This window comes from Metabacillus litoralis (assembly GCF_007994985.1).
Lineage (GTDB): Bacteria > Bacillota > Bacilli > Bacillales > Bacillaceae > Metabacillus > Metabacillus litoralis.
In genome coordinates, this window is record NZ_VOQF01000001.1 from 403,701 (window position 1) to 461,371 (window position 57,671).

The window sequence follows — 57,671 nt, forward strand, 5'->3', positions numbered from 1 at the left end:
GATGACGAGCTTCCTCAAGAGAAAAGAAAGAGCTACATTAAACTAGCTATTGATGAATTAGACACTGCATCAAATATCATTAACGACTATTTAACGTTTGCAAAGCCTGCTCCAACAAATTGGGAACTACTTGACATTGAGGTCCAATTAAATCAGATTGAGGATATTATTTTAACATATGCTAACATGAATTCTGTCAGCCTCGATACAGAATTTGCATCTTGTATTATCCAAGGAAATAAGCAACAATTTCATCAATGTCTCTTAAATATCACCAAAAATTGTATTGAAGCTATGCCAAATGGTGGAGTTTTATCAATCTATACATCAATATTTCAGCATCATGTGTTAATCCAAATTTCTGATACAGGAGTTGGAATGACTGAAGAACAAATTAATCGAATTGGAGAGCCCTATTTTTCAACAAAAGAAAAAGGCACCGGTTTAGGAATGATGGTTGTATTTAGTATTGTTAAAGCTATGAAAGGTACAATCTCAATTCAAAGTAAAGTAGGTTATGGTACTAAAATATCACTTAGATTTCCAATTGCCATACCTAAATAAGAAGTCAAAGCACCACAATTAAAGATAAATCATCCAATTCTCTTTATGATTAGTTGGAAAAATAAATGAGTTAAAGATTTATCTGTAGCTCAATCTCTATGAATTAACATGTTTAAAATGTAATGAAATATATACACACACTACTTATATAAAGGCTCTTTTCTGAAAGATTGTTGCTATGTAACCAAAATACCAAAATATGCAGTATAAATAGTGTATTTTCGCACATAAGGCTACTATTTTATGAAGAAAAGATGCCACTAGACTTAATACAATGATGATTTCTTCAGGTATTTATAAGCAACAAAGTTTGCGAAAATAGCTTAAAAAAAACCGATTCCCTTGATAAAGAGTCTCGGCTCCATAAAAAATTGATTAAATTTGTAGAGCTTGATAGGTGTTTTTTGAAACATCACCTGTTTTTTTATTAACACCACAATCTAGATCTGATTTTTTAACAGAAATAGTTAGATTTACTATTGTGTTATTAACTTTTCTATTTTTTCTAGCATTAATTAAAACTGGTGTTACAATGATTGCACTTTTAAAATTTGTTGCCAGTAAGATGATAAACCTAGACCGTTATTTAGAACACCAATCATTAATGCACCAATCATTGTTCCAGCTATCGTACCCACTCCACTTAACCCGTTATTGCTGCCTATATACAGAAACAGAGCCTCCATTTACTGAAAAATTTCCCCAACCATCATTATTTATCCTTACATTACTAGATAGATTACCTGTTATATCAGACCAAGTTTCTCCCGCATTTTGTTTGCCAACATACATCCATTTACTACCACCAGGTCCATCACTTATTAAAGTCGCTAAACCTGAATTTGTATGTGAAGCATCTCCTTCTCTTGTCCAGCCAACGATATCATGATGATTTATATAATCATGTTGTGTTCCATAAGCATATGTCTTTCTTGCCTTTAAAAGTGGATCTAACTTATTACCAAGGGCAGGTATTTCATAAGATGTTGATCCTCTAGTTCCATAGTAGTCACCATAAAAAAGTGTTGGATAGCCTTGGGATCTAGTCAAAATAAACGCATATGCTAGTGGTTTAAACCAGCTTTGAACAGTTGATTCTAAAGCCTGACCCGGTTGCGAATCATGATTTTCAACAATTGTTACCGCTTTTGAAGGTTGTGAAGCAACTAATGTCCCATTAAGTATATTTCGCATATCGTAATTTCCACTACTATTAGAAGCTTTTTGAAAATTATAGTGTAATGGCACATCAAATGCAGAATGATTATTACCAGATTTGGACAAATAATTTTCAATAGCACCTAAATCATTTTGCCAATATTCAGCAACTGTGAACATTTCTTTACCTGTGCTTTGTCTCACACTTGAAATCCACTCTCCTAAATAAGAGTGTTTTATATGCTTAACAGCATCCAATCGAAAACCATCTAATTTAAGCTCATTTGCATACCATTCTCCCCAATTTTTCATTTCCATCTGTACATCTGGATGATCAAAATCTACATCAGCATACATGAGATAATCATAATTTCCATTTTCTGAAGAAACTTCCCAATCCCAATTCTTTCCTGTCCCACGGAATTTATATATGCTGCTTTTGCTTCGTGATTGATCCCAATCAACTCCATCAAAATGATACCATTGCCATTTAAAACTTGAGTGTGCATTATTCCTACCTGCAAAATTAAATCCAGTCCATGCTTGTATTTGATATTGTCCTGTTGTTTCATAGTTTCTATTATTTGAAGCGACCTCAACAGCATTAACAAACTGTGAGTAGTCTGCTCCACCTTTATGATTCATCACAACATCTCCGTAAACCTGGATTCCTTTTGAATGTAAACTAGAAATGGCATTTTTCAACTGTTGCTTTGTTCCATATTTTGTTCTTATTGTTCCCTTTTGGTTAAACTCACCTAAATCATATAAATCATAAGCACCATATCCTACATCATTTTGTGATGTGCCTTTATATGCTGGAGGAATCCAAACAGCTGTAATACCAATATCCTTTAAATGTGTTGTATCATTATTAAGTTTATTCCAATGACCACCATCATTTGGTAAATACCACTCAAAGTATTGCATCATTGTTCCGTTTGTGTATGCATTTGCGCTTGAGGTACCAATGGAAGTTGCAAACAAACCCACACCAATAATTACGATAAGCAATCGTTTTAATACATTCAAAAGAATTCCCCCTACTTAAATATGATACTCGCAAGAGCAAACGCTTTCATAAATAGATGACATAAAGAATGGTTTCCGACGTTCTCCCTCCCTACTGAATTAAGTTTTAAATGCAAGCGTTTTCACAAATGAGTATATCATGAACAATGTCAAAATATTCCGAATTTAACATAAACAGATACATTATCCTATACATCTATTTATTTATTAGTTCTAATGAAATAGGATTTTAATATAAAGCGAATTCAAACCTTAGGATAAAATACGGTTGTTTTTACTAAGTTATTATTTAATAATTATTGGGATAAAAAAACTCTTCAGCTAAATTTTATAAAAAAATTTCAAAAGAAAAACAGTCAAGGTAAAACATTACAAAGACTGTGTTTTTTGTAGTATTCACTTTTCACTTGCTCAATTTTATTAGGAAAGGAACTCTATTCGGAGAATTTATAAACCATCCTCTATGTATAAGAAAAAAGGATGGTATTATGGGATATTAGATTCTAAATTCACTGTTCTTCACAGGAGTAACAACAGCATATAAATTTTCTGTACAATCAGAAACATTGTACTCTATAACTTTTGAGCCCATAATAATCTGACTGATTTTCTTATCTGTTGCAGATTTAACGCTAATTTCTCTCATTTTTCTCACTTCCTTTCTAAAACAATCTCACACAAGGTTTAATTTATGTATAATAAGAAAATGTGTGATAACTATTTTCAAAAATATTTTAGTTACGTCTACAAAAAGAAGAAGACTGTCTAAGTATTAAACTAGTCTTCAACATTTATTTAATATCATATTGTAAATAGCATTGGTAAAAACAGTGTCATCTTATTTTCATGATCCAAGATTCATCTTATTTAAAAACTTCGAAAGCTCCTTGGGAACTTTGTTATTTAATACCGTGTGAACAATACTTTCTTTCATTTCTTCATTAACAGGGCCTTTAGAAAATACAGATAATTTACTAACAATATTTCGTACAGCTTCTTCATCTTTAATTTTAGATTTTTCAATTGAGTTTATAACATGCATAACATCACTCATTGTTAAACCTGTTTTCTTTTCAAGCTTACTTAATAGTTTTGGGTCCATTCCATTTCCTCCTTCCATATAAGCTTCGATCAATAAACATCATATGGTGTTTTGAATAGCAATGTATCCTCAACTATCACTACCTATTTAAAAAATCCACTATACACACATAAATTAAACTATCAAAACCCAATCAAAAATGTTCTATAAGAATAGATTATGTTATGAAGATTTGTTAGTAAAAAATTCATACTATTTCTTTTTATAGAATTTTTTCTTCTACTAAAGAAAATTAATTTTTAGATTATTATCCATTGAGAGGAGTGAAAAGCTTGCCATTCTTTGGACCAGCTTTTGGTCGCAGACGATTCGGCTTAAGACGTGGATTCGGCCCAGGTTATAGATTTCGTAGAGGTTATAGATTACGTCGGGGCATATTTCGACGTTTTTAATTAGAAAAATACTATTAAGGTGGGATCCTGAAATAGGGTTCCACTTACATAATTCTTTATTCGATTTCTTTCTCACGAATTAAAACTATATACTTACTTAAAATTGTACTGAAAAGAGTACTTTACTTGTAGAGATACCAAAATCATCTGTATTTAACGCAATATAATAACAAATTATGAATTAAAAGGTATTCTATGCCAAATAGGTTTACAGCCAATAGAACCAATAATTACCGATTGAATATTTTCACATAACAAACTGAATAAAAACAAATAATAATATAAAGAAAGGAGCTTTTAAATGAACATTTTCAAAGCTTTCATTATTAAGATAATTGCTATTTTTGCTGTATCATTGCTAATACTTGGTGTTATATTTAATTACTCATTTGAGCATGTATTAGCTATTTCGATTATCTTATCTTTTACTTCATTTGTTCTAGGTGATTTACTACTGTTACCAAGAACTAGCAACATAACAGCAACAATATCAGATTTTTCCCTGGCTATGTTAGTAACTTGGTTTTACCTAGCAAACTTAACATTATACGTTACTAATGTCTTTTTTGCCTCTGTCTTAACATCAATAAGTGTTGCAGTTTTCGAAAGTTTTTTCCATAGATATTTAAAGGTGAGAAACGTTCAAAATGCGGAAAAACGACAAAGAGATATTCCATTAAGATACCAAACTGAAGCATCTGAAGAAATTACACCAACTAAAAGTAGAATTGTTAGAAAAAGGAAACAAAAATAAGCAGGACAGATGTAGCTTCTCTGCCCTGCGTTTATTTTTAATTAATTTTAGTAGCCGTATCCAACTCCGCCACCAACATATGCTGCACCAACAATGATTAAAAGAATGAAAAGTACAACGATTAAGGCGAAACCACTTCCTCCACCTGCGTAACCTGCGCTCATATACTACACCACCTTTTCACCGGAATACTTTATCATATGTTATAACAAATAATTCGGAATGGACATTGAGTAATTAATTTAGAAATTTTTAAAATTAGTGCAAATATCTTCATTACTCAAGGCTATGTTAAAGGTTAATGTTGATTTTTAGCATATTGTTGATTGGAGTTGAATATATGAGACTCCTGCGGGAGAAGCGTGTCAAAGGGAGACCCCACAGGCGCGCAGCTTACGAGGAGGCTCCCGGACCTAGGAAAAAACGAACTGCATTTTTTCCCGGGAAAGCGAATGCCTGTAACGGAAATCAACAACAAAGTTTAACAGAGCCTTACTCAAAAAAAGCAGAAGCGATTTAATCAACACCATTCCAACTCAGACGAGTAAAACTGGGATAAAGGGGTAAGTGTAGCAAACTGATGTTATATCGTAATAAAGATTTAGAGCTGTAGGCAACTTCTTCAAACTTACATACCAAAAAAAGCGCAATTTGCGCTTTTTAAAATTCAGGTAATGAATCAAGATTATTTTCTTTTATCCCATCTGGTTCACTTCGTAATATATCGCGACCATATTTATGAAATACATCAACATGAGCTAAATGCCCTGCTTTTGCCTCAGTTAGAGCTTCAATATAATCAAGCTCTCTTCCTGAATCCGTTTTAAAGGCAATTAAATCACCTTCATCATTTTTCCTTACAGCTATGATTTGTTCTCCTGCCTGATTAGTATCTTGTAAATTTGATTTTTCTTGATTTTGGTATTGCTGAAATGCTTCTTCAAATCGATCCATTTTAATCACCTCATTCTTCTTATGTCCTTTGTTTACTATTTTATACTTGATACTTAAGTATCCATGATTTCCTACAAGATTTTCTTGAAAAAACTATATTAATAAATACAAAAAAATCTCAGCATCCACATAACTGAGATTTCATATATAAAGTGTCATAGCAGGTGCATCTTGTTCTCTTTCCTCAAAGCCTAATTTTTTATAAAATAGTTGTTTACCTTTTGCAGAAAACAGTTGTATGGATTGAATACCACTTTCTTTACACTTATCTACTAATTCTTCAATAATTTGTTTACCTAGCCCTTGCTTTTGGTAATTTGGGTTTACCATAACATCACAAATTAAAGATTGATAAACACCATCAGATATCATTCGACCAAATGCAATAAGCTTTGCTCCATCATAAATCGATACATGATACCAGCTATTCTCTGCTGCTTGATATAATTGTTTTCTCGTATATTTACCTTTTTTACTTTTTATTAATCCGCTAGCTTCATGCAGTTCAACAAATTGTTCAAAGGAAGGAAGTTTTTCTGAAAAAGTATAGTTCATTTTACTCACCTACTAAAAAAGATTCATTATGTATCTATATCCTATATATATTTATACATTATAATGAATAAAAATTCAACTCTAATTTTACTGATTGTTTATTAAAATGTTATGTCTAACAATATCACTATTGTTTTTGTTGGGTAAAAAGTTTTGACAACATAAAAAAAGACGAGAGACCCCGTCTTCTTACAGAATTAATCTTTATATTCCTCAACATCTGCTTCAACAATCACTTTCTCGTCATCAATTTCTTCTACAGGACGTCTACCCCAAAATAATCCCCAAGGATCTCTTCTTTCATAACTTTCTTCTTTTACTTCTTCTCGTTCGTTTACTATTTTTACTTCTTTTGCATGAATAACTAACGTATCTACTTTAATTACCTTTTCTTTCTCATTCTTAGACATTTTACCTCTCCTTTTCCCTTAAAATCGTTACATATTATTCAAAAAGGAGTAAATGGGTATGGGCTTTTTGTTTATTTTATGAACCCTAGCGTAATGATTTCCTCCATAATGCTTGTTATATCAATAAATAGTGTGAAAATAAACTCAGGAAAATTTTTTATTAATGCTACCATGAAAAGAGGCTGGGACATAATTAAAGAAATCATTCAAAAAGATGAATAAACCTAAATTCAGTTAAGGTGAAAGAAACAAGTTCGTTCCATTGCGCTGCAGACATTTGCTTTCCGCGGGGAGGAAGCTAAGCCTCCTCGGCGCAAGCGCCTGTGGGGTCTCAGCCTTTCCTCTGCACCCGCAGGAGTCAAATGTCTTCCACTCCATTACACTAGTTCTTAAAAATAGTATGCAAAATCAAAAAACATTGAAGACTGCAAATAAAAACCCGAACTATTAGGCGAATGTTTAATTGACATATCACGTAATAATACGGGTTTTTCATTAGCTTAAAAATTTATATCCCATTCTCTTTTCATTTATCTATTTTTTTGATATTGACTAATTGCCTCATATTCTTTTTCTAATAATCTTGGTACTCGAATAAAAATTGGCATAAGCTCACGATAAGCAGCTGTTGCTTCTTTATTTGGTTGATGTGAATGAATAGATCCTACCATTTTATTCACTTCATTCAAGGAATCAATTTCACCTAGACCATACATTCCAAGAACAATCGCCCCTAAACAAGAGCTTTCAAAGCTCTCAGGAATGGTAACTTCTTGATCAAAAACATCTGCGAGCATTTGTCTCCAAAACACTGATCTTGCAAAACCTCCTGTTGCCTGAACAGAGGTTGGTGTACCTATTAACTCCTCTAAAGCAAGAAGTACACTATATAAATTCATCATGATTCCTTCAAGCACTGCACGAATCATATGCTCTTTTTTATGATGCATACCTAAACCAAAGAAAGATCCTCGTGCGTTGGCATCCCACAAAGGTGCTCTTTCTCCTGCCATGTAAGGATGAAAAAGTAGTCCATTAGAACCTGGAGGAACTGTAGCTGCAATTTCAGTTAAAACCTCATAAGCATCTTTTCCTAATCTCTTTGCTGTTTCAACCTCAGCACTTGCAAGTTCATCACGCACCCAACGGAAGATCATACCCCCATTATTTACTGGACCACCAATAACCCAAAGCTTGTCTGTTAAAGCATAACAAAAAATCCGCCCTTTAGGATCAGTAACTGGTTTATCTGTAACAGCTCTAATAGCCCCACTTGTGCCGATTGTTACTGCTACAACACCTGGCTCAATTGCATTAACACCAAGGTTTGATAATACCCCATCACTTGCACCCACCACAAACGGAGTGTCACTTGAAAGACCTAATAGCTTTGTATATTCAGGAGCTAAACCCTTTATACTTTCAGTTGTACTAACAGGCTTTGATAATTGCTCCTTTTTCACTCCAGCAACTTGAAGTGCTTTTGCATCCCAGTCCAAATTTTCTAAATTAAATAATCCAGTAGCCGAAGCAATAGAATAGTCTATCACATATTGACCAAACAGACGGAAAAAAACATACTCTTTAATTGAAATAAATTTATTTTCTGGTTGGAAAAATTCGTGATGTTCTTTGTTTAACCACACAAGCTTTACTAAAGGTGACATCGGATGAATCGGTGTACCAGTTCGCAGATAAATTTCATGTCCATTATGTATTTCTTTTACAATATCTGCATATTTGGCACTTCGATTATCCGCCCATGTGATCGAAGGAGTTAATGGATTTCCGTCTCCATCAACAACAATTAAACTGTGCATAGCAGAACTAAAAGACACAAAACGAACTTCTTTGCCTGTTACCTTTGCTTCTTCTAAACATTTTTTCATGCTAGTTAACACAGCTTGAAAAATTTCCTCTGGATCTTGTTCAGCTGTTGAAGGTGTAGGTGTGTGCAACGGATACTCAACACCAAAGCGACTAATTGCTGTTCCTTCCTTATCAAAAAGTACTGCCTTTGTACTTGTTGTTCCAATATCTACACCCATCATAAAACTACCCATAACAATCCTCCTGTAATGTAAGAAAAGGGAAAACCACTTTGGTTATCCCTATCTCTGCTTATTTATTACTACTTAAGCGTTTCTTTTATCACAAATATATACTTTCTTTAACCAATAAACACTCCTAAAATAAGTGCCACACTAACTCCAACTAAACCAATTATTGTTTCCATCACAGTCCATGTTTTTAGTGTATCTTTTACACTTAAGCCAAAATAACGTCCTACTAACCAGAAACCAGAGTCATTTACATGTGATAAAACAGTTGCACCTGATGCAATGGCAATAACGATCAATCCTAGAACTGGTCCTTCAAGACCTAATATCGAAATAAGTGGTGCCATTAACCCAGCTGCTGTTACCATTGAAACTGTTGCTGAACCTTGTGCTACACGTACTATTGCTGCTATTAAAAAGGCTAATAAAATTGGTGGTAAATTAGATCCTGCCATCATATCTCCAAGTACTTGACCAACACCTGAATCAATTAGTACTTGTTTAAATACACCACCAGCACCCGTTACTAAGATAATAATCCCTGCTGGTTCAAGTGCTTTTGTTGCAATATCTTGAACTTCTTGACGAGAATAACCTCTTCGTGTACCAAGTAATACAAAAGTTAAGATTGTTGCGATAGTTAACGCCACAAAAGGATGACCAAGGAATGTTAAAATTTGACGTACTGTATTTCCCTCTTCTAATAATACACCTGAAACCGTATTCAGTAAAATCAAAACTAAAGGTATCATTATTAAAGAAGCAATCAATTTGAAGCTAGGTAAATCTTTATCATATTCAATTTCTTCTAAATTCATATAATCAGGTACAACCACATGAATTTTTTTTGAAATATATTTAGCAAAAATCGGTCCTGCAACAATCATAGCTGGAATACCAGCTAATGTACCGAATAAAATAACCCATCCTAATTCTGCACCAATTAAATCTGCTACAGCAATTGGACCTGGTGTAGGAGGAATAAAGCTATGTGTTACAGCTAAACCTGCTAGCAATGGAATACCATAATATAAAAGTGATTTTCCTGTTTTCTTTGCTAATCCGTAAACGATTGGAACTAAAATAATAAATCCTACATCAAAAAATACTGGAATTGCTACAAGAAATCCTGTAAGTCCTAATGCCCATTGTGATTTATCTTCACCAAATTTTTTAACAAGTGTTTGTGCTAAACGCTCAGCACCTCCGGATACTTCTAGCATTTGTCCAAACATTGCACCTAAACCAACAACAACTGCAACAAACCCGAGGGTACCTCCCATACCATTTTGCATCGATGTAACAACATCATTTAATGGCATTCCTGCTAAGATACCTACAATTAAACTTACTAGTAATAAAGCTACGAATGCATGTAATTTTGTTCGAATAACTAAAAATAATAAAAGAAAAATACCGGCTAAAGCAACAAGAATTAACATTTGATCTGACATAATGATCCACTCCCCTTTTTATTTGTTTATTCTTTCCTCAAATTCACTTTAAATAAATATTTGTTTATTTTTTCTCTACTGCATGTCCACCAAACTCATTTCTAAGAGCTGCTACGACCTTACCAGTGAACGTATCATCCTCTAAAGATCGATAACGCATCATTAATGCAAGTGTAATAACAGGAGCTGCAGCTTGAAGATCTAGCGCAGTTTCAACTGTCCACTTTCCTTCTCCTGAAGAATGCATAACACCTTTTATTCCTTCTAAATTTTTGTCCTTAGAAAAAGCATTTTCAGTTAGTTCCATTAACCATGAACGAACAACAGATCCATTGTTCCAAACTCTAGCAACCTTTTCATAATCAAAATCAAATGGGCTTTTGTCGAGCAAGTCAAACCCTTCAGCAATTGCTTGCATCATGCCATATTCGATTCCATTGTGAACCATTTTCAAAAAGTGTCCGCTTCCAGCTTTTCCTGAGTAAAGGTAACCGTTTTCAACTGTGATATCTTGAAATATTGGTTCAATTTGACGAAAAATCTCTTCATTACCACCTACCATTGTGCATGCGCCATTTCGTGCTCCTTCAACACCACCACTTGTTCCACAATCAAAAAAGTAGATTCCTTTTATTTCTGATTTTTCATTTCTTCTAATTGAATCTTTGTAATGTGCATTGCCACCGTCGATGATTCGATCTCCTTCTTCTAATAAATCTACTAACTTATCAAATACTGCTTCTGTAGCGTCACCTGCTGGTACCATCATCCAAACTGTACGAGGCTTTTCTAATTGATTAACTAGCTCTTCAAGTGAATCAGCTGTTTTAACATCCAATGAAGAAATTTTTTTCATTGAATCTTTGTTTACATCAAAAGCAACAACATCATAATTTTTATCTACAAGATTAAGTGAAAGCTGAAATCCCATCTTACCTAACCCGATCATGCCTATTTGCATCGTTTATCATCCTTACTTTTGTGAAATAAATTTTCTTGATAACTTTATTATAAGAAAAAAATTTCTTTTTGCAAGCGATTCCAGAAAAATATTTTTTCTTTCTGATTAATTTAGTATAATAGAAAAAAAAGCCCTGTTAGGAGGGAAGCAGGATGAAAAAGACACAAGACACTTGTTTAATCACTGTTCGAAAGCTTTATCCAAAGTTCAGTGTTACCGAAAGGAAAATCGCTGATTATATATTAAAAAACCCAAATAAAATTATTCATTCCTCAATAAATCAATTAGCAGAAGATCTAGAAGTAGCTGACTCAACTGTGTTTAGATTTTGTAAAAGAATTGGTTACAAAGGATATCAAGCAATGAAAATTGCCCTTGCATCAGAAATTGTTTCTCCTTTGCAAGATATACACGAGAAGGTTAATGAAGGAGATTCCGTTGATACAATCGCATCAAAAGTATTTCGATCTAATATAAAAACGATTGAAGATACGTTAACAATTGTCAATGAAGATCAGCTGCAACTTGCTGTTGATACGATAATAAATGCAGAGTCTGTAGAATTTTTCGGAAGTGGTGGTTCTAGTATCATCGCACTTGATGCCTATCATAAATTAGTTCGTACAGGACTAAAGGTGCATGCAGTGATCGATACACATTTCCAGCTTATGGCTGCATCACAAATGACGGAAAAAGATTGTGCCGTGTTTATTTCACATTCTGGATCATCAAAAGATATCCTGCATATTTTAAATGTTGTGAAAGCAACTGGTGCGAAGATGATTGCCATTACAAACCATGCTAAGTCCCCTCTGAGTGGTGGTGTTGATATACCTCTTTACACAGTATCAGAAGAAACAGAATATAGATCTGAAGCACTTTCATCACGAATTGCTCAGTTAACACTTATTGATGTTCTTTATGTCAATATATTAATAAAGCGAGGCAATGAAGGAAAAGACGCGTTAAAGAAAATGCGAGAAGCCATTCTTGTAAAACGGATTTAAGAAATGCGTAAATCGTTTAGTGGTTAGACACTGAAACTAAGTAAAAAACCAAGAAAAACAGAGATGTATATTCACAACACATCTCTGCATTTCTTGGTTTTATTTTAGTTATTATAACTGAGAAAACTCTTCTACCAGCTCTTTAAATTTTTCCAATGAATTTCCAATTGGATCTGGTGTTGTTAAATCGACACCAGTTTTCTTTAATAATTCAAGAGGATAATCAGAGCTACCACTACTTAAAAACGATAAATAATCAGATAATAGTTCTTGATCTCCCTCAAGAATCTTTGTGGCAATATGAATAGCTGAAGCAAAACCAGTGGCATATTTGTACACATAAAATGGTCGATAAAAATGTGGAATTCGTGTCCAACCAAATTTCACTTCATCATCAAATACTACATCAGGTCCATTATATTCCCTAAATAAAGATTCATAGGTTTCATTGAAAACATCTACATTTAGTGGTAATCCTTTCTCTGCCATTTCATGTGTTTTCATTTCAAATTCTGCAAACATTACTTGTGTAAAAAATGTGCCTTTGAATTGATCAATAAAATGATTCACTAAATGTTTCTTAACTTCACTATCTTCTTCATTTGCTAGTAGATAATTTATTAATAGTACCTCATTTACTGTTGAGGCAACTTCTGCAACAAAGATACTATATCTAGCTGTAATTTGCGGCTGATGAAGTGAGCTTAATTTACTATGAACACCATGACCACATTCATGAACAAGCGTAAATAAGCTATCCAAATCATCTTGATGATTGAGTAAGATAAACGGGTGGACACCATAAACACCAAGATTATATGCACCAGAACGTTTTCCTGGTGTTTCCCTTACATCAATATATCGTGATTCTTTGAATTCTTTTAATGTTTTTACATACTCTTCTCCTAAAGGCGCTAGAGCTTTACACATAATGTCATAAGCAGCTTCATATGAAATTACCTGTTTCACACCACTAACTAATGGAACACTCAAATCATACTGCCTAAGCTCATCAACAGCTAATTTCTCCTTACGAATTTTTGTATATTGATGGAGAGAATCAATGTTATCCTTTGTTGTAGATATTAAATTTTGATAAACTTCTTTTGGCACTAAATCTCCAAATAAGGACTTCTCCAATGCAGATGGATATTTTCGAAGTTTGGCAAGTGTTACATTATTTTTAATAGCAGCTGATAATGTTGAAGCAATTGAATTTTTCAATTGTACATAAGGCTTGTAATACGCTTTATATGCTTCTCTCCGCTTATCACGGTTTTCATCTTCAATTAATTTTGCATACATACCTCTAGTTAGTTCTATTTGTTCCCCTTCTTCATTTGTCACATCTCCAAATTTTATATCTGCGTTATTGATCATACCAAAAGTATGACTAGGAACAGAAAGAGCTTCTCCTAATTGAGATAGGATTTGTTCCTGATCTTTGTTTAATATATGTTTCTTATAACGGAAAGAATCAAATAAATCTTGTTCAAAATATGAAAGCTTTGGCTCTTCTGCTATGTACGTTTTTAATTTACTTTCATCTAAACTTAATAAAAAAGGCATAAAAAAGGATGTGGCAGCGCTAGCCTTTACACTCAATTGTTTTGCTGTATCTAGAAGTGATTGTGACTTTGTTTCTCGTGTGTCTTCGTCCACCTTAAGCATCGCAAATGCATAAACCTTATTAAATAAAAAGGAAAGCTCCTCTTTTTTCTTTAAAAAACTATACAGGGAAAAACCATTGATTATCTGTTCTTCATATTCCGCTAATTCATCTACAGTTTTCTCAATAACCGAACAATCTTCTTTCCATAGCGTAAGATCAGAATATAAGTCTGATAAATTCCATTTTTCTTGTAAAGGCACTTCATTTCTAGAACCATATGAACTCATACCATCGCTCCTTTTAGTAATTAAGAATTTGCACTGATATATTAAGATGTTTAGATTTATCACTTATATGTATTCCAACAACTATTCGTCGATTCGTTGTTTACCTTGCTCTGTAACAGCAAATTTACGTATCATTTTTTTAATGTTTTCAACTTTACGAAACCGAAGAGCTGACCAATCTTCATCAATCGCAACTTGTCGGACTGGTTCATAACCTATTTCAGCAAGCGCTGCCCCAACTGTTTCACGACTACAATTTGATCCTTTGTAAGTTTTGGATGTTTTCTTAGGATAACACAGCCAGAAAAGTCCATCCTCCTTTAACACATGCTCTGCTTTTAATGCCAAGGATTTTAGTTCTTCGTTAGTTGTTGCAAAAACCTGTATAAACTCATATTCATGATCATTTTTGACTTCTTTATGTACTTCCCCTGAGAAACTTTTGATAATACCCTCGAATTCCAGAGGAGAATTTAAAATTAAAACTTGTTGACCCCTATCCTTAAATTGTAATTTTTTTATTATTGCATTTTGTTCTAATTCCATAATGTTTCATCTCCACGTTTACGATTTTCGATGTATCAGTTTTGCTAAGATCATTTTATCATCGTCTCAACATGAACCCCCTTATTCAAATCTAACAAAATTAAATAAATAAATCACCAAAGAATACCATTATTAGTTTCAGATAAACATGATATAGCTTCTATGTATGCGTATACGTTTATTTCACAGCTGAAAATGTTCGACCTAACCAATTTTTAATAAGTCCTTGCACGATTTCACGTTGATCAATATGAAGCATATGTCCAGCTTGATCAAGAACAGCATATGTTGCATAGGGGAATTTTTCAAGTAGTATAAGATGATCTTTGTATCCACAAATAGCATCTTGCTTTCCTACTATAATGGAAGCAGGCTGTGAGAGTTCTTCCATCCCTGCAAATGGTTCTTCAGAAAAGAAATACCCATTTTCCCGCCATTTAGATAATAAAAAATCTCTGTTTGCTAATAATCGACCAGGTTGAATTTCATCTAAAAAGGTATGATATTTTTCTCTATCTTGATAAATCATCAAAGTTTCGAATGCTCTTTTACTATCATCATCTAATTCATCTAATAACTTAGTATCTTTCGTTATAATGATTTTATTTGGTAGATTTCTTGTCTCAAAATGAAGTGCAGTAGCCAACAAACATATACTTTTCACTTCATGACGTTTATGATGCAAAACACCTTGAGCCATATATCCTCCATATGAAAAACCGATAAGAGAAAATATTTTATTAGGTAGTATTTTATCAATAAATTCTATGATATTACTTAACATATCATCTGAGGATTTGAAGTCTTCATTAACTAAACTATGACCATGAGCTGGTAAGTCAATATAAATCCGTTGAAAACCCTCGTTCTTCTCAAAAATTGGTTCTAGCCATGATTTCATTGATCGATGATCTGTTCCCATTGAATGCATAATGACTATAGGAAAACCGGTACCTTCTATGGCATAGTGGATCCTACCTTTTGTAACTAAACAATTCATACATAGTACTCCTATTCACCATATCATATTGTTTCTACTTCTCTTTATGTTCAGGCTGTATCCACATAAGTAAGAAAAAACTAAGCCAAGATACACTCACCAATATAAGAGAAAGAGTATTCCACGTATTCTGTAAGCTTATGAACGAATAAACACTTTCTATTAATAAAAATGTGATGATGATAAATGACAGTCTGTGTGCGTTTAATGCAATCTTTTTCATAAATGCACCACTTTCTGTTAAGATTACAACTCAAGATAGATTTTCAGTACTCTGTCCTTAAGGTAAATTATACCATAATGCATTTCATAGTGATGGATCTCGTCTCTGATTATGATAAAAACCAGGCTGGGACATAAGTATTTATCTAATTATAAACCCGAATTATTAGGTGATATTCAATTAATCATTCGCCTAATAGTTCGGGTTTTTATTTGTTGTCTTTCAATAGATTTTTTTGATTTTACATACTATTTTTAAGAACTAGTGGAATGGAGCGGAAGACACTAGGGCACCTACGGGAATAGAGGAAAGGCTAAGACCCCGCAGGCGCTTGCGCTGAGGAGGCTTAGCTTCCTCCCCGGGGAAAGCGAGTGTCTGCAGCGCAATGGAACGAACTGGTTTTTTCATCTTAACTGAATTTAGACTTATTCGTCTTTTTGTGGGACTTCTTTTATTATGTCCCAGCCTCTTTCTCGCTTTATACTAATAAATAATTATAAAATAAGTACTTTATTGTCCAATAAATCTAGGTAAACGTTTTTCTTTGAAAGCCTGTAATCCTTCAAGTCGATCTTTTGTAGGAATGATCGTTTCATATGCTAACCTCTCAAATTTAAGTCCTGTTTTTAGATCAACATCTATTCCCTTATTCATGCATTTTTTCGCTTGCTGTATCGCTAAAGGGGCATTTAGGGCAATTTTTTCCGCTATTTCTATTGCTTTTCCCTTTAATAAATCAGCTTTTGTTACATACTGGATTAAACCAATTTGAAATGCTTCCATCGCATCTAGTTTTCTAGCAGTATAAATCAGCTCCTTAGCCTTCGCCAGCCCGATTAAGCGAGGTAAGCGTTGTGTTCCTCCAGCACCTGGAATAATTCCTAGTGAAGTTTCGGTTAAGCCGATCTTTGCTGTATCAGATGCTATTATAAGATCACAAGCTAACGCTATCTCCAAGCCACCACCTAAAGCTACTCCATTGATTGCCGCTATAACTGGCTGTGGTAGCTCTTCTAATGAATGAATACATTCTCCAATTAAAGCTACCGCTTCCCCAACTTGATTGTCTGTCATTAAGGACCGTTCTTTTAAATCGGCTCCAGCACAAAAGGCTCTTTCTCCAGAACCTGATAAAATAATACAGCGAATAGAACGATCAGCTTTACATTGATTAATAGTATCCTTTAATTCATTTAGTAATTGAATAGATAATGCGTTTGCAGCTTCGGGACGATTTAAGGTGATGAAAAAAATACCATTTTCTATGTTTGAAACTAGTATATTTTCTTTCAATAAATAACCCCCTACCAAATATTAAATTAAGAATTTCACTCACCAAATCTCAACTTTTGTTAATGAAAGTTATAAATAGTTCTTCACAAATTCTGTTGTTGTATCGCCATTTAAAAATGCTTGATGTGTAACAATTTTTTGCAACATCGGAATATTGGTTTTTATCCCTTCTATTTCATAAGAATCTAGTGTTTTTACTAGTCTTTCTATCGCTTGCTGCCGATTTTTCCCTTTAACAATAAGCTTTGCTATCATTGGATCGTAAAAGTGAGTAACTGTAGACTTACTATGAACACCTATTTCATGTCTTACACCATCATCGTGAGGCAATGAAAGCTTTGTAATCGTGCCTGGAGATGGAAAATGCGTTTTTGGATCTTCCGCGTAAATTCTCACTTCAATAGCATGACCACTTCGATTAATTTGCTTCTGTGTAAAAGGTAATGTATGACCTTGAGCAATCTTTATTTGTTGCTCTACTATATCAATACCGGTTATTTCTTCTGTAACAGGATGCTCCACTTGTATTCTTGTGTTCATTTCAAGAAAGTAAAAATTCTTATCTTGATCTACTAAAAACTCAATTGTTCCAGCATTTGTGTAGCCGATCTCTTTTGCAGCAAGAACAGCTATTTCTCCCATACGTAATCTTGTTTGTTCATCTATAAACGAAGAGGGTGCTTCTTCAACTATCTTTTGGTGACGTCGTTGAATAGAGCATTCCCGTTCCCATAAAAACACGGTATTGCCTTCTTGATCAGCTAATAGTTGAATTTCAATATGTCGAGGATTTTCAAGGTATTTTTCAAGATACATTTCACTATGGCCAAAAAAACTTTTTGCACGTTTTTGATTACTTTCATACGCCTTATGCATCTCGTTTCTTGATCTTACAACCTGCATCCCAATCCCGCCACCACCTGAGGAAGCTTTTAACATAATTGGATAACCAATTTTCTCCGCTTCGATAATCGCTTCCTCAACTGATAATAATGGATGAGAAATTCCAGGTACAACAGGAACTCCAGCTTTTTTCATCATTGATCTTGCCTTAATTTTATCCCCCATTGCAGATATAATATTTGGTGATGGACCGATAAAAACAAATCCTTTTTCTTCACATTTTCTTGCAAACTCAGCATTTTCTGAAAGTAATCCATATCCTGGATGTATTGCATCTACATCACAAATTTGGGCAATCTCAAAAATTTTCTCCATATTTAGATAACTATCTGCAACACGTGGGCCCCCTATAAAATAAGCTTTATCAGCTAATTTAACATGAAGAGAGTCTTTATCAGCTTCTGAATAGATGACAATAGTTGAGATTCCTAAATTCTCACACGTTCTCATGATTCTAATCGCAATCTCACCACGATTTGCAATAAGGATTTTTTCAAACAATTGACTTCACCCCCATCTGCAACTTATTAACAACCTATTTGTCTTGCAATAACCATTCTTTGCACCTCTGACGTTCCCTCTCCAATTTCTAAAAGCTTTGCATCTCGAAAAAATCGTTCAACTTGGTATTCTTTCATATATCCATATCCACCATGTATTTGAATCGCTTGATCACAAACCTTCATACACATCTCAGAAGCAAATAATTTTGCTATCGCTGCTTCTTTTTTAAAACTTTTCTTTTGATCTTTTAACCATGCAGCTTTAAAAACCATCAATCTTGCTAATTCAATATTCATGTTCATATCAGCAAGTTTAAATTGTATAGCTTGAAACTTAGATATACTTTGACCAAATTGTTTTCTTTCCTTTGCATATTGAAGAGCTTTTTCATATGCGCCTTGAGCAATGCCAACAGCCATAGCTGCTATACCTATTCTTCCACCATCTAAAGTGGCTAAAAATTGTTTATAACCATGCCCGTCTATTCCAAGTAAGTTTTCTCTTGGTATCCTCACATTCTCTAACACTAGTTCTGTTGTATTTGAAGCATTAAGACCCATTTTCTGATAATGATCATGGATGGTAAAGCCTTCAGAATTTGTAGGTACAATAAACGCACTAATTCCATTAGTACCTTTTGAACGATCAGTAACGGCAGTAATCGCGAGATTTTTTGCATAACTAGCATTTGTGATGTAGCATTTCGAACCAGAAATCACCCATTGATCACCATCTAATATTGCTGTTGTTTCTGTACCACCAGCATCAGAACCAGCATTTGGTTCTGTTAAACCAAATGCCCCTAAGTACTCACCTTTGCATAGAGGTGTTAAGTAAGATTCTTTTTGCTCATCTGTTCCAAATAAATCTATTGGTGCAGCTCCTAAAGAGATATGAGCTGAATACGTTATTCCTGTTGATGCACAAACTCTACTTAATTCTTCAACAACAATTGCAAAACTAATCGTGTCTGCTTCACCACCACCATATTGCTCTGAAAAAGGTAAACCCATCATTCCTAAATCTGCTAACTGATCAAAAATCTCCTTAGGAAAAACAGCAGAAGAATCTCTTTCATCAGCTCCTGGTGCAACCTTTGCTTCTGCAAACTCATGTATTACCTTACGAATCATCTTTTGTTCTTTTGTTAATTCAAAGTCCATTTCACTTTCCCCTTTCTCTTATAAGATCAAAAGACTTATCGTTTAAACAGGATAAACTGGATGCTTTCTTTCTGAGAAAACAACATATTTTGACATATAGGCCTGATACCTTGATACTAATTCTGACCTCAATGAATTAGCTGGAATGATGCCATCAATAATCATTTCTGAGGCCAATCTATATATGTCAATATCTTCTTTATATTGACTCCGTTTTTCTTGGATGAATTCTTGGCGCTCTTCTTCTGGTAATTCAGCAATTTTTTTTGCATACACAGCATTCACGGCAGCTTCAGGTCCCATTACAGCAATTGAAGCACTAGGTAATGCTAAACAGCAATCAGGCTCAAAAGCAGGTCCTGCCATTGCATATAATCCTGCTCCATAAGCTTTTCTAACAATAATTGATATTTTCGGGACAGTTGCTTGTGACATACTAGCAATCATTTTTGCTCCATGCCGAATAATTCCTGCTCTTTCTACCTTTGTGCCAATCATAAAGCCAGGTATATCTGCTAAAAACAAAAGTGGAATATGAAAGGCATCACAAAGATTGATAAATTTTGCAGCTTTATCTGCGGAATCGTGGAAAAGGACTCCGCCTTTAACTTTAGGCTGATTCGCAATAATTCCAACAGGCTGACCATCTAACCGGCAAAATCCAGTAATTAATTCAGGTGCAAATAATTTTTTCATTTCAAAGAACGAGTTTTCATCAATGACTCTATGAATTAACTCATACATATCAAATGGAATATTCTGATTTTCTGGGATTATTTCTTCAAGTGTTTTTTGATATTGTTTAGGAGTAATAGATTCAATTATCGGTGGTTTATCTAAGTAATTTACTGGAAAGTATGAGAGGTAATTTCGGGATATTTCAATGGCTTCTTCTTCAGTTTTTGCTAACACATCACCACAGCCTGATACGGAACAATGCATCTTAGCTCCTCCCATTTCTTCAAGGGAGACTTTTTCACCAATAACCATCTCTGCCATTCGTGGTGAGCCTAAATACATTGAAGCATTGCCATCAACCATTATAACAACATCACAGAATGCTGGAATATATGCTCCACCTGCTGCTGATGGACCAAATAATACACAAACCTGTGGTATTTTCCCTGAAAGCTTTACTTGATTGTGAAAAATCCTTCCAGCTCCTCGTCGCCCTGGAAACATATCAAGTTGATCTGTAATTCTAGCACCTGCAGAGTCAATTAAATAAATAAGTGGTACTTTTAACTTTTCAGCTGTTTCTTGAATACGAATCATCTTTTCAACGGTTTTAGCTCCCCACGAGCCAGCCTTAACTGTTGAATCATTTGCAATTACACAAACTGTTTTACCATTAACCTTACCCATCCCTGTTATCACACCGTCTGCAGGTAAGTTTTGATCAAGGCAATTTGCAAAAACTCCATCTTCAATATCGATGTTATCATCAAAAAGAAGTTTTAAACGATCACGAACATATAACTTTCCTCTTGAGCGATTTTGTTCATGATATTTGATATGGCCACCTTTTTTAATATCATTCAATGACTTCTCTACCTTTTTTCCTAATGACAACTAGCATGCCCCCTTTATTCATGATGAATTAGAATAATCGTTTTTTTCTTAATGAAGTCAATTTAACCCAAAGTTTTTCTACTAATTTTACTATCATAACTGAACAAAGGTTCACCAATTACATCTTGAATATATAATGCAGCATCATGAATTTTATTTTTACTTACATTAGTTTCTATGTTCATACCATCTAACATGTATAAAAGATCATCAGTTGCAAGATTTCCAGAAGCACCTGGTGCATAAGGACAACCTCCAAGACCACCTATTGAACTATCAAACTTTGTTATCCCGGTCATTAAGGAAGCGGTTACATTTGCAAGTGCAGTACCTCTTGTATTATGAAAATGCATAGCAATTTTATCTGTAGAGTAATATTTTAATAAAATCGATAAAACTTCTTCTACTTGCTTCGGGGTAGCTACACCTATGGTATCTCCAAGTGACACCTCATTAACACCCATTTCAAAAAGCTTTTCACATGTTTTCATAACCTTTGAAATCGAAATTTCTCCCTCATATGGACAAGCGAAAACAGTTGATACATAGCCTCGAACAGATTTATTAGAGGATAGAGCATCACTCACTACTTCTTTTAAAATCGGATAAGTATCATCAATGGACTTATTAATATTTTTTTGATTATGTGTTTCACTTGCAGATATAAACACAGAAACTTCATCTATATTTGCTTCAATTGCTTTTTCTAATCCCTGTTGATTAGGAACTAATGCTGCATATGTGACACCATCGACACGCTCTATTCTTTTTGCTACCTCCAATGAATCTGCTAATGCTGGAATCCATTTCGGATGAACAAACGATGTGATCTCTATATATGATAATCCTGTATGAGATAATTTGTTAATCCAATTTATTTTACCTTCTGTAGAAACGAGAGCCTGAATATTTTGCAAGCCATCACGAGGACCAACTTCCTTAATATTTACTGATTTAGGCCAGTGCACAATGTTGCTCCTTTCTACTCTATCTCAACTAACACATCATCCTCATTAACAAAATCACCTTCATTAATATGAACCGCTTTTACAGTTCCTGTTACTTCTGCAGCAATAGGAATTTCCATTTTCATTGATTCTAAAATCACCACATCTTGACCTTCTTCAACTTGATCATCTACACCAACCAATACTTTCCATACACTTCCAGCCATACTTGCTTGTACTTTATCCATTTCTTTCCCCCTTGTTTCATTATCGTATGATTTTGTTGCTAAACTTAATAATTGTCTTGATCAAAGTTTCAAAACCTAATATAGAAACCTACTACTATACTATTCAGGTTTTTTTTACTTATAATCAAACTGATTTAATTTAAATATTCAGAATAAATAAAGAAAAAGCATGCTACAAGTAAAAGAGCATGCTTTGATCATATAATTTACTTTGCTAAAACAACTTTTTGAAAAACTTAATTAAATGGTTTTCATCATGTTCATGATCTTGTTTTTCAATCGACTTTGTTATGTATATATTTTCTTTATCGATGGCATAATCATATGCCAGTACTAATCCTAAATCCGTTTCATTCTGTTTATCTGTAGAAATTAAAAATTTATTACCAGTTTTATTCGCTAATTTTATGTAATCTGACAAAAAGGTGTAATTCATCTTACCATTTAAAAACAAAGTAGCTTCCTGATTTTTGTTCATTAATTCTTCAACTTCTTGATATGTGCCTTTTTCTCTAACTTGTTTCTTCGTTAAAACTACAACAACTCTTTCTCTTAATGTTCCAAGAAATTGACGTCTTTCATCAGGATTAATTTCACGCGCACCATAAATTCCTTGTTGGATATATTCATCAATTTTCGCTTTATCCATCCTTCTTACCCCCCAGCTCTTTTACGAAAACTATACTTTTGAGATTGTTTCAGGATATTCTAATCAACTACCTATTAAAACCTTTTCTCTCAAATGAAAGACTAGGTAAAACAGGAAGTTTGTATACAAAATCAAGGATTCTTGTTCCAATGAACTGACAAATAACGGCATAAATGATTATGTTTACATCAACAATAAATCCTGTTGATAATAAAAGTGTCCCGTTCACAACAAATAAGATTCTCCCTGGAAGAAGGCCAGTTATTTTTGCTAAAATTAAAGCTAAAATATCCATACCACCAGAAGATGCGCCCATTTTAAATAATATTCCCAAACCTACCCCAAAAATAACTGAGCCAAGTACTAAATCTAGAAATACATTCGAGATTGGAGCCAGGATATAGGGTGTTAAGGTGTTAATAGTTGCTGAAGTTACTGTGACACAAAACATTGTCCATAGAGCACTTTCTTTGCCGAGCCATTTAACTGCGGCTAAAAGAAAGCTTGCGTTTAATATAAAAAGAGTTAATGCAAATTGGATTTCGAATAAATAGTTCAACAACACACTTATACTTGCAGCTCCACCTGATGGTATAAAATGCGGAAATAGAAATACTGTCATAGCCAACCCTTGAATGACCGCTGCCAATCCAAGAATTAATGCTTTTTTGATTATTATATTCATTTTTGACTCCTTAATTTCACTGCTAAAAAACTAGTTAATATTTCTAAAATGACATGTATAGCTTTAAGAAACAAGTGAAAAACTTTATACTAAAATCGCCACTTGTTTCTAAAGCGAGTAAAAATGGTCAAAATTTAGAGCAACGATAAAAACCAACTCATTGTATTTACGAGTTGGTCTAATTACGAAAAGCCAGTTTACTATTGATCAAAACTTCAAAAATTAAGTGGTTCTTTGTGTTAACCGTTCAATAATTGTAGCAAGTAACAAAGTTCGTTCAACTAAGCTAGGTATCTCTAAATACTCTTTGTCACTATGAGCATTTCCACCTACAGGTCCTAATCCATCAATTGTCGCTACACCAAGTGATGATGTAAACGATGCATCAGATCCACCACCTGTTGAGGTATCTTCTATTTCAATCCCAATCTCGTCTCCTACATCTTGAATGATGCGGAGTAATGCCCGTGTTTTTTTATTTTTCTCCATTGGTGGTCGATTCATTTCACCCTCAAGAGATATTTTCGTACCTGCAACATCAGAAGACGCACAAATTTTTTCTAATCTTTCCTCAAGAAGCTCTACCTGATCCATTTCTTTAATTCGAATATCGATTTGTGCTTCTGCATGGTCTGATACTGTGTTCGCACTTGATCCGCCTTCAATTAAACCTACATTCACACTTATTCCATTTTCATGGTCAGATAATTCATGTAATTGGATAATTTTATGAGCTAATTCTTCAATGGCACTTCTACCTTTTTCTGGTTCAATGCCAGAGTGTGCCGCTTTTCCTTCAATAATTAATGTGTAATTTCCTTTTCCTCTTCTTGAAGACACTAACGAACCGTCTTTCCTTGCTGGCTCCATGACAAGTGCATATTTCTTGCCCTTTGCTTCACGTTCAATTATAGCTCGTGAAGAAGGCGAGCCAATTTCCTCATCACTATTTAGCACGATACGAATGTTTTTATACCCTTCATTGCCTTCTGAAATTAAGGCTTTGATCGCATATAATACTGTTGCATGGCTTGCTTTCATATCAATCACACCTGGACCGTATGCGCGATTGCCAACAATTCGAAAAGGTCTTTCTGATACAGTTCCCTCAGGAAAAACCGTATCCATATGAGCCAGTATAATAATAGCTGGGTTTATCGCATCTTTATGTTGCATGATCAAATGATTACCATATTCCTCTTGTGGTTCAACAATTACATGAAAACCAAGATCTTTATAGTTTCTTTTTAAAATCTCCCCAATTGTATCTACACCTTGTTTATCATATGATCCACTATCAATATTTACTATCTTCTCTATAAAAGCGAGCATTTCAACTTCATGCTCTTCTAAGAATGTTTCCATCTAGCATTTTCCTACTTTCTTTCCTACAGTAAAAACATCTATTCTTAAGGCTGTTTAATATCTAAATAAATTATCTTTTCGAAAACAGTTATTAATTAAGATTTTACCAGATTAAAGGCAACAAGGTAAGTGGAGCTTATGAATAATTACATCATTACATTAGCAATTCCCCATAATAAAATAAAACTGATCACAATTGTTATATTAGACAATGTGCCTACAAATTTTTGATCATATTGAAATTCGACCGAATATGGAAGTACTGATACAGATGTTGGTAAAAGAAAACCGATAAGCAAAGTATATTTAAACATGTCGTCGTAAGGTAAAAAGAGAAAGCATAGACTTCCCACTAATAAGCCAATACCATATCTTATGCCTAAAAATTGGAGCATTAATTTTAGATAACTTTTATTAAAAGAAAAATTCAAATAGATTCCTAGCAATAAGAGAGACATTGGCATATTAGCTTCTGAAATGATGCTTGCTACATCTATAATAGCAGTAGGAAGGGTTATTCCAATTAAATTTAAAATAACAACACTTATATAAGTCATTAATGGAATTGATTTAGACAATTTACTGATTACTGTTTTATAATCCAGCTTTACTTCTTCTTTTGAATAAAAACTCCCAATCAAATAACTTAAACCAAATACGATAAAAGCATTCCCAACATCAAACATGCCAAAGTAGGTAATACCCTCTTTCCCAAAAATGACTTCAACAAGAGGGTAAGCAAATAACCCGATATTAAAACCAGGAATCATCATGCCTACCATTCCCTTATTTTTTCTACTTTTCTTTTTTAGGAAAAACAGTCCGATAAATCCAATTAGTATTCCATATATAAAGCCAACAAAAATGAGCATAAATAATGAGTTGTCGATTTTCAATCCGTTAAATGTGACGATAATTAAAGAAGGTAGAGTAAGATTGAAAATAATTCTTGCTAAGCCTTCCCCATCTTTTTCTTTAATAATATTTCTTCTTTTTAATAAATAACCTAACGCGATAATGATAATACAATATAAAAATTGCATGTTAAAACTATCCAAAATAGAGAACCCCTTACTTTATAATGTAAACTATTATACATTACTTAATGAATTATTTCTGTTTAAGATCCTTCCACTATCCTAGTAAACTATTTGATTATTTTTAATTTTATGTTAAATTTAAATGTATGACAAAGAAAGGGTGTTTACTATGGATCAATTTACTAATATTACAATCGACAAGAAAGCAAATGTTTACTTTGAAGGTAAAGTAACAAGTCGAACAGTACTATTTGAAGATGGTACAAGAAAAACTCTAGGAATCATGCAGCCCGGAGAATACGAATTCGCGGCGGAATTGAAGGAAGAAATGGAAATTGTAGCAGGTCATTTAGATTATAAATTAAGTGGACAAGACTGGCAGACAATTGAAGGAAACGGTGTTTTTTATGTGCCAGCCAATGAATCTTTCCAAGTAAAAGCATATTCTGTTGTTGATTATTGCTGTTCTTACATAAGTGAATAATAACAAAATGACGGGCAGTTTTGTCCGTCATTTTTGTATGTTTATTTCTCTTCCGCAAACTGAACTAATTTGAAAAGAAATTGATAAATTGTAGCTAAAGTGTCACCTATTGAAGAGTTCTCATTAAAATTTTCTACAAGTTCCAGCTTAAAATTCAAATCCCACAATCCATCTTGTTGATTAAAGATTAAATTATATTTAAACTCTGACTCTTTAAGCTGTTGATCTAAATACTCTTTAATAAAGTTTTCAGCTTTCTTTTTCAACTTTAAACCAAGCATTACATCATACGTACCAAACACATCATCAATTTCTACTGACATGGAATCAACACCAATCACATCGAACCACTTAGACTCAACATAAATAAATTCAGCTTTATGTTTTTTCAGGTGCGTTATTGATTCATTAAGGAAATCTGATTCCTCAACCGCAATACTTTCATCTGTTTCTTTATCACTTCGTTCAATATACGCATCATGAAATCGAGATACTGGATTCTCCACCTTCAGGTTTGTCATATCATCTGTTATTAGTTCATGTTTCTTAAGGTAATCTATCTCTACTTGAAATAGTAATTCTTTTTTATCTTCGACTAGCGGTAAAATTATCTGGTTTACTTGTTCTTTTAACAAAATATATCCTCCATTCAGCGCTATTACTGATGTTTCATTCTTCTACTATACTAACTATACAGAATATCTCACTAAAATGAAAACAGGATTCTTAAGACAAGTCAATCTCAAGTAAAATAGGGCAATGATCACTACCTAGGACTTCTGAATGAATTTGTGCGTCATTAATTTTATTAGCTATTTTATCTGATACAATAAAATAGTCAATTCTCCATCCAATATTTCTTTCTCTCACCTTACTCATATAAGACCACCAAGTAAAGCAATCGTCTTTTTCAGGGTAAACATATCTAAAACTATCAACAAACCCTGATTGTAATAGCAGTGTCATTTTCCCTCGTTCTTCATCTGTAAAACCTGAATTTCCTTTATTAGACTTAGGATTTTTCAGATCAATCTCATTGTGTGCGACATTCAGATCTCCGCACAAAATGACAGGTTTCGTTTTTTCCAATAACACCATATAATTACGAACTTCATCTTCCCATTGTAGACGATAGCCAAGTCTAGCAAGATCTCTTTTAGAGTTGGGTGTATATACTGTTACAAAATAAAATTCTTCAAATTCTAATGTAATAATTCGTCCTTCAGCTTCATCCTCTTTGTCACCTAAACCATAAGAAATAGAAAGTGGTTTTTGTTTCGTAAACACAGCTGTTCCAGAGTAACCTTTTCTTTCAGCATAATTCCAATATTGATGATATCCATCTAGCTCTAGCGTAATTTGACCTTCTTGTAACTTTGACTCCTGAATACAAAATATATCTGCATCAACTTCATGAAAATAATTTAAAAATCCTTTTTTAACACAAGCTCGTATTCCATTTACATTCCAAGATACTAATTTCATCTATACTCAACTTCCTTATTTCAAATATTGATTGAACAAAGTACTATCATAAACTATTTTTCTATTTTTCTAAACTATTATCTATTCCTTTGATAAATAGATATTTTAAGATACAGAAATAATTATATATAAAATATGAAAATACCATCCACATTTAATCACCCAAAGCTCTAAATCGAACTTATGAAGGACTTCATCATTGCTCCACCTCTTAGGGCTTCATCGACCTTATGACGGACTTTTCTTCACTCACACCCCATCAAGATCGCTATTATGAAAGTTACTTCTCTACATAAAAAAAACTGACCATAATTAGTCAGCTTTGCTCATCTTTATTTCTTTCACTTTTTGAACTTGCTCATCTGGCCACCATGCACCACAATCATCAGATACTACACAAGTTGCACATTTTTCCAGATCAAACACCTTCATCCCTGTTATTGGTGGAGAATATAGATGAAGTGTTACAAGTTTGGAATCTTGAGAAACTGCCATTTTGTGAACTCCTTTGTATGGCGCAAAAAACATATTTCCTTCCTCCTGAATCTCTGTTAGAAGCTCTAAAGGCAAGTAGCTCCCAGTTGCTTCATATACAGTATTTTTTGCTGCTCCTTTGACAACTTGAATCCAGCCGCAAGATTGACCATGATCATGAGGAGCACACTCTAACTCAGACCAGTTCATTACTAAAAGCTCTAGGTAATCATTTTTAAATAATAACTTCCGGTAATATGGCTTTCCTGCTGTATCACTATTTACTAAAAGATGTTGAAGATCCTCAAATTTAATATCCAACCTTTGTAATGACTCTTTTAAACCATCTTTTGAAAAGTCCTCAACATTTTGTAATACATGTTCAATCCGAGCTATTACATCCAAAAAAATCGACCTCCTCATTTTCACAAAAAACGCGAACAGACTAGTCAATTTAAAGGATATTAGTTCATTTATTACCGTTTTTTATATTGAAAAAATTGATTGTATAATTTATTAAATTGACCATTTACAAAAATGACGCCTATTATAATTATGATTCCACCTATAATACTTATGATCATGATTTTTTCATTAAGAAGAATGATTGCAGCAATTAAGGTCGCCAATGGCTCTAGATATAGAAAAACAGAAACTTGAGATGCCTCTAGTACAGTCAGTGCTTTTGCCCAATACCAATAAGCAACACCTGATACAAATATTCCTAGGAAAAACAAATGACCCCACTCTCCACTGTTAAGTAAGGAGAGTGATTCCCAGCTATTATTTCGAAATAAAAACGGTAATGTTAAAAGAAATCCTAAGAAACTCATATAAAATGTGATGACTAAGGGTGACGCACATATATTTAATTTTTTCAAAAGAACAGAATAAACAGCCCAGTTTAACGTACTCAAGATCATTAATAAATAACCAATATTTAACGTTGGTGCAACTCCATTTTCAGATCCTGCTGTTGTAACCATCATTACACCAAATATCGCTAAAACCATGCCTATTGCTTTCATAATTGTCATTTTTTCATTTAAAAAAATCATTGAAAGAATCACTGTAAAAACGGGAGAAAAAGAAATCATCCACCCTGCAGCAGAAGCTTCAATTGTTAAAAGTGCTGTTGCTTGAAGTACTTGATGAATAAATACACCTAATATCCCTAAAACAATTAAATGTGGAATATATGTGAAGGAAATATTAAGCCTTTCTCCTAAAAGTAATAATAATAAAAGTAGAAATAAAGAACCAATGCCAAAACGAATGACAAGTAATGTATAGGGATCAAGCTTATCTAAAACAGCTTTTGTCGATACAAAGGACACTCCCCAAAACGTAATCGACATTGTAGCATATAAGGCTGCAGCAGTATTCTTAGTCGGAAAATTCATAAAGCTTTATCTCCTCAGAATTATAATATATCTTATCCTATGCTTGTCCCGTATAAGCATGTATAAATTGAAGAGAAAGATTTATATTTAGGTCTCTTTTTTTGAAAAAATGTAGATATGTACAAAAATAAAATAGTTTATAAAGGGAGCACTTTTTGAAGAAGTGATGTTTTGAGACATTTTTTCAGTAGTTCCAGTAACAAAGTTAGCGAAAACAGCGATATTAAATAAAATCTATGTTACAATGAGTGAACACTCATTCATTTATTGTGATATTTTATTGATACAACTTGGAGGAGATATTCTTGAAACAGATTGGACCAATTAAAATAATTGAAGGCCCTAATTATAGTAAAGTGCCTTATTCTAGAAGCTTATTTATCGATGGGGCTGAAAAAGTGTTAATTGATACTGGTGCAGATCCGAGTACCCTTTCTAATCTCGAGCAAAAGCATAGTATGAATTTGATCATTAATACACATTATCACCCCGATCACACATGTCATAATTACCTTTTTCCTAACACCGAAAAATGGATTAATCCGATAGAGTTTGAAACTGTTTCATCTATTGAAAGTGTAGCAAAAGAAAATGGGATTTTTCAGGAATGGGGAAAAGAAGGTGTTGATCAATGGAAAAAAACAATTCCTGACGAATGGATTACATCTCTCTTAAGTATTAATGGAACATACGAATATGACAAACAGTATAATTTTGGTGATGTAAACATGATCTTATTACATACTCCTGGACACACAAAGGGATTTGCCTGTCCTTATTTCCCTGATTTAGGTGTAGTTTATACGGGAGATTATGATATGACAGCATTTGGACCTTGGTATAATGGAACAGACGGTGACATTGAAGATTTTGTTCGCTCAGGTCAGCGTCTGCTAAACCTTGATGCTGATGTTTATATTACTGGTCATCAAAAAGGTGTTTTCACAAAAACTGAATTCAAAAGTGCCATGAGCGATTATTTAGCCATAATTGATCAACGCGATGACATCATTTCTAAACATGTACAATCCGGAATGGATTTTGAGAAATTATCTTCTATCGGTATCTTTTACCCAAAGAAGACACTTGAACATACATTACTGAGAACCTGGGAACGTAGTGGAATACGTAAGCATCTTGAAAGACTGGGTTATATTGTGAAGGGAACGGAAATAAAAAGTTATGTACGCACCAAATAAAATATAATGATGATTTGGAGAATAGTAGAGGGGCTCTCCCCTCTATTCTTCTTCTTCCATTAAATCTTCAAAAGCAGATGATACCTTTTCAAATTCTTCATCGCTTTCGATTGGTGAAAAGTCTCCCTCTTCATCAACCGTTAAAAAGAAAACATCAATATCTTCTTCAGATTCATCTTGAATATCATCAACAAACCCTACTGCTACATAATCTGTGTCTTCTAGAGTTATTGCAGCTAACACTTCTACTTCATTTTCTTGACCTTGTTCATCTGTAATTGTAAAAACTTCGCCTACTTCAATCTTTTCCATGAATAAAAACTCCCTTCTAACGTACATATAGTACCATTACTTCAATAATGTTGCCATTAATAAGAAATTTAATGCCTATTAAAAGGGTAACCTCCCTTAAATATGTGCTAAAAAGGAGATAACTGGATGGCTATTCGACCATATTATTTTAAATCTTCATTACCCATTAATGATAAACATCACAATGGAAAATTAACAGTAGAAGGTAAAGGTATCATAACAACAAAGCCTGATAAAGCATCGATTACTTTAGGGATTATTACTGAAGATCAAGATGTTATAAAAGCACAAAATAAAAATTCAATTATTACAAATAACGTTATAAATTCACTGCGAAAAAGTGGAATCAGCAATAACCAGATCCAAACAATTTCCTATACAATACAACCGCTTTATCAATATATTGATGAGCAAAATGTTCTTACAGGCTATAAAATAAGTCATATTCTTGAAGTAACTTTACTCGATTTAGATCTAATCGGAGAAGTTTATAAAGTCGCAGTCTCAAGCGGAGCAAATATTTCTGAAGGCTTAAAATTTTCTCTATCTAATGAAAATTATTATTATGATGAAGCATTGAAAAAGGCGTTAAAACAAGCAACATTAAAAGCAATATCACTTGGTCAACAAATGGGTGTTAATATCAATACGATTCCGACAAAAATAACTGAAAATTCTTCACCTCAACCTTTAAGAGATGTTATGTATTCTTTCACTGCTGAAACAAACTTTCAAGACACGCCTCCAATTCAAAAAAGAGACATTTCAATAGAGGCAAATTTAACCGCAGTATATTATTATTAAATTTTAAAGTTTTTTCACACCCTTAAGCTTCAATCTTTTATAAACAATTTTATATAAAGTAAAAGACGGATGCAAAATAATCCGTCTTTTATTTTTTAATTTTCTTTGAGCAGTACATCAATTTCATTTAAAAGATTTTGCTGAATTTCTTCAACTTTTTTGAAATCCATTGCCTCTATATAATAAAACTCTAATTCATCTCTTAATTTCTTCGCTTCTGATAAATACCCAATCGCTTCTTTCATTTTATCTTTATAAGCTTTTGTTGTTCTTTGTATTTCTGAGGCGAATTTTTCATCAGTACCTTGAGTGATGCAGTACTCATACATATCAATAATTTCATCAGAGTTTCGATCAGGAAAATACTCATGTGGTGCTGTACTGTCAAAAATAGCTATACCCTTTTCGCGAAGTATGACCATATCGAGACTATTTGGATCAAAGCCACAATGATATACTTCTACATCAAAACCTTTTTGCTCACCAGCTGTGACAATTTTTTTAAGCATCGTAGATTTACCTGATCCTGCTCTACCTTTAATAAAATACCGTTTCTCTACATCTTCAGTTAAATTTTGAATAAAATCTACTGCTCCATCTGGAGTAGCTGCACCTAAAAATCGATGTTTGATTTTTGACTCTTTATTCAGGAGGTCTTCTCCATAAAATTGAGAAATTAACCTTTCCGTTAGTTCATCAGCTTTAGTAAAATCCATATTCGATATATATATATCTTCTATATCATCATGTGCACTCAAAGATTCAGCAAATGTTTCATAAGCTGCTTCAAATTTAAGAGCAATATTTTCATTGAGCTTAAGTATTTCAGCTTTATTTTTTAGTAACTGCTGTGAATCCCAAGCTACACCTAAATTTACATATTCCTCGATTACCCCTGGTGCCTTAGGTTCAATAACATGTGGTGCTGTTCCATCAACAATACCAATTTTTTCATTTGTCAATATAACACCATCAATTGAGTTTGTATCTGATGCACAATGTAAATATTCTACATCAATCCCCTTCTCTTCCATTGCATCTCCGATCTTTTTCATCAATGAGGATTTTCCAGTACCAGGTCCACCTTTTAAAATATATAAACGCTCTAAATCATCTATAGCAGAATCATAAAGACTGTAAAAACCTTTTGCTGTATTACCTCCAGCGTAATAATGACGAACCTTTCCACTCATCAAATCACCCTTTCAAGCCTATTTCTTACAACATATGTAGATTATCTTACAAGGGTGAATGCCTATTTTCAGATTATGAAACGATGTTGATTTTCATATCATTTATGAGGACTCAGGTCGAAAACCTGCATTAGTATCAAACAAATTGCTAACTTCTTTTTACAAGTGTAAATGTCAAGCTAACGATGTACAATTTTGATCGCTTATGAATGCTCAAAAATTAATTAACATCTTCTTCTAAGTGATCTTTAATTCTGAGGGAAGGCCCAACAATATTCACGACTGTTGCGTTGTGTAGAACACAATCTAATATTGCATTTCTTAATTTAGTTTCCAGGAACACCGCATCTCTGTATTTATGTCCTTCATCAACTATATGACGAACTTTTACTCATGCTTTTCCCTCGCTTATATACAAGGCTGTTATCGTAAAATTGTTGCTTTTAATAACCTAAAGGAAACCTCACTGTATGCAGTCTATTGGCCTTTTCTTCTTTAAATACCTTTAAGCGTTAAACACACAGTTTTAACAGATAATTAGGGCTATTAGCAACAATCTTTGAGAAAAGAGCCTTTTACAATCTCAAACTTATTAAAATATGAATCCTTATGAACGATAACCTATTTTCATGTATAATAATTTCAGGTAGGTTAAAAAGACATACATAACCTATCTGAATATGTTCTTAAGGAGATTTGAATGTGAATTCTAAAGATGTAGAAAATAAAATAATAGAAAACTATCAAAAAGACGAGAATATGATGATCTTAATCTTTGCACAATGGTGTGTAAATCATAGTCTTAATCCTTATGAAATATATGTAAAAGCATACCCAAATCAACAACAAAACCCAGCTTTAAAACAAGCAATAGATTTAACGGTATCAAAGGAGGAAGCTGGAGAAATTCCAGATCAAACATTACTGAATGTATTATCCCTTTTTGGCAATGAAGATCTAGCATTTGTTGTATCAGAGGAAATAGGTAATATAAAGAAAAACACTGATTAGGAGCATGTAAACATGAGAAAAAAATTAGATCACATAGGGATAGCGGTACGTGATTTAGAAAGTAGCTTGTCCTTTTATATGAAAATTCTTGATGCTACATTAATAGATCGCTACACAAGTACTGCCAAAGGAGTTGAAAGTGAAATTGCGATTATTGATTTAGATGGTGAAAGAATTGAACTATTATCACCAACAAATAACACCACTTCACCGATTGCAAGGTTTATTAAGCAAAAGGGAAAAGGTGTTCATCATATCGCCTACAAAGTAGAAAATTTAGACGATGCCATTATAGACCTAAAAGCAAAAGGAATACGAGTATTGGAAGACAGCCTTAGGACAAACAAACATGGCAGAAGGTTAATTTATTTAAATCCTGCAGACACTGAAGGAACAATAATAGAGTATTGTGATTATCCTTCCCTTAAAATATAACTACTCATGTTAATGTATTATAAATTTGCTTTTAAAGTTACACATCTTATAATCCGACAGGTATTAAAATAATAAAGGTCCAGTTCACCATTTTTCAAATGGTAACCTGGGCCTCTCATCTTATTTTTCAAATTTCTTAAATATCAATGTTGCATTATGTCCACCAAAACCTAGTGAATTAGATAAAACAACATTAATATTAGCTCTTTTGGCACCATTTGTTACATAATCTAAATCTAACTCTTCATCTGGCGTTTCGTAATTAATTGTTGGAGGAAGTACTCCCTCTTTAATCGCTAATAAAGAGAAGATTGCTTCAATTGCACCTGCTGCACCAAGTAAATGTCCTGTCATTGATTTTGTCGAACTAACAGCTAATTGATAGGCATGCTCACCAAACACTTCTTTTATGGCCATTGTTTCATATAAATCATTGTAATGTGTGCTTGTCCCATGAGCATTAATATAGTCTACTGTATCTGCTAAAAGATTAGCATCCTTTAACGCTAGCTTCATTGCACGTTGTCCACCTTCTCCATTTGGTGCAGGAGTTGTAATATGATAAGCATCACCTGTTGCACCATAACCAACTAACTCTCCATAAATCTGTGCACCTCTTGCAAGGGCATGTTCTAGCTCTTCTAATATAAGCGTTCCTGCTCCTTCAGCAATAACAAACCCATTACGATTTTTATCAAAAGGACGACTTGCTGTATTCGGATCTGGGTTAGTTGATAAAGCAGTCATATTGGCAAATCCTGAAATAGTCATATCTGTAATAGCAGCTTCTGCTCCACCTGTTACCATCATATCTGCAATACCATTTTGGATAACCCGAAAAGAGTCTCCTATTGAATTTGCTCCTGATGCACAAGCAGTTACCGAACAATTGTTAATTCCTTTTGCACCCAATTCTATCGATACTCTTCCTGAAGCCATATCAGGGATAAACATAGGGATAATAAAAGGACTAACACGTCTTGGACCTTTATCTAAAAAGCGCTTGTGCTGTTCCTCGAATTCATCAAGTCCACCAATCCCAGAACCAATCCAGACACCAACACGCTCTGCTGATACATTTTCCCCAATCTCTACATTTGCATCTTTAACGGCCATTTTACTAGCTGCAATAGCTAGATGAGTGAAGCGAGCCATTCTTTTAATTTCTTTATGATCAATATATTCAGCAGGATCAAAGTTTTTCACTTCACCTGCTACCTTTACATTAAACTTTTCTGTATCTACTCTTTTCATAGGTGCAATACCTGAAACACCATTTTTTATATTGTTCCAAGATGTTTCAACGTCATTTCCTACTGGCGTAACGGCTCCCACTCCTGTAATGACAACTCTTTTTTTCATCATTCATACTCCCTTCTCTCACTTACAGTTTCAGGATATTTTTAATTATCTATAAAATTAATAGTTGGTACTAATACCTTATATGTATATCTTATACTAAAATCTATTAAAATGAAAGTTGCTGTTTGTTTCTGTATCTATGTTCATGTATTAGGTTCGAGGTTGTAGCTAAACCACAGAATTGGTAAATCATAAGCCAATTAAAAAATCGCAATGTAAACCAAATATTTTTACAGACTTAACAAAAAAACCTCCATCATCGGAGATTTTTTAAAAAGGCTCTTTCATTGTTTGTGGCTATTTTGACCATCCTACTAAGAGGTGATAAAATACTCTTTCAGGAGGCGGTTTCTCAATGATTAAAGACATCTATGCTTATTTTTCGGACACAGTCCTTCAATTGAAGAACCGCTGAGTTCGTTGGGATACTTCTTTTTTCAAGCATAAAACCCAATTGTGTTTAAAATTGCAACTCCAATTCCAGTTACGGCAATTCCTGTAATAGCAGTAACTAACACTGTTTTTAATCGCTTAGTGTTCACCCAAACTGTTATACCTCCAATAATCGTAAATATAATACCAAAAAATATAGACGCAAAAGGATTAGTTGGAGTTATCCAATCATACCAAGACAAAAAGTCCATAAAACCCACCTCCAGAAATTAAATTATCTACACCTTAAACTGTAAAAGCCTTTGATATACAATACCATAAAAAGTAAATAAATCCTCACATTGTTCTAATAGCAACAATGTTTACGAAAAGAGCCTTTTAAAAAGATATTCTCTTACACACCTTTTTTATCTTAAGTCAATCCACACTAGACGATAGCAACGGTGCACTAAAGAAGATAAACAATCCACTTATTATACTTAAAAGCAAACCTATAATTGAAAGAGAAGTAAGATAAATACCAATAGGAAATAAGCATACACCAATAATAAAGAAGATTTTTGCAAACATTACTACACCCCCTCTATCACTATATGGTTATTTTGTAAAAGACTCTTTTATACGATCAGTAGCCCAACGTTTTAGTATCAATTTCCCCCATCCTTCATCATTTTTTATTAAAGATTGAACACGCCAATACATTGGAGGATGAGCCATAAATTGAAATTCTATAAAACGCCACAGCCAACTATCACGTTCCAATGAAGAAGCTTCCTTTTTCTCTTCTGCACCTGATAAACGATAAGAAATCGATTTATTAAGTGCTTTATCCTGTTCGATTGAGAGGATTCTTAGACTTTCAGCCATCTGTGCGTTTCCATTATCTACTAATGTAGAAGCCAAATGATCTGCTCTTACCTCCATCCATTGTAAAAAGAATGACTGATAAATCGGATAAAATATCATCATAAACCAAATTGCAAAAAACAATGGTATTTTATAATCATCAATATTTGTAACATGTTTTTGAATAGTCAAAACAAATATAAGAAGCATTGATAGATATACTGCGCGCCAAATTTGTCCCCACATTACATCCCTTTTTTTCACATGAATGAGTTCATGAGCAAGAATTCCTTCAATAACATGTAACGGTAGTTTCAATGTTGAAGATGTAAAGGTGATCATCGCTCTACCTATATTCATTCCTGTTGCAAGCCCGTTAAACTCTAATGATTCTGCTTCATAGATTTCAACATTTTTAACTCCCGCACGTTTACACATCTTATTTGCTAAATCAATTATTTCATGATTATCAAGTTTTTTTGCATCCATCGCAACCTTTAACACACGATCAGATATATATAAATTTAACAGCCAATATAGTAAAACAACCGCTATCATTAACAAAGGTGGAGCTTTCAAATAATACAAAAGCAATAATACTCCAGAATAAGCAGAAACACCCTTAACAGTTGCAGCAAAATAAAGCTTACCTGATAGCCTTTTTATATTCTTTTTATGATAAAAAGGGAGAACCTTGATTTGTTCATGCTCTTCTAGCTGACTATTTTCTTTTAATATATCTTTAAATTTGTTTAGTTCTTTAATTGATAGATAAATTGTTGCCCCTGGTAATGTTAATTTTAAAACTTTATGTAAGCTCGTTGTAAAATCAGTATTTGTCATAAATAGAGTTAAAAAAGGATGCAATTTTAAAACATCAACTGTAGACTCTACTTGAGCAAGTGTACAGTCTTCCAGAGTAAATCTTCTTGAGTCATATTTCGATACAATAAAAAGTGTATTGTTTTGCTGTTCATAAAATACCCTTACCTGAAAGTATGTGAAAACTCGTTTCACCATTTCAGCAATGACTGTGAAAAGACTTATTATAATAAAAAATTTTAACGGGCTCTCATTAGGTCCTAGCACTAAAAATAATATAGCGAAAAAGAAAACCATAAGTGATATTGTTATATCTAATAAAATCCTTCTTAAATCTCTCTGTAATTCAATTTCTTCTACCTGTAAATTATTAATCTCTATTATTATTTCTTCATATTTTTTTCGCCCGGAAGTAAGGGTGATCAAGGTAAAATAACTACTAGAAAGAAGTGCTAGATAAATAAAGCTATTTAAAAAGGGATGTGCGTAAAACACATATCCTATTGCACTAATACCTAGAAAAAGTTCTGTTGCTATACCAAGCTTTTTATAATATTTCCCTATTAAAGCCCCACTTAGTTGGATAAAACAACCAATTAATATATACACAATCACTTCTATTAAACTTGGAATCATGATCACACCTGCCTTCTCACTAACAAAGTCAATTTACTGATAATCCATATCCTCTGACCATTTTATAACTTCTTCAATGCTTAGATCTGGATTATTGATCATCACATTATATCTTAGTCCATCTTCATCCCAGCTAATTGCTCTAATTTCCTCCATATATTCTGCATGATGACCACGAACCATCCATTTTGATTTTTGAATGTCCATTCCTTCACCTGTTGGAGTTGGGAATACTGATACTAAAAAAACAGGAGTAGAATTGTCTTTATCTACATACATCATATTTACTTCTGTTCTATTGATCTCTCCACCTATCTCTTGCCAATCAATTGATTCTATCTTTACTTTATCGTCAGAAAATGCAAGGATCGTTTTTCCTACTGCTTTTTCAGCTTCTTTAAATGTACCTTTTTGACTATTAAATTCTGTATCTACCGGAACTGCTTCAATTCCTTCTGGCAATGTAACTTCAAAGGTTGTCGTTGAAAAGTCTGGAGAAAAATCTACTTTTTTGTAAACAATTTCTGACGTGATATCAGCAGTAGTCGTAACTGTTTTCATCATAAACCAAGTTTTTTTATCAACCCAAAATTCCATTGTTCCAAGAATTGAATCTTCAGTTTTATGTGTAGCTTTTAAATGATACGTATTAATTCCACTTATTGTTTCTTCACCAACAACCTCATAGCTATGAGTTTTCTTCATTCCATCTAATAAATTTATAAGTTGTTCTTTTTGCGTATTACTTGTTGGTAGATCTTCACCTTCTAGATCAATTTTTATAGCTTGTTGTGTACTTTCATCAAATGTAATTAACTCATCACCAGTATTATAGGCAAATGATTGATGATTATTGTTCAAATCTGTTGTAATTACTTTTCTTTGACCATTTTTTGCTACAAATTCTTCAATTTCTATTTGTTCAGTTTCTTCATCTTCTGAATACATCTTAATCGTAGCTTTTCCATAATATTCTGTTACTTCTTTCCCTGCTTCAAGTACATTAAGAACAATTTCTCCTGAAGATGCTGCAGCCTCTTCTGAACAGCCTCCTAAAAAAACGATTTGAGATATAATTGTTGTTCCAATTAATAATTTTCTCAGTTTCATATTTTACTCATCCTTCCTTAATCCAGCATGCTACTAATGTTCCATAATCTTCTTTTGACCATAATCTAATTTTCCCATCATGTTTTTCAATTAACATTTTCGTTATACTTAATCCTAAACCACTACTTCCTCCAAGTCCCCTAGCTCCTTCAACCTGCTTAAATGGTTCAAAAACAGTTTCTAGAAGGTCCTCTGGTATTTCATCCCCTTCATTTTGGACAAGAATTAAGGTTCCATCCTTCCTCCATAAATCTAGTTCTTTTGAAAATGGTGAAAACACCCAATTTGGAATAGTTGTTCTTTTTGACAGCACAGCAAGCCAGATTGATTGTCCGTTATCAGTATGACGGATCGCATTTGTCATTAAGTTATCAACAATTCTAATCATTTGTTTAACATTTACTCTATAATTACCTTCTACTTCCTGTTGAACGTGTAATTGAAGATTTCCTTTAGCACATGGTTCTTCATAACTAGAAACAAGCATTTCAAAAAATTCTTGTCCCTCAACATGAATTAGTTCGATCTTTTCTTGTGTTGATTGAAGTACAGCATATATTGCTAAATCATCTAGCATTTGTCTCATATAATTTAATTTATCAAACAGAATCGTTTTATAATCTCGTTTTTCTTCCTGTGTTAGCGTTGTATCTTGATTTAGTGCCTCTGTATAAGCCTGAACTACAGTGAGTGGTGTTTTTAAATCATGTGAAAGAGCAGCTACTATAAATTCTTTTTCCTTTTGCTGTTTATCAAGCTCAAGTCTTGTTTCTTCGATTTGCTTTTTCATTTGATCAAAGTGGATAAATAAATTACCAATTTCATCTTTTCTATAAGGATACGAATTTTCTATATTCGTGCCATTAGCGAAAGCTCTCATTTGATACTGTAAAATAGATAAAGGTTTGTTTAATTTACGATTTAATAAAAGAACAACCGTTATATATAATAGAAGAAAAAAACTACCAACTACGCTAAATAAAAATATAGTGCGTTCATTAAAACCTTCTACCCATTGCTCCCTGGCTACCGTTATTTCATAAAACCCAATGATTTTCCCTTCTTGCAAAGTTGGTTTTTTGATTACATAGGATTTGTGTTTTTTTTGTATTTCGTTTAAATCTTGGTATAAAGTGTTAAGGTTGTTTTGATACATCATTGTTGATGATGGATCCTCTATTGAAGAGTAAAGAATTGTTCCGTCATATCGATAAAGGACAATCTTAATCTTATTACTTACTAAACTATCTATGCTTTTATATTTTCCCTTAGGCTGAAAGGTATACAAATCTGGATTTTGTAGCTTAGCTTCAATATGATTTGTTTGATTATATACACTCATGTATTCTACAAAGTCCTGTTCTTCATCATAACTGCTAAGACTACTATAAAGCAGATATAATGTGATGATTGGTAAAAGCATGACAATTAGAAAGCTTATCATCAACCAATATTTTATTTTCATATAATCTCCTCACCAATAAACCGATAGCCAATTCCCCAAACAGTTTGTATATACTTAGCTGAACGACTTACATCATGTAGCTTTGTTCGCAAGCTTTTAATGTGAACTGTAATCGTATTGTTGCCTTCCATATCCTCTTGTTGCCAAATATGTTCATATAGCTCTGATTTAGAAAAAGTTTGAAAAGGATTTTTAGCTAGTATCAGCAGCAATTCCCATTCCTTCGTCGTTAGCAAGATAGGTTCATCATTTACGTACGTTACTTTTTTCAGAAAATCAATTTGCAATCCATGAGCATATTTCGAGTTCGCATTTTGATCATCTTTTCTCAAATACCTTCGATACCTTCTTAAATGTGAGCTTAACCTTGCACTTAGTTCTTCAAGACTAAATGGCTTTGTTAAATAATCATCTGCCCCAAAATCTAATCCTTTGATTTTAGTTTCATCCTCATGTCTAGCACTAATAATAAGTAATGGGATTTCACTTTCTAATCGTATTTTTTTACAAAGCGTTAATCCATCCATTTCGGGAAGCATCAAATCAACCAGTACTAACTGAAAAGTGTTAAGCTTGAAATCTTCCCATCCTTCTTTACCTGTTGATGCCCAAGTAATATGGTAGCCTTCTTTTCTAAGATGATCACAAACAATTCTAGCAATCTCTTGATCATCTTCTACTAATAATATGGATTCATTACTCAACATTAACCCCTCTTTCACTACAATTATATCTAAGAAAAACAATACCATTATTTTCTTTATAAACTCTTTATAATTTGATTTTTATTATGAATATTTTTGCTATTGGATTATTTTATGGGAATTTTTAACAAATAAAAAAAGGCTAACATTAAAATTGTTAACCTTTCTTCATGTGTTCTATGTATTTATTCGTTAATAACTAACCACTTTATGAAATCCTGCTCTTTTTTTGTTAAGAATCGCCCTAAGTCCTCTGAAAAATGAAGATATAATTCTATGTATCTTTTAACTGCTGCGTCCATCTTTTACCCCCTGATATATATAAGAACTTTTTTATTTTACCATGAATCCCTCCTTATATCAGTCTTTATATTGAATTAATAAATTTTTTTTATTAATTCATTTTGTTGTAGAAAGTGTCTATCTTTCATCAATCAATTATATATGCTTTTTAGCAAAAACTTAAAAACAGGAGAATTTTACTCGTCAGAATCATCACCTATTTTATCATTTAATTGGTCATCCATTTGGTATTGATTACCCTTAAAAAATTCATTCACTTTATGGATTAAACTCTCCCTGTCTACCGAATCATGATGATTTAATTGGGAAAAATTCTTAATAGAATAAACCTGAAATAATTTACGTTTTTCTTTAGACTTGTTTAGTAGTGTTAATAAAACATATATAATTATTAAGACAATGAATAATGTTTTCACAACTTTCACCTCCTTTTCGAGATACTATTTTGAAAGTAAGCATGATTCAAATTTAGTTGTATATATAAATTTTCAAATTAAGCGTAAGATTTCTATTTAAACATTATAAAGATACAACATTGATAAAAAAGGAAAAGTCACGAAGTAACTTTCCCTTTTTATTTAAGACATTAAAAAGACAGCATCTAATGCTGGCATACCATTTGCTAACCCCACTGCAACAGCTGTATAGGTTTTACCTGCTTGAAGCTGTACTTGAGGAATCGATAATACAACATTATTAGTTCCAGCAATTCTAACCTCTAAATTAACCGTCATTGGAGACAAAGTAAGATAATCTGTTGCTTTACCAAATGGAATATTTTTGAACAATACATCGCCATCTTTTACAGCAATGTCCACATTAGGTGCATCAGGTGATAAATGAATAACTCTTACTTTACTTTGGTTAGGATTAACATATGGTTTATCTACAAATACAGTAAGCATGATATTAGCTAACTTTCCAGTGGCAGCTGCTGTATAGTATGTGTTTCTTGTTAGTGCAACTCTTTCTCGTAAAACTGGTTGTGACATGTCACCTGCAGGATATACCTCTATTGTGTACTGTCCTGGCGATAATCGTAAGTAATCTGTTGTTTCTTTAAATGTTAAATCACTTACCGCTTTTTGACCATTTACATAAACATCAACAGCAGGTGCGTCTGGCGATGTATGGAGTACTCTTACAAAAGATTTTTGCTCACCAGCTCTTGTGTACGCTTGATTAGCATGGTAACTTTGATAATCATATGCTGCTAATTGTTGAATACACATTAAATGCTTTTGATAATACATCATTGATAAAGTAGGGTTTGAGTATTTATAAAAATTGGCTAGCATTTCATTTTTAGCTGCACTCAACACAAGCGAATCTTCATTATTAATATGCATAATATCACCTCATATAAAATTTCCAACACAATAACATATGTAAAACGCCCGATTTGTTTCCAATTTACATACAAATATATATACAGTTTTTAAGCAAAAAAAGTGGTCAGATCCAATTAAGGGTCTGACCACTACCTAATATTCTATCAAATTACCAGGGAAAACGTCTTTTTCGATTATCCTCTACACCTAATACATTATCATCATCATAGTTCTTTCTTCTATCTTCGATTCCAGCAACATCTTCTCTACGATGACGTCTTTTATCGTTTGCTTCAATAATAATGACCTCTTCTGCATTAATGATTACACGCTCTGCATTAATAACGGGTCTTCTTCTTTGCTCTGACATCTACAATCACTCCTTTCCATCTGTTTCTATATCCTATGTGGATGAAAAACAGATGTGTGGACGAGTGTGACAGGATTATCTCCTATTTTAAGTGAGATGAACATTATTTTTTAACTTCCTTGTTGATTTCGGTTACGAAGGAGTTTTATGCCTTCTTTTTCAAATAACATGGTGCTAATAATCAAGATTGAGCTTTAACATAGCCATTTTTTACATAAAAACTAAAATTGACAATTGCTACTACAACTAAGACTATTAAACCTAAGAAAATGTTTCGGTAAATAACTGTTTCTACTAACTCCTGCTGAAGAGTAATCATAATTCCTGTTAAGGTAACACCAAAGGCCCCTCCAAAAAATTGAATGAGCTGAGCCATTCCCATTCCAGTACCTATATCATCTTTAGGTAAAATCCTAGAAACTTCATTTGCTACACTTGAGGTAAGTGCAGAAAATCCCGTACTCATAAACATATAAGTAAACAAGATAAAGTATGGAGATACAGTTGAGAAAAACGCAAATAAAATTGTGCTAATCAATAAAAATAATTGACCAAATAAAATTAACGGCTTGTTGCCAAAGCGATCAATTAAGCGCCCAATGAATTGAGCAGCAATAGCTGACAAAATTGCACCAGGAAATATAATCATACCTACCTCTGCAGGGTCTTTCTTAAATACAGTGGTCAATATAATCGGCATAAGAAATAATGCTGCAAAATGACTAACAAAAGCAGTGAATCCAATGAAAAGTAATTTAAGGTATTTCTTATTTTTAAGTAATTTAGGTTGAATAAAGGGAATTTCAACTTTATGGATATGCTTCCACATTACAACCATACAAATTAAGCTACTTAATAAAATAATATAATTAAAACTAGATAAAAATAATAAAAGGCCTGTTACAGTTAACGCTGTTAAAATACCACCAAACGTATCAAATTTTACAATTTGCACATCTTCCTTTGGTAATAACCTTTGAAAAATTGGGATAAGTAAAACAACTAGCCCTGTTATGGCAAATAAGTAGTTCCAGCCTAAATATTGCGTAATTGCCCCACCAATTACAGGTCCTAGTCCAAATCCTAATGAAGATGCTGAAGCAATTAAGGCCATTGCCTTCCCTCTGCGGGCAACTGGAATGTACCTGCTTGCTAAAACCATTGCTAAACCAGGAACTGAACCAGCACCTGCTGCTTGTAATACACGAGAAGTAAGTAACAAAGTGAAATTAGTAGAAAAGAAACCAATAATTGAGGCAATTCCCAAAATAGACAATCCTATCAAGAGTAGCTTTGAAATTGGAAGATAATCAGATAATCTACTAAATGTTAAAGTTGAAATTGCAAAAACGATTGAGTATCCAGAAACGATCCAAGAGGCAGTGGCTGAATCCAAGGAAAGATCTTGTAATACACTTGGTAAAGCCACATTAAACATTGTAGTATTCATAACCACAAGCCAAACAGTAAAACTCCAAAATAATACAACCTTGTTTTCTTGTATAGCTTCATTTTGTTGCTTTGCATTAATTGATAAAGTTGAAATACCATCACCTTATTTCTTTCTTAAATAATTACTTTCTATATCATAATCCTTATTCTGTTAGAAAGAAAAGCAAAATGCTTCGAGTCTCGAAAAACAGTTATCTTCACGAATTTTAACATATTTGAAGGCACCACCCTCCGATATTTTTAAAAGTAAAAGCCTGCATAAAGTGATATTATGCAGGCTCTTACTATATATTTACTAACTTTAAAAGGTAACCATTATTTAAACTGGTGCATTAACCTCTAAATCTTCAATTACTTTCTCTTGATACTGAACATCTTTACGTGCATTAAAACGATCTGCTTTTTCAACTGTTGCTGTAATATTATAATCTGGTATACCTGCAAATTTTTCATATCTTCCTCTTGGTAACAAGAAGTTTCCTTCTGGGAAATGAACCTCTACATTACCTATGGCAATATCAACAAATTTTGCTTTTCCTTGGAACACACCAAAGCCGTTATAAACAACAATACCTTCTCCATCTGCAATGCTTAGACGTTTTGCATCTTCTGCATTCATTAAGACATCATATCGTTCAGCTCCATTAAATGGATCAACTTCCTTGTAGACCATTGAGTTAAATTGCTTACCACGTCTTGAAGTGACAATGAACTGTCCTTCTTTTCTATTCAAATCAGGAATTTCAACTGAAATTAGGTTACCTCTTCCATCTGGTGTTGGACAAACTCCACCTTCACATAGCCATGCACCACCCCATTGGAACACATCACCTTGCTTTTTTAAATGTTGAACCCCATCATAATCTCTGTTTGCAACTGCAATTTCATCGCGAATTTCCTGACCAGTTTTAAAGTCTACTAAATGAGCAGTATCTGGTTTTACACGTTTAGCAAGATCAATATAAATTTTCCATTCTGATCGAGCTTCTTCAATATAGTTTTTATTGCCTTCAATTTCAGGCGAGAAATACACCATTCGTTCTGTTGATGTAGATGTTCCGCCACCATCTTGTTCATAGCGAGTTTTCGCTGGTAACACAATAACAGCTTCTTTTGCGTCAACTAATGTTGATGTATTAAAGATAATATCCTGATGCACACGAATATCTAGCTCTGACAATGCTTTTTCCACAAAGTCAGGATCTGGCATTGTTTCTAAGAAGTTACCTCCAGATAAATAGTACATCTTAATTTTTCGCTCATGATCTTCTGGAAGAACGATATTTTCAAGAGTAACTCCTACAATATCTCCTTGCCACTTTGGAAGATCAAATCCCCAAATTCTTTCAATCCGCTCTACATTTTCTGCATCAAATCCTCCACCAGGAAGCACAAATGGATCTGCACCCATTTCTCCAGATCCTTGAACAGAAGAATGTCCGCGAAATGGCATTAGCCCACTGTTTTTACGTCCTAAGTATCCTCTTAATAAAGCAAGGTTAGCAACTTGAGAGATATTATCTGTAGCAAATGAATGCATCGTTAACCCTAACGCCCATGCAAATACAGCATTTTTGCTATTGGCAAGTAAAATCGCTAATTCTGCAATTCTTTCCTGTGATATACCAGATGATTTGATAATCTCATCCCATGATTGTTGTTCAACGGTTGCTTTTAACTCTTCATAGCCATTAACATGTTCTTGCACAAATTCATGGTTAATAGCAGAGCCGTGAGATTTTTCTTCCATTTCAAACCAATGCTTCATTATGCCGTGCATAAAGGCAATATCTCCACCAATGTTTACCTGATAAAAGTCATCTGCAATTTTTGTTCCAAACAAAGCGGACTCCATATTAGAAGGAATCCAATATTCGTCCATTGCTGGCTCTTTATATGGATTAACTACAATAATTTTAGCTCCACGTTTTTTTGCTTCTAACATATATTTAGTTGAAACTGGAGACGCATTAGATGCTACACTTCCCCAAAATAATAGTACATCTGTACCAAACCAGTCTTGATAATTAGCCGTAGAGGCTCCAACACCAATTGAACGCTTTAACGCTGTTTTACTTGGTGAATGACAAATACGCGAAGCATTATCTATATTATTAGTTCCGAGAAAACGAGAAACCTTTGCTGCTACGTAGTAAGATTCATTTGTAATTCCACGTGATGTTAAGTAAAAAGCATATTGCTTAGGATCTAATTTTTTCATTTTTTCTGCGATCACATCCATTGCTTCGTCCCAAGATAAACGAGAGAATTTCCTTTCTCCTTTTCTTCGGATAAGTGGATATGGAATTCGACCTAACTTTCTTAACTCTGTACTACTATATTTTCTTAGTTCATCAATGTCGGCATGTACAATTTCTTCTTTTAAAGCCGGCATTGTGTTTAAGCGTAATACATTTAACCTTGTTGTACACATATGAGGTCCTTTTAATGTTTGATCATATAAGCCTGAAACGCCTAATGCACATCCATCACAAACACCTTTGGTCACAATACGTGTTGCATATCCTAAATTATCTCTATTATCCCAAGCAATTTTCATCGTATCGCGAAAATGTTGAGGCTTCACTTTTCCTAAACCAAAAGGAATTGGGCTTACCCAATGTTTAGGTTGTGGTGATTTAGTTGCTTTTATAGGGCCTTGATGTTTTGATTCACCCATATGAATCACTCCTTATCTATTAAACTATGAAAGAAAGCTCTAACTGATGTGTCTTATTATGAAAACACATCAATGTTAAATGAAGAAAAACTAGCTTATTGGTAATTAAAATGAATTAGCAATAAGCTAATTTTTCGTTAGAATTTAGACTTAATGTATTTTTATTTATGGTTATTCTCGGTCCATTAAACAATGTAGAAATAAACTTCTTAGGTAGGTAAAATGAAAAACTAAAGAAAAAACCACCGTCATTACCCAAACTAGTTAGATTTGAGTGAAACGGTGGTTAGTCTTTTGCAGGGTCGCTACTAAGTGCCATACCTAAATTATTTATTTACTAAATTTATCTTGGATATCTTCGTCAAAAACAAATATTGACATGCCAAAGTCTCTATCAATATCAATGTCTACAAAAAGGTCTACAAAATGACATCCTAAGAACTCTTCCATTTCAACTGGTGGATGCTTCTTGTACATTTGCTTAACCATTTCTGTTCTAGCAGATCGTAGGGCTTGTTTCCCTTCATCTGCACTTGCTATAAATTTTTCTACTGGTGATAAATTACCTTCCATTTCACATATTGCCCAATTTTTACAAAACGTTGTTGTAATTTTACTAGGACCTTTACCCATATGTTTTTTTCGAAAGGATCGTACTATATTACTAAATTCAGCTTCGTACTTATTCATAATACCCTCCTACCTACTAGAGGTGTTAGCATGAGGTATTCTACCACATCTATGAACGTTTTGGAAGGAGTATTAGCCTGCCATAGTGCTGTTAGGATTTTTAGTTGCATTTTGTTGACGTAACTTGTTGATATCTCGACGTATCAAGATCGAAACGGCAAGTGCAATAACAAACATTCCAGCGAAGAACGTTAAGCTAGTAGCATAACTTCCTGTTGTATCTTTCATCCATGCTGCGAACATTGGTCCTGCTAATCCAGCTGCTGCCCAAGCAGTTAAAATATAACCATGAATTGCACCAAGCTGTTTTGTTCCAAATAAATCACCGATGTAGGCTGGAATTGCCGCAAATCCACCACCATAGCATGTATAAACAATTGCTAACATAACTTGGAATAATATAGCTTCTTGTGTATGTGGTAAAACCGCAAATAAAATGATTTGTATAACAAAGAATGTTGTATAAGTGTTTGGTCTACCAATAAAGTCTGAAATTGAAGCCCAACCAATACGGCCCAGACCATTAAAGATTCCTAAAACACCGACTAAAGCTGCTGCTTCTGCTGTAGAAAGTCCAATACTTTCTTGTGCGAGAGGTTTAGCTGCTGATAAAATAGCAATTCCACATGTAACGTTAATGAAGAGCATAATCCATAAATAATAGAATCTTGATGTTTTAATTGCTTGATTTGCAGTTAACTGTGACAAATCTTCTTTGATTCTTGATTTTCCAGATTTCATTTTTTCATTGAAACCTTCAGGAACCCAGTTAACTGGTGGCCTTTCTAAGTATAAAGAAGATAAGGTCATAATAACAAGATAAGATGCACCTAAAATATAAAAGGTATTAGCTATACCAACAGAGTTGATTAAGATTTCCATAACAGGACTGCTAATGGCTGCTGCAAATCCAAAGCCCATAATGGCGAGACCAGTGGCCAATCCTCTTCGATCTGGAAACCATTTTACTAATGTAGAAACCGGAGCAATATAACCTACTCCAAGACCAATTCCTCCAAGTACACCATATGTAGCATAAAGAAGTGTAAGTGAACCAATGCTAACAGCAAATCCTGCGCCTATTACACCTACTCCAAAAAATGCTGCTGCTAGAAGCCCTGCTGCTCTTGGACCATATTTTTCAACAAAATGTCCTAGAAAAGCTGCAGATAACCCTAGAAATAAGATCGCTAAGCTAAATGTTAATTGAACTTGTTGTGATGTCCATCCGAATTCTTCCATCAAAGGATTTGTAAAATTACTCCACGCATATACAGATCCAATGGAGATATGAATCCCTACTGCAGATGCAGCAATTAACCACCGGTTTTTTGTCTTTTTCACAAATTCATCTCCTCATTCATTTAATTTAAGGCTGTTTTCTTACTTCTTTTAAAAAGAGCCTAATACAAAGAAACCGCCAACCTCCAAAAACATGCAACATAGCTGTGCAAATTTTTGGTGATTGACGGTTAGTTTCAAGCAGGTATCGCTACTATCGGACCAACAGTTAATCGCTTACATTAATGCAACATACTGAGCCGTAGACAGGTTCGCTGCCACGAGAACAAGATGTTACAAAATCATGAACTTTGTAAAGAAATACTACCATGATAATTTTATTACCGCAACAATTTTTTATTTATTCCCTAACGTTGATGCTTTACGCTATTTTTTATCAATTTAGGTGATTTGATAAATATGTGCCTCTGCTTATTGCTGTCATTCAAAAGCTCCCCAAAGTAGCATGGTTTATCCATTTTTTTTTATATACTATTATTCCAAATTGGAGCTAACGCATATCATATTAAACTAGTATGCTATTAATCGATTTTAGTAAAGAAGCTAATCTTTACTACTTGTTTAAAAAAACATTATATGTTTATACTTTAGTAATCTTAAAAATTCAGGTGAGAATGATATGGATAATATGGATATGAGTGTTAATCGTAAAATCATAAAATATGTCAACGGGAAACTGATCGATACTGATGATCATATTGTTTCAGAATTTCCATTAACTATTATTGTAAATGATCAAGAGTTTGCCACAATGGTTTGCACCCCTACTCATTTTGAAGAGATGGTTATTGGTTTCTTAGCATCAGAGGGTGTCATTCGTTTCTATGATGATATTAAATCATTACACATTGACGAAAGTACTGGATTTGCTTATATTACCTTACATGTTGATATTGCTCCAGATCAACAACAATATACAAAGAGGTTTATTGGATCTTGTTGTGGTAAAAGTAGACAATTTTATTTTCAAAATGATGTAAAAACAGCAAAGACGTCAACTGCAAAATTAACGATTACTCCCGAACAATGTATTCAGCTTATGGGTGATATGCAATCGAGCAGTATTGTTTTTAAAGACACAGGTGGTGTGCATAATGCTGCACTTTGTACAGCTGAAGAACTACTTGTAAGTATGACTGATATTGGACGACATAATGCTTTAGATAAATTATATGGATATAGTATTTTAAATAAAATTTCTGTTCGTGATAAGATTATTGTATTCAGCGGGAGAATTTCTTCGGAAGTTTTAGTAAAAGCAGCTAAAATTGGTGTAGGAATTGTATTATCAAAATCTGCTCCTACTGATCTAGCTATAAAGCTTGCTGAGGATTTGAACATTACAGCTGTAGGATTTATTCGCGGTCAATCATTTAATGTGTATTCACATCCTGAGCGGATTAAAGCAGATTAAGACAAAAGGAGGTATACAGGTTTGAATTCAAAAGATAACGCGGTTTATGATTACTTTAATCGCCCACTGCGAGATTTAAGAATTTCCGTTACAGATAAATGTAATTTTCGATGTACGTATTGTATGCCAGCTGAAATTTTCGGGCCTGATTATCCTTTTTTAAAGAAAAATCAGCTATTATCTTATGAAGAAATAGAAAGATTAACGCAAATCTTTGTTACTTCCCTAGGAGTACAAAAGATTAGAATCACTGGTGGAGAGCCTTTAATGAGAAAGGATTTACCCCATCTCATTGAAAAGATTAATAAAATTGAAGGTGTAGAAGATATTGCCATGACAACAAACGGCTCACTTTTACCCAAATTTGCTAGTGACTTAAAATCTGCTGGCTTAAAACGTGTTTCTATAAGCTTAGATTCCTTGCAGGATAAAGTATTTGGAGAAATAAATGGTCGTAATGTTTCAGTTAAAACTGTATTAGATGGAATAGATGCTGCTGATAAAGCTGGTTTAAAAGTAAAAATCAATATGGTTGTAAAACGTGGTATGAACGAACATGAAATCATTCCGATGGCAAAATATTTCCGTGAAAGAGGACATATATTACGCTTTATTGAGTTCATGGATGTTGGTAACACAAACAAGTGGAATTTAAAGGATGTCTATTCCAAAAAAGAGATTATACAAAATATCCATCAAGTGATGCCTCTTGAAGCAATTGATCCTAATTATACTGGTGAAGTTGCATCTAGGTATCGCTATAGTGGATCACATGAGGAAATCGGGGTTATATCTTCTGTTTCAGATGCTTTTTGTTCTACATGTAATAGAGCTCGTCTTTCTGCTAACGGTATGTTGTACACATGTTTATTTGCTTCTATAGGACATGATTTAAGAGAGCCTATTAGATCAGGAGCATCAGATGATCAACTAAAAGATTTAGTCGAAAAAATTTGGTTTAACCGAAAAGATCGTTACTCTTTAGATCGAAGCGATTCTTCTAAAACTCGTAAAAAAATTGAGATGTCTCATATCGGTGGTTAGGGGGGAAGGTAAATGAGTTCGTGTAAAATTGATCATTCTTTAGAGGATGTTAAGAAAAAGCTAACAGAACAAATAGCATATCTACCTGAAGAATTAGCTACCAGTTGTTTAAACTATTTAAATTCCTCGCTTAAACAAACTGAATTAAATGAACTATTTCATTTATTAAAGAAATATGACTTAGCTTCAGATGAGGAAAAAAGAATACGTAATAAAAAACTTGAAGATTTGTTTCAATGAATAATTATTTCGAGATAACAAAAAGGACAGTAGCTTAATCTGTCCTTTTTTGTTATCTATTTAACCTTTAGTGTACAGGTAGATGTTTATGAGTATGATCATTTTTATTTCTCTCACGTCGTTGCTCAATTTTCATTTTTACATAAGGAAGTAGAATTCTATCTACACCGTAGAAGTAGCTCGCTGTCCCTACTCCTATTAGAATAATTGCAGCTGTATATAGTATTGGATTAGTGCTAACTGTTCCAGCAAGTAAAAAGTTGAGATTCATAAATCCTGCAGCAATTAATGCAGGTAATGTTGCAGCTCCTACTATTAAACCAACTCCCACTAATACCTCTCCCCAAGGAATTAATATATTAAATAATCCAGCATTAGGAAGTGCAAATTGTTCAAGAAATGTTGCATACCACCCTTGCACAGCTGGATGATCACCACTTGCTTTTGCTATTGCACCTTGTAAATAACCTGTGGCATCAAATTCCCCTGTCACCTTTGGAATTCCTGCCTTTAGCCATTGTACACCTAGCCAAACACGTAATATTGTCCATATGATCGCCATTTTCGGTCCTTTTATCATTTTCATCATGATCAGTCATCTCCTTAGATTTTTTGTGAATTACTTCACATATGAAACTAAATGAAGAAATCAGCTAGCTAGCTTTTAAAGTGAAAGTTTGTGAATGTTTTCACTAACTTTCTATACATTTAATTTACACCTTTTTCTTCAAAGTAACAATAGACTTCACAATCTGTTCAGAATAAAAAGAAAAATCCTCTTACTGTGATAAAACTCACTGATTTTCTCGTATATAAAGAATTTCCTTTATGATCCTTTTTAGTTTTGTTATCTCTTGTCTATACAAATCTGTATTCTAAAAATAACAAAATTTACGAAATAACAGCTATCTTTTAATATCTTTTTACATATAGTTAAAAAGATTAAGGCTGAAACATAAAATTAAGCTAATGTTTCTATTAATAAGTTAAGTAGGAAAAACAGGTTTGTCCCATTGCGCTGCAGACACTATTTCTTAAGAACAATTAGGCAAAAGATTAATGCAGTATTATATAAATGATGGAATTATTTCTTTAATTATGTCATTGCCTCTACTAAAAATATTACTTGTCTATGAAAACATGTTAAATAATCCAAACATTCTAATTGACAATTATTATTATAAAACATATAATTATCTCGAAGTTATAAATCTTTAAATCGAGATATATTAATTAAACAAAATATTGGAGGAATTTATTATGACTAATGCAAAATGGAATCTTGATGTAACACATAGTAGTGTTGATTTTTCTGTAAAACATATGATGTTCGCAACAGTTAAAGGTGGTTTCCAAAGCTTTGAAGCTAATATTGAAGCTAATCCAACAGATTTAACTACTGCAAGCATTTCTTTTTCTGTAGATTTATCAAGTGTTGATACTCGCAATGAAGATCGTGATAACCACTTACGTTCTGCAGACTTTTTTGATGTAGAAAATCATCCAAAAATGACATTCACAGCAACTAATATTGAGAAAATTGATGATAATGAGTATAACGTAACTGGAGATTTATCATTACATGGTGAAACAAAATCAGAAACATTTGTCGTTGCATTTGAAGGAACTGGTGTTGATCCATGGGGTAATGAAAAAGCAGGTTTCTCTGTAGATGGTAAAATTAAAAGAAGTGATTATGGCTTAACATGGAATGCTCCATTAGAAGCTGGTGGGGTTTTAGTTGGTGACCAAATTAAGATCTCTCTTCAACTTCAAGCTGCTAAAGAAGCATAAAATAAAAACTGGTGGGAGCTTACTCCCACCTTATTTATTTTCCTCAATATTTTTCCCATAAAAGATTTCATTCATTTCTTTTGTTAAATTATCAGTAATTTGTTCCTGTTCTTCCTTACTCAATTTATCCTTGGAATAACCAAACAGGTAATTATTTAGGTCGAATTTTTTAAGCTTACATTTTGTATGAAAAATATTTTCTTGATAAATATTTACATCAATCATATCAAATTCATTTTTCACTTCTTCTGGAATATAGTTCTGTATTGAGCTTATATCATGATCTATAAATAGCTTATGACCATTAATATCTCTCGTAAACCCTCTAACTCTATAGTCCATTGTCATAATATCAGTATCAAATGAATGAATTAAATAATTTAAAGCTTTTAATGGAGATATTTCACCACATGTAGAAACATCAATGTCAGCTCTAAACGTACTAATCCCTTCATTTGGATGATATTCTGGATATGTATGAACTGTTATATGACTCTTATCTAGTCCCATCACAACAGCAGATGGTAGTGGTCCTGGTGATTCATCATACGATTCATTTGGTACTTCTACTACTGGTCCCTCAGAAACTAAAATCGTTACACTTGCTCCTTGAGGAACATAATCCTGCTTTGCAATATTTAGTACATGTGCTCCAATAATGTCAGTAACTGATTCTAATATCTTAGTTAATCGATCTGCATTATATTGCTCATCAATATACTCTATATAAGCTTCTCGTTCTTCTTTTGTTTTTGTATAGCAAATATCATACATATTAAAGCTTAATGATTTAGTTAAGTTATTAAATTCATGGAGCTGTATGCGTTGTTCTGGTGTTAATTTCATTGTAAATCCCCCTTACAAGTTTTCCGATACATGTTTATACATTATTAACATACCCTTTTTTAAATAGGAAAAATCATTTTTTAGTTTGTTTGTCCACCAATGCTTATCTTGAATGGTTTCAAATAGATATTTATTAGTTATTAAAAAATGGATTTTTCCATTCCATTAAGGTTCCATAATTCAAAGAATCTTCATCTTCTAAATAATTAGGGATAATATGTAATGGAACTCTTCCACAGCGCAGTAAAAATGTGATGACAGGATCTTTCACCTTGCCCTTTACAACATTTTGTATATATTCTTCCGCCGTCATTTCATCAGCTTTTGCTTTATAGCCAGGCATCCTTCCTCCACCTAATAGCCTCTCTAGCTTTTTTTCAACAACAATATTATACATCGAAAACATTAGCCATTTTCCTAACCCTAATTGACGAAACTCAGGATTTACACTTATGTCGACTATATAGAGACTATTACCCAGCGGATTATGGTTTTTGATATAGCCATTATCCGTAATATCCTCCCATTTATGCTGTTTATGTTGTTCATTATAATTAATCATTAAACTTGTCATGGAACCCACCAATTGTCCTTTAATTTCGACACATAAAGCTCCTTCAGGAAATAAAGTTATGTGGTTAGTTAATTGCTCCTTATTCCACAACAATTCTGATGGAAAAGGTGGTGGAAAACATTTTTGTTGAATATGTATTAATTGATCAAAATCTTCCTTATTATAATTACGGATGATTGCTTTAACTGGATTGTTTTGATCAAAAACATATAGCTCTTTTTTGAACATAAACACCCTCTCCTTCTTTTCTTTTAGAAAGAGGATGATCCATAAGGGGTCTGACCCCAGCTCTTGAACCATCCTCTCTCTTCCTATTTAAATTTTATCTATTGCTTCTTCAATTGGTGTTTCTCCAGTGATAAGATCAAATGATTTATGAATCGTTTGATTATTCTTTATTACAGCTATAATTGTTTTTGCTACATCCGCTCTAGGTATTGCTCCTCTTTCAAGTTTTTCTCCGGCTTGAATTTTATTAGTACTATCTTCATTTAAAAGACCACCAGGACGAATGATGGTGTAATCTAAACTTGAATGCATAAGCATTTTATCTGCATAATGTTTAGCTGCATAATATGGTTTAAGACTACTATGCCAGTTTTCACGATTATTCGCTTGATGAGCACTTACCATCACAAATCTATTAACTACAGCTTTTTCTGCTGCTTCCATTAGTTTTACTGCACCATCTAAGTCAATCAACAATGTTTTATCTGAACCAGTACTTCCTCCAGAGCCTGCAGTAAAAACAATCGCATCCGTTCCAGCAACCACATTGTGTAGTTCTTCAACAGATCCTTCTAAATCTCCTACAACTGCTTCAATGTCTTTTCTTATCAACTCATCTGCTTGTTCTTGTTTTCTAACCATAGCACGCACAGAGAGTTCTTCTGAATTCTGAATTAATTCAACAAGATGCTTCCCTATCTGACCATTTGCACCAACAACTAATATCTTCATAAACAAAATCTCCCCTCTCTTCGCTTCTTTACTATTTCATTATTTCAAAAAAAAAGTTTGATTTCAAAATGTTTGCTTTTATATGTGCTCTTT

General features: G+C 33.3%; 59 protein-coding genes (1 of these 59 only partly in view). 12 read left to right on the forward strand and 47 right to left on the reverse strand.

What is annotated here, in order from left to right:
* Positions 1–564, forward strand: partial view of an ATP-binding protein gene (locus FS935_RS02145; RefSeq protein WP_158638507.1) — the end only. The gene continues 666 nt to the left of window position 1, outside the view; the window shows 564 of its 1,230 coding nt (coding positions 667–1,230); its start codon lies beyond the left edge, outside the window; the stop codon is at positions 562–564.
* Positions 565–1,215: 651 nt separating this feature from the next.
* Here FS935_RS02145 and amyS read toward each other — a convergent pair.
* The 3 genes from amyS to FS935_RS02160 form a co-directional block, all read right to left on the reverse strand.
* The gene (gene amyS / locus FS935_RS02155; RefSeq protein WP_146945875.1) at positions 1,216–2,754 is read right to left on the reverse strand and encodes an alpha-amylase; all 1,539 of its coding nucleotides are present in this window, start codon (positions 2,752–2,754) and stop codon (positions 1,216–1,218) included.
* A 496-nt stretch (positions 2,755–3,250) separates the two neighbouring features.
* Positions 3,251–3,400 (reverse strand): hypothetical protein, encoded by a 150-nt coding sequence (locus tag FS935_RS23310; protein ID WP_158638508.1) that lies wholly within the window; start codon positions 3,398–3,400, stop codon positions 3,251–3,253.
* A gap of 198 nt (positions 3,401–3,598) precedes the next feature.
* Positions 3,599–3,856: a stage VI sporulation protein F gene (locus FS935_RS02160; protein ID WP_158638509.1), complete on the reverse strand. Its 258-nt coding sequence runs from the start codon at positions 3,854–3,856 to the stop codon at positions 3,599–3,601.
* A 693-nt stretch (positions 3,857–4,549) separates the two neighbouring features.
* Here FS935_RS02160 and FS935_RS02165 point away from each other — a divergent pair.
* On the forward strand, positions 4,550–5,002 hold the full coding sequence (locus tag FS935_RS02165; protein ID WP_146945877.1) for a DUF2512 family protein: 453 nt from the start codon (positions 4,550–4,552) through the stop codon (positions 5,000–5,002).
* 47 nt (positions 5,003–5,049) lie between these two features.
* Here FS935_RS02165 and FS935_RS02170 read toward each other — a convergent pair whose 3' ends face one another.
* The 7 genes from FS935_RS02170 to gnd all read right to left on the reverse strand — a co-directional run bounded on the left by FS935_RS02170 (position 5,050) and on the right by gnd (position 11,396).
* Positions 5,050–5,166, reverse strand: coding sequence for a YjcZ family sporulation protein (locus FS935_RS02170; RefSeq protein WP_146945878.1), 117 nt, complete (start codon positions 5,164–5,166; stop codon positions 5,050–5,052).
* Positions 5,167–5,662: 496 nt separating this feature from the next.
* The gene (locus tag FS935_RS02180) at positions 5,663–5,956 is read right to left on the reverse strand and encodes a DUF3892 domain-containing protein (RefSeq protein WP_146945880.1); all 294 of its coding nucleotides are present in this window, start codon (positions 5,954–5,956) and stop codon (positions 5,663–5,665) included.
* Positions 5,957–6,097: 141 nt separating this feature from the next.
* Entirely contained in the window at positions 6,098–6,511 is a 414-nt protein-coding gene (locus tag FS935_RS02185; protein WP_146945881.1) for a GNAT family N-acetyltransferase, read from the reverse strand.
* Between the two features lie 197 nt (positions 6,512–6,708).
* Positions 6,709–6,921, reverse strand: a complete 213-nt coding sequence (locus FS935_RS02190; RefSeq protein ID WP_146945882.1) for a hypothetical protein — start codon at positions 6,919–6,921, stop codon at positions 6,709–6,711.
* Between the two features lie 530 nt (positions 6,922–7,451).
* A complete protein-coding gene (gene gntK / locus FS935_RS02195; protein WP_193559345.1) occupies positions 7,452–8,990 on the reverse strand; it encodes a gluconokinase in 1,539 nt (512 codons plus the stop codon).
* A 101-nt stretch (positions 8,991–9,091) separates the two neighbouring features.
* Complete coding sequence (locus tag FS935_RS02200; protein ID WP_146945884.1) at positions 9,092–10,435, reverse strand: GntP family permease; 1,344 nt, start codon at positions 10,433–10,435, stop codon at positions 9,092–9,094.
* A gap of 64 nt (positions 10,436–10,499) precedes the next feature.
* The gene (gene gnd, locus FS935_RS02205; protein WP_146945885.1) at positions 10,500–11,396 is read right to left on the reverse strand and encodes a phosphogluconate dehydrogenase (NAD(+)-dependent, decarboxylating); all 897 of its coding nucleotides are present in this window, start codon (positions 11,394–11,396) and stop codon (positions 10,500–10,502) included.
* A gap of 152 nt (positions 11,397–11,548) precedes the next feature.
* Here gnd and FS935_RS02210 point away from each other — a divergent pair, with 152 nt between their 5' ends.
* Complete coding sequence (locus FS935_RS02210; RefSeq protein WP_146945886.1) at positions 11,549–12,403, forward strand: MurR/RpiR family transcriptional regulator; 855 nt, start codon at positions 11,549–11,551, stop codon at positions 12,401–12,403.
* Between the two features lie 111 nt (positions 12,404–12,514).
* Here the strand turns inward: FS935_RS02210 and pepF are convergent, their stop codons facing one another.
* From pepF to FS935_RS02275, 13 genes are all read right to left on the reverse strand, one after another.
* Positions 12,515–14,302: an oligoendopeptidase F gene (gene pepF, locus FS935_RS02215; protein WP_146945887.1), complete on the reverse strand. Its 1,788-nt coding sequence runs from the start codon at positions 14,300–14,302 to the stop codon at positions 12,515–12,517.
* An 81-nt stretch (positions 14,303–14,383) separates the two neighbouring features.
* Positions 14,384–14,848 (reverse strand): DUF3052 domain-containing protein, encoded by a 465-nt coding sequence (locus FS935_RS02220; RefSeq protein ID WP_146945888.1) that lies wholly within the window; start codon positions 14,846–14,848, stop codon positions 14,384–14,386.
* 178 nt (positions 14,849–15,026) lie between these two features.
* Positions 15,027–15,848, reverse strand: coding sequence for an alpha/beta fold hydrolase (locus FS935_RS02225; RefSeq protein WP_146945889.1), 822 nt, complete (start codon positions 15,846–15,848; stop codon positions 15,027–15,029).
* A 733-nt stretch (positions 15,849–16,581) separates the two neighbouring features.
* Positions 16,582–17,364 (reverse strand): enoyl-CoA hydratase, encoded by a 783-nt coding sequence (locus tag FS935_RS02230; protein ID WP_146945890.1) that lies wholly within the window; start codon positions 17,362–17,364, stop codon positions 16,582–16,584.
* A gap of 69 nt (positions 17,365–17,433) precedes the next feature.
* Positions 17,434–18,768 carry an acetyl-CoA carboxylase biotin carboxylase subunit gene (locus FS935_RS02235; protein ID WP_146945891.1) on the reverse strand — a complete coding sequence of 445 codons (1,335 nt, stop codon included), beginning with the start codon at positions 18,766–18,768 and terminating at the stop codon, positions 17,434–17,436.
* A gap of 26 nt (positions 18,769–18,794) precedes the next feature.
* A complete protein-coding gene (locus FS935_RS02240; RefSeq protein ID WP_146945892.1) occupies positions 18,795–19,934 on the reverse strand; it encodes an acyl-CoA dehydrogenase in 1,140 nt (379 codons plus the stop codon).
* Positions 19,935–19,976: 42 nt separating this feature from the next.
* Positions 19,977–21,506 carry an acyl-CoA carboxylase subunit beta gene (locus FS935_RS02245; RefSeq protein WP_146945893.1) on the reverse strand — a complete coding sequence of 510 codons (1,530 nt, stop codon included), beginning with the start codon at positions 21,504–21,506 and terminating at the stop codon, positions 19,977–19,979.
* A 62-nt stretch (positions 21,507–21,568) separates the two neighbouring features.
* Positions 21,569–22,477, reverse strand: coding sequence for a hydroxymethylglutaryl-CoA lyase (locus FS935_RS02250; protein WP_146945894.1), 909 nt, complete (start codon positions 22,475–22,477; stop codon positions 21,569–21,571).
* Positions 22,478–22,488: 11 nt separating this feature from the next.
* The gene (locus tag FS935_RS02255; RefSeq protein ID WP_146945895.1) at positions 22,489–22,701 is read right to left on the reverse strand and encodes an acetyl-CoA carboxylase biotin carboxyl carrier protein subunit; all 213 of its coding nucleotides are present in this window, start codon (positions 22,699–22,701) and stop codon (positions 22,489–22,491) included.
* Between the two features lie 214 nt (positions 22,702–22,915).
* Entirely contained in the window at positions 22,916–23,350 is a 435-nt protein-coding gene (locus FS935_RS02260) for a YueI family protein (RefSeq protein WP_146945896.1), read from the reverse strand.
* Between the two features lie 67 nt (positions 23,351–23,417).
* Positions 23,418–24,035, reverse strand: a complete 618-nt coding sequence (locus tag FS935_RS02265; RefSeq protein WP_146945897.1) for a YitT family protein — start codon at positions 24,033–24,035, stop codon at positions 23,418–23,420.
* Positions 24,036–24,257: 222 nt separating this feature from the next.
* Entirely contained in the window at positions 24,258–25,400 is a 1,143-nt protein-coding gene (locus FS935_RS02270) for a M20 family metallopeptidase (protein ID WP_146945898.1), read from the reverse strand.
* A 146-nt stretch (positions 25,401–25,546) separates the two neighbouring features.
* Positions 25,547–26,458: an AEC family transporter gene (locus FS935_RS02275; RefSeq protein WP_146945899.1), complete on the reverse strand. Its 912-nt coding sequence runs from the start codon at positions 26,456–26,458 to the stop codon at positions 25,547–25,549.
* Positions 26,459–26,609: 151 nt separating this feature from the next.
* Between FS935_RS02275 and ppnP the strand changes: the two genes are divergently transcribed.
* Positions 26,610–26,924, forward strand: a complete 315-nt coding sequence (ppnP, locus tag FS935_RS02280; RefSeq protein ID WP_146945900.1) for a pyrimidine/purine nucleoside phosphorylase — start codon at positions 26,610–26,612, stop codon at positions 26,922–26,924.
* A 41-nt stretch (positions 26,925–26,965) separates the two neighbouring features.
* Here ppnP and FS935_RS02285 read toward each other — a convergent pair whose 3' ends face one another.
* The 4 genes from FS935_RS02285 to FS935_RS02300 form a co-directional block, all read right to left on the reverse strand.
* A complete protein-coding gene (locus tag FS935_RS02285) occupies positions 26,966–27,559 on the reverse strand; it encodes a branched-chain amino acid aminotransferase (protein WP_240050791.1) in 594 nt (197 codons plus the stop codon).
* Positions 27,560–27,650: 91 nt separating this feature from the next.
* Positions 27,651–28,409, reverse strand: coding sequence for an exodeoxyribonuclease III (locus tag FS935_RS02290; protein ID WP_146945901.1), 759 nt, complete (start codon positions 28,407–28,409; stop codon positions 27,651–27,653).
* 312 nt (positions 28,410–28,721) lie between these two features.
* On the reverse strand, positions 28,722–29,288 hold the full coding sequence (locus FS935_RS02295; RefSeq protein WP_146945902.1) for a cysteine dioxygenase: 567 nt from the start codon (positions 29,286–29,288) through the stop codon (positions 28,722–28,724).
* A 71-nt stretch (positions 29,289–29,359) separates the two neighbouring features.
* Entirely contained in the window at positions 29,360–30,286 is a 927-nt protein-coding gene (locus FS935_RS02300; protein WP_146945903.1) for a DMT family transporter, read from the reverse strand.
* A gap of 305 nt (positions 30,287–30,591) precedes the next feature.
* Here FS935_RS02300 and FS935_RS02305 point away from each other — a divergent pair, with 305 nt between their 5' ends.
* On the forward strand, positions 30,592–31,485 hold the full coding sequence (locus FS935_RS02305) for an MBL fold metallo-hydrolase (protein ID WP_146945904.1): 894 nt from the start codon (positions 30,592–30,594) through the stop codon (positions 31,483–31,485).
* Between the two features lie 42 nt (positions 31,486–31,527).
* On the opposite strand, the gene FS935_RS02310 is transcribed toward FS935_RS02305, so the two are convergent.
* A complete protein-coding gene (locus FS935_RS02310) occupies positions 31,528–31,797 on the reverse strand; it encodes a DUF1292 domain-containing protein (protein WP_146945905.1) in 270 nt (89 codons plus the stop codon).
* 126 nt (positions 31,798–31,923) lie between these two features.
* On the opposite strand from FS935_RS02310, the gene FS935_RS02315 reads away from it, so the two are divergent.
* Positions 31,924–32,601, forward strand: coding sequence for an SIMPL domain-containing protein (locus tag FS935_RS02315; RefSeq protein ID WP_146945906.1), 678 nt, complete (start codon positions 31,924–31,926; stop codon positions 32,599–32,601).
* A gap of 95 nt (positions 32,602–32,696) precedes the next feature.
* On the opposite strand, the gene FS935_RS02320 is transcribed toward FS935_RS02315, so the two are convergent.
* The gene (locus FS935_RS02320) at positions 32,697–33,794 is read right to left on the reverse strand and encodes a PRK06851 family protein (protein WP_146945907.1); all 1,098 of its coding nucleotides are present in this window, start codon (positions 33,792–33,794) and stop codon (positions 32,697–32,699) included.
* Between the two features lie 702 nt (positions 33,795–34,496).
* Here FS935_RS02320 and yxiS point away from each other — a divergent pair.
* Both yxiS and FS935_RS02330 read left to right on the forward strand, forming a co-directional pair.
* Positions 34,497–34,805 (forward strand): protein YxiS, encoded by a 309-nt coding sequence (gene yxiS / locus FS935_RS02325; protein ID WP_146945908.1) that lies wholly within the window; start codon positions 34,497–34,499, stop codon positions 34,803–34,805.
* 12 nt (positions 34,806–34,817) lie between these two features.
* A complete protein-coding gene (locus FS935_RS02330) occupies positions 34,818–35,240 on the forward strand; it encodes a VOC family protein (protein ID WP_146945909.1) in 423 nt (140 codons plus the stop codon).
* A 120-nt stretch (positions 35,241–35,360) separates the two neighbouring features.
* Here FS935_RS02330 and fabF read toward each other — a convergent pair whose 3' ends face one another.
* From fabF to FS935_RS02395, 14 genes are all read right to left on the reverse strand, one after another.
* Positions 35,361–36,605 carry a beta-ketoacyl-ACP synthase II gene (gene fabF, locus FS935_RS02335; RefSeq protein WP_146945910.1) on the reverse strand — a complete coding sequence of 415 codons (1,245 nt, stop codon included), beginning with the start codon at positions 36,603–36,605 and terminating at the stop codon, positions 35,361–35,363.
* Positions 36,606–37,039: 434 nt separating this feature from the next.
* Positions 37,040–37,246, reverse strand: a complete 207-nt coding sequence (locus FS935_RS02340; protein ID WP_146945911.1) for a hypothetical protein — start codon at positions 37,244–37,246, stop codon at positions 37,040–37,042.
* A gap of 166 nt (positions 37,247–37,412) precedes the next feature.
* Positions 37,413–37,565, reverse strand: a complete 153-nt coding sequence (locus FS935_RS23315) for a hypothetical protein (protein ID WP_158638510.1) — start codon at positions 37,563–37,565, stop codon at positions 37,413–37,415.
* A gap of 27 nt (positions 37,566–37,592) precedes the next feature.
* Positions 37,593–39,299, reverse strand: a complete 1,707-nt coding sequence (locus tag FS935_RS02345; RefSeq protein ID WP_146945912.1) for a M56 family metallopeptidase — start codon at positions 39,297–39,299, stop codon at positions 37,593–37,595.
* A gap of 33 nt (positions 39,300–39,332) precedes the next feature.
* Positions 39,333–40,409: a LolA family protein gene (locus FS935_RS02350; protein WP_146945913.1), complete on the reverse strand. Its 1,077-nt coding sequence runs from the start codon at positions 40,407–40,409 to the stop codon at positions 39,333–39,335.
* 7 nt (positions 40,410–40,416) lie between these two features.
* Positions 40,417–41,874, reverse strand: a complete 1,458-nt coding sequence (locus tag FS935_RS02355) for a HAMP domain-containing sensor histidine kinase (RefSeq protein ID WP_146945914.1) — start codon at positions 41,872–41,874, stop codon at positions 40,417–40,419.
* On the reverse strand, positions 41,871–42,581 hold the full coding sequence (locus FS935_RS02360; protein ID WP_146945915.1) for a response regulator transcription factor: 711 nt from the start codon (positions 42,579–42,581) through the stop codon (positions 41,871–41,873). Before FS935_RS02360 ends, FS935_RS02355 begins: the two co-directional genes overlap by 4 nt.
* A gap of 476 nt (positions 42,582–43,057) precedes the next feature.
* Positions 43,058–43,297, reverse strand: coding sequence for a hypothetical protein (locus FS935_RS02365; RefSeq protein WP_146945916.1), 240 nt, complete (start codon positions 43,295–43,297; stop codon positions 43,058–43,060).
* Between the two features lie 162 nt (positions 43,298–43,459).
* Positions 43,460–44,230, reverse strand: coding sequence for a DUF4397 domain-containing protein (locus FS935_RS02370; RefSeq protein ID WP_146945917.1), 771 nt, complete (start codon positions 44,228–44,230; stop codon positions 43,460–43,462).
* A 151-nt stretch (positions 44,231–44,381) separates the two neighbouring features.
* Positions 44,382–44,582 carry a hypothetical protein gene (locus FS935_RS02375; protein WP_146945918.1) on the reverse strand — a complete coding sequence of 67 codons (201 nt, stop codon included), beginning with the start codon at positions 44,580–44,582 and terminating at the stop codon, positions 44,382–44,384.
* Between the two features lie 181 nt (positions 44,583–44,763).
* On the reverse strand, positions 44,764–46,128 hold the full coding sequence (locus tag FS935_RS02380) for an MFS transporter (RefSeq protein WP_146945919.1): 1,365 nt from the start codon (positions 46,126–46,128) through the stop codon (positions 44,764–44,766).
* 225 nt (positions 46,129–46,353) lie between these two features.
* A complete protein-coding gene (locus FS935_RS02385) occupies positions 46,354–48,714 on the reverse strand; it encodes an FdhF/YdeP family oxidoreductase (protein WP_146945920.1) in 2,361 nt (786 codons plus the stop codon).
* 330 nt (positions 48,715–49,044) lie between these two features.
* Complete coding sequence (locus tag FS935_RS02390; RefSeq protein WP_146945921.1) at positions 49,045–49,404, reverse strand: Na-translocating system protein MpsC family protein; 360 nt, start codon at positions 49,402–49,404, stop codon at positions 49,045–49,047.
* Positions 49,405–49,476: 72 nt separating this feature from the next.
* Positions 49,477–50,748 (reverse strand): L-lactate MFS transporter, encoded by a 1,272-nt coding sequence (locus FS935_RS02395; protein WP_146945922.1) that lies wholly within the window; start codon positions 50,746–50,748, stop codon positions 49,477–49,479.
* Between the two features lie 577 nt (positions 50,749–51,325).
* On the opposite strand from FS935_RS02395, the gene fdhD reads away from it, so the two are divergent.
* Genes fdhD through FS935_RS02410 form a run of 3 tightly spaced genes read left to right on the forward strand, consistent with a single transcriptional unit; the run spans position 51,326 to position 53,404 of the window.
* Positions 51,326–52,120 carry a formate dehydrogenase accessory sulfurtransferase FdhD gene (gene fdhD / locus FS935_RS02400; protein ID WP_146945923.1) on the forward strand — a complete coding sequence of 265 codons (795 nt, stop codon included), beginning with the start codon at positions 51,326–51,328 and terminating at the stop codon, positions 52,118–52,120.
* 21 nt (positions 52,121–52,141) lie between these two features.
* Positions 52,142–53,164 (forward strand): GTP 3',8-cyclase MoaA, encoded by a 1,023-nt coding sequence (moaA, locus tag FS935_RS02405; RefSeq protein ID WP_146945924.1) that lies wholly within the window; start codon positions 52,142–52,144, stop codon positions 53,162–53,164.
* 12 nt (positions 53,165–53,176) lie between these two features.
* Positions 53,177–53,404 carry a group-specific protein gene (locus FS935_RS02410; protein ID WP_146945925.1) on the forward strand — a complete coding sequence of 76 codons (228 nt, stop codon included), beginning with the start codon at positions 53,177–53,179 and terminating at the stop codon, positions 53,402–53,404.
* Between the two features lie 67 nt (positions 53,405–53,471).
* Here FS935_RS02410 and FS935_RS02415 read toward each other — a convergent pair whose 3' ends face one another.
* Positions 53,472–53,990 (reverse strand): DoxX family protein, encoded by a 519-nt coding sequence (locus tag FS935_RS02415; RefSeq protein WP_146946320.1) that lies wholly within the window; start codon positions 53,988–53,990, stop codon positions 53,472–53,474.
* 674 nt (positions 53,991–54,664) lie between these two features.
* On the opposite strand from FS935_RS02415, the gene FS935_RS02420 reads away from it, so the two are divergent.
* A complete protein-coding gene (locus FS935_RS02420) occupies positions 54,665–55,198 on the forward strand; it encodes a YceI family protein (RefSeq protein WP_146945926.1) in 534 nt (177 codons plus the stop codon).
* A 30-nt stretch (positions 55,199–55,228) separates the two neighbouring features.
* Here FS935_RS02420 and speD read toward each other — a convergent pair whose 3' ends face one another.
* From speD to FS935_RS02435, 3 genes are all read right to left on the reverse strand, one after another.
* Positions 55,229–56,044 carry an adenosylmethionine decarboxylase gene (gene speD, locus FS935_RS02425; RefSeq protein ID WP_146945927.1) on the reverse strand — a complete coding sequence of 272 codons (816 nt, stop codon included), beginning with the start codon at positions 56,042–56,044 and terminating at the stop codon, positions 55,229–55,231.
* Positions 56,045–56,177: 133 nt separating this feature from the next.
* Entirely contained in the window at positions 56,178–56,846 is a 669-nt protein-coding gene (locus FS935_RS02430; protein WP_146945928.1) for a GNAT family N-acetyltransferase, read from the reverse strand.
* 87 nt (positions 56,847–56,933) lie between these two features.
* Positions 56,934–57,578, reverse strand: coding sequence for an SDR family oxidoreductase (locus FS935_RS02435; RefSeq protein WP_146945929.1), 645 nt, complete (start codon positions 57,576–57,578; stop codon positions 56,934–56,936).
* Between the last annotated feature and the right edge of the window lie 93 nt (positions 57,579–57,671).

What these genes read in the sequence shown, in the direction of transcription:
- FS935_RS23310 (WP_158638508.1), bottom strand. Translation starts at nt 3,400, where the DNA reads ATGAGAGAAATTAGCGTTAAATCTGCAACAGATAAGAAAATCAGTCAG.
- FS935_RS02160 (WP_158638509.1), bottom strand. Translation starts at nt 3,856, where the DNA reads ATGGACCCAAAACTATTAAGTAAGCTTGAAAAGAAAACAGGTTTAACA.
- FS935_RS02165 (WP_146945877.1), top strand. Translation starts at nt 4,550, where the DNA reads ATGAACATTTTCAAAGCTTTCATTATTAAGATAATTGCTATTTTTGCT.
- FS935_RS02170 (WP_146945878.1), bottom strand. Translation starts at nt 5,166, where the DNA reads ATGAGCGCAGGTTACGCAGGTGGAGGAAGTGGTTTCGCCTTAATCGTT.
- FS935_RS02180 (WP_146945880.1), bottom strand. Translation starts at nt 5,956, where the DNA reads ATGGATCGATTTGAAGAAGCATTTCAGCAATACCAAAATCAAGAAAAA.
- FS935_RS02185 (WP_146945881.1), bottom strand. Translation starts at nt 6,511, where the DNA reads ATGAACTATACTTTTTCAGAAAAACTTCCTTCCTTTGAACAATTTGTT.
- FS935_RS02190 (WP_146945882.1), bottom strand. Translation starts at nt 6,921, where the DNA reads ATGTCTAAGAATGAGAAAGAAAAGGTAATTAAAGTAGATACGTTAGTT.
- FS935_RS02200 (WP_146945884.1), bottom strand. Translation starts at nt 10,435, where the DNA reads ATGTCAGATCAAATGTTAATTCTTGTTGCTTTAGCCGGTATTTTTCTT.
- gnd (WP_146945885.1), bottom strand. Translation starts at nt 11,396, where the DNA reads ATGCAAATAGGCATGATCGGGTTAGGTAAGATGGGATTTCAGCTTTCA.
- FS935_RS02210 (WP_146945886.1), top strand. Translation starts at nt 11,549, where the DNA reads ATGAAAAAGACACAAGACACTTGTTTAATCACTGTTCGAAAGCTTTAT.
- pepF (WP_146945887.1), bottom strand. Translation starts at nt 14,302, where the DNA reads ATGAGTTCATATGGTTCTAGAAATGAAGTGCCTTTACAAGAAAAATGG.
- FS935_RS02220 (WP_146945888.1), bottom strand. Translation starts at nt 14,848, where the DNA reads ATGGAATTAGAACAAAATGCAATAATAAAAAAATTACAATTTAAGGAT.
- FS935_RS02225 (WP_146945889.1), bottom strand. Translation starts at nt 15,848, where the DNA reads ATGAATTGTTTAGTTACAAAAGGTAGGATCCACTATGCCATAGAAGGT.
- FS935_RS02240 (WP_146945892.1), bottom strand. Translation starts at nt 19,934, where the DNA reads ATGGACTTTGAATTAACAAAAGAACAAAAGATGATTCGTAAGGTAATA.
- FS935_RS02255 (WP_146945895.1), bottom strand. Translation starts at nt 22,701, where the DNA reads ATGGATAAAGTACAAGCAAGTATGGCTGGAAGTGTATGGAAAGTATTG.
- FS935_RS02260 (WP_146945896.1), bottom strand. Translation starts at nt 23,350, where the DNA reads ATGGATAAAGCGAAAATTGATGAATATATCCAACAAGGAATTTATGGT.
- FS935_RS02265 (WP_146945897.1), bottom strand. Translation starts at nt 24,035, where the DNA reads ATGAATATAATAATCAAAAAAGCATTAATTCTTGGATTGGCAGCGGTC.
- FS935_RS02270 (WP_146945898.1), bottom strand. Translation starts at nt 25,400, where the DNA reads ATGGAAACATTCTTAGAAGAGCATGAAGTTGAAATGCTCGCTTTTATA.
- ppnP (WP_146945900.1), top strand. Translation starts at nt 26,610, where the DNA reads ATGGATCAATTTACTAATATTACAATCGACAAGAAAGCAAATGTTTAC.
- FS935_RS02290 (WP_146945901.1), bottom strand. Translation starts at nt 28,409, where the DNA reads ATGAAATTAGTATCTTGGAATGTAAATGGAATACGAGCTTGTGTTAAA.
- FS935_RS02300 (WP_146945903.1), bottom strand. Translation starts at nt 30,286, where the DNA reads ATGAATTTTCCGACTAAGAATACTGCTGCAGCCTTATATGCTACAATG.
- FS935_RS02310 (WP_146945905.1), bottom strand. Translation starts at nt 31,797, where the DNA reads ATGGAAAAGATTGAAGTAGGCGAAGTTTTTACAATTACAGATGAACAA.
- FS935_RS02315 (WP_146945906.1), top strand. Translation starts at nt 31,924, where the DNA reads ATGGCTATTCGACCATATTATTTTAAATCTTCATTACCCATTAATGAT.
- FS935_RS02320 (WP_146945907.1), bottom strand. Translation starts at nt 33,794, where the DNA reads ATGAGTGGAAAGGTTCGTCATTATTACGCTGGAGGTAATACAGCAAAA.
- FS935_RS02330 (WP_146945909.1), top strand. Translation starts at nt 34,818, where the DNA reads ATGAGAAAAAAATTAGATCACATAGGGATAGCGGTACGTGATTTAGAA.
- fabF (WP_146945910.1), bottom strand. Translation starts at nt 36,605, where the DNA reads ATGATGAAAAAAAGAGTTGTCATTACAGGAGTGGGAGCCGTTACGCCA.
- FS935_RS02340 (WP_146945911.1), bottom strand. Translation starts at nt 37,246, where the DNA reads ATGGACTTTTTGTCTTGGTATGATTGGATAACTCCAACTAATCCTTTT.
- FS935_RS23315 (WP_158638510.1), bottom strand. Translation starts at nt 37,565, where the DNA reads ATGTTTGCAAAAATCTTCTTTATTATTGGTGTATGCTTATTTCCTATT.
- FS935_RS02345 (WP_146945912.1), bottom strand. Translation starts at nt 39,299, where the DNA reads ATGATTCCAAGTTTAATAGAAGTGATTGTGTATATATTAATTGGTTGT.
- FS935_RS02350 (WP_146945913.1), bottom strand. Translation starts at nt 40,409, where the DNA reads ATGAAACTGAGAAAATTATTAATTGGAACAACAATTATATCTCAAATC.
- FS935_RS02355 (WP_146945914.1), bottom strand. Translation starts at nt 41,874, where the DNA reads ATGAAAATAAAATATTGGTTGATGATAAGCTTTCTAATTGTCATGCTT.
- FS935_RS02360 (WP_146945915.1), bottom strand. Translation starts at nt 42,581, where the DNA reads ATGTTGAGTAATGAATCCATATTATTAGTAGAAGATGATCAAGAGATT.
- FS935_RS02370 (WP_146945917.1), bottom strand. Translation starts at nt 44,230, where the DNA reads ATGCATATTAATAATGAAGATTCGCTTGTGTTGAGTGCAGCTAAAAAT.
- FS935_RS02375 (WP_146945918.1), bottom strand. Translation starts at nt 44,582, where the DNA reads ATGTCAGAGCAAAGAAGAAGACCCGTTATTAATGCAGAGCGTGTAATC.
- FS935_RS02385 (WP_146945920.1), bottom strand. Translation starts at nt 48,714, where the DNA reads ATGGGTGAATCAAAACATCAAGGCCCTATAAAAGCAACTAAATCACCA.
- FS935_RS02390 (WP_146945921.1), bottom strand. Translation starts at nt 49,404, where the DNA reads ATGAATAAGTACGAAGCTGAATTTAGTAATATAGTACGATCCTTTCGA.
- fdhD (WP_146945923.1), top strand. Translation starts at nt 51,326, where the DNA reads ATGGATAATATGGATATGAGTGTTAATCGTAAAATCATAAAATATGTC.
- FS935_RS02410 (WP_146945925.1), top strand. Translation starts at nt 53,177, where the DNA reads ATGAGTTCGTGTAAAATTGATCATTCTTTAGAGGATGTTAAGAAAAAG.
- FS935_RS02415 (WP_146946320.1), bottom strand. Translation starts at nt 53,990, where the DNA reads ATGAAAATGATAAAAGGACCGAAAATGGCGATCATATGGACAATATTA.
- FS935_RS02420 (WP_146945926.1), top strand. Translation starts at nt 54,665, where the DNA reads ATGACTAATGCAAAATGGAATCTTGATGTAACACATAGTAGTGTTGAT.
- speD (WP_146945927.1), bottom strand. Translation starts at nt 56,044, where the DNA reads ATGAAATTAACACCAGAACAACGCATACAGCTCCATGAATTTAATAAC.
- FS935_RS02430 (WP_146945928.1), bottom strand. Translation starts at nt 56,846, where the DNA reads ATGTTCAAAAAAGAGCTATATGTTTTTGATCAAAACAATCCAGTTAAA.
- FS935_RS02435 (WP_146945929.1), bottom strand. Translation starts at nt 57,578, where the DNA reads ATGAAGATATTAGTTGTTGGTGCAAATGGTCAGATAGGGAAGCATCTT.